General features: G+C 38.3%; 51 protein-coding genes and 1 other annotated feature (1 of these 52 running past the window's edge). Of the genes, 36 read left to right on the top strand and 15 right to left on the bottom strand.

The window, feature by feature from the left end; all coding sequences use genetic code 11:
- The first annotated feature begins 260 nt into the window (after window positions 1-260).
- Together OZX60_03750 and OZX60_03745 are read left to right on the top strand one after the other, a co-directional pair.
- Complete coding sequence (locus OZX60_03750) at window positions 261-1,010, top strand: tyrosine-protein phosphatase (GenBank protein ID WEV44562.1); 750 nt, start codon at window positions 261-263, stop codon at window positions 1,008-1,010.
- Between the two features lie 33 nt (window positions 1,011-1,043).
- Complete coding sequence (locus tag OZX60_03745) at window positions 1,044-2,450, top strand: DUF2130 domain-containing protein (GenBank protein ID WEV44561.1); 1,407 nt, start codon at window positions 1,044-1,046, stop codon at window positions 2,448-2,450.
- A 30-nt stretch (window positions 2,451-2,480) separates the two neighbouring features.
- On the opposite strand, the gene OZX60_03740 is transcribed toward OZX60_03745, so the two are convergent.
- Window positions 2,481-2,786 carry a MazG-like family protein gene (locus OZX60_03740; protein ID WEV44560.1) on the bottom strand — a complete coding sequence of 102 codons (306 nt, stop codon included), beginning with the start codon at window positions 2,784-2,786 and terminating at the stop codon, window positions 2,481-2,483.
- 34 nt (window positions 2,787-2,820) lie between these two features.
- Window positions 2,821-3,837, bottom strand: coding sequence for a lactonase family protein (locus tag OZX60_03735; protein ID WEV44559.1), 1,017 nt, complete (start codon window positions 3,835-3,837; stop codon window positions 2,821-2,823).
- Between the two features lie 577 nt (window positions 3,838-4,414).
- Between OZX60_03735 and OZX60_03730 the strand changes: the two genes are divergently transcribed.
- The 9 genes from OZX60_03730 (at window position 4,415) to OZX60_03690 (ending at window position 15,074) form a co-directional block, all read left to right on the top strand.
- A complete protein-coding gene (locus tag OZX60_03730; GenBank protein WEV44558.1) occupies window positions 4,415-5,611 on the top strand; it encodes an AI-2E family transporter in 1,197 nt (398 codons plus the stop codon).
- The gene (locus tag OZX60_03725; protein WEV44557.1) at window positions 5,611-6,867 is read left to right on the top strand and encodes a hypothetical protein; all 1,257 of its coding nucleotides are present in this window, start codon (window positions 5,611-5,613) and stop codon (window positions 6,865-6,867) included. Before OZX60_03730 ends, OZX60_03725 begins: the two co-directional genes overlap by 1 nt.
- 129 nt (window positions 6,868-6,996) lie before the next feature.
- On the top strand, window positions 6,997-8,007 hold the full coding sequence (locus OZX60_03720) for an alpha/beta hydrolase (GenBank protein WEV44556.1): 1,011 nt from the start codon (window positions 6,997-6,999) through the stop codon (window positions 8,005-8,007).
- A gap of 101 nt (window positions 8,008-8,108) precedes the next feature.
- Window positions 8,109-9,767: an acetolactate synthase AlsS gene (alsS, locus tag OZX60_03715; protein ID WEV44555.1), complete on the top strand. Its 1,659-nt coding sequence runs from the start codon at window positions 8,109-8,111 to the stop codon at window positions 9,765-9,767.
- 196 nt (window positions 9,768-9,963) lie between these two features.
- The gene (locus OZX60_03710; GenBank protein WEV44554.1) at window positions 9,964-11,319 is read left to right on the top strand and encodes an amino acid permease; all 1,356 of its coding nucleotides are present in this window, start codon (window positions 9,964-9,966) and stop codon (window positions 11,317-11,319) included.
- A 101-nt stretch (window positions 11,320-11,420) separates the two neighbouring features.
- A complete protein-coding gene (locus tag OZX60_03705; GenBank protein ID WEV44553.1) occupies window positions 11,421-11,777 on the top strand; it encodes a GntR family transcriptional regulator in 357 nt (118 codons plus the stop codon).
- Window positions 11,761-12,585 carry an ABC transporter ATP-binding protein gene (locus OZX60_03700; protein WEV44552.1) on the top strand — a complete coding sequence of 275 codons (825 nt, stop codon included), beginning with the start codon at window positions 11,761-11,763 and terminating at the stop codon, window positions 12,583-12,585. Before OZX60_03705 ends, OZX60_03700 begins: the two co-directional genes overlap by 17 nt.
- Window positions 12,586-12,598: 13 nt before the next feature.
- Entirely contained in the window at window positions 12,599-13,858 is a 1,260-nt protein-coding gene (locus tag OZX60_03695) for a hypothetical protein (protein WEV44551.1), read from the top strand.
- 373 nt (window positions 13,859-14,231) lie between these two features.
- Entirely contained in the window at window positions 14,232-15,074 is an 843-nt protein-coding gene (locus tag OZX60_03690) for a YitT family protein (protein ID WEV44550.1), read from the top strand.
- Window positions 15,075-15,094: 20 nt separating this feature from the next.
- Here OZX60_03690 and OZX60_03685 read toward each other — a convergent pair whose 3' ends face one another.
- Entirely contained in the window at window positions 15,095-15,850 is a 756-nt protein-coding gene (locus OZX60_03685; GenBank protein WEV45844.1) for a hypothetical protein, read from the bottom strand.
- Between the two features lie 126 nt (window positions 15,851-15,976).
- Here OZX60_03685 and OZX60_03680 point away from each other — a divergent pair, with 126 nt between their 5' ends.
- Both OZX60_03680 and ppk1 read left to right on the top strand, forming a co-directional pair.
- Window positions 15,977-17,341 carry a DUF2252 domain-containing protein gene (locus OZX60_03680; protein ID WEV45843.1) on the top strand — a complete coding sequence of 455 codons (1,365 nt, stop codon included), beginning with the start codon at window positions 15,977-15,979 and terminating at the stop codon, window positions 17,339-17,341.
- Entirely contained in the window at window positions 17,338-19,560 is a 2,223-nt protein-coding gene (gene ppk1, locus OZX60_03675; protein ID WEV45842.1) for a polyphosphate kinase 1, read from the top strand. The genes OZX60_03680 and ppk1 overlap by 4 nt, the downstream gene beginning before the upstream one ends.
- 30 nt (window positions 19,561-19,590) lie before the next feature.
- On the opposite strand, the gene OZX60_03670 is transcribed toward ppk1, so the two are convergent.
- On the bottom strand, window positions 19,591-20,205 hold the full coding sequence (locus OZX60_03670; protein ID WEV45841.1) for a thiamine diphosphokinase: 615 nt from the start codon (window positions 20,203-20,205) through the stop codon (window positions 19,591-19,593).
- Between the two features lie 300 nt (window positions 20,206-20,505).
- Here OZX60_03670 and OZX60_03665 point away from each other — a divergent pair, with 300 nt between their 5' ends.
- Entirely contained in the window at window positions 20,506-21,969 is a 1,464-nt protein-coding gene (locus OZX60_03665; protein WEV45840.1) for an MDR family MFS transporter, read from the top strand.
- Between the two features lie 128 nt (window positions 21,970-22,097).
- Window positions 22,098-22,406, top strand: a complete 309-nt coding sequence (locus OZX60_03660; GenBank protein WEV45839.1) for a metalloregulator ArsR/SmtB family transcription factor — start codon at window positions 22,098-22,100, stop codon at window positions 22,404-22,406.
- Window positions 22,407-22,437: 31 nt separating this feature from the next.
- Here the strand turns inward: OZX60_03660 and coaA are convergent, their stop codons facing one another.
- Entirely contained in the window at window positions 22,438-23,361 is a 924-nt protein-coding gene (gene coaA, locus OZX60_03655; GenBank protein ID WEV45838.1) for a type I pantothenate kinase, read from the bottom strand.
- A gap of 245 nt (window positions 23,362-23,606) precedes the next feature.
- Here coaA and OZX60_03650 point away from each other — a divergent pair, with 245 nt between their 5' ends.
- Window positions 23,607-24,470, top strand: a complete 864-nt coding sequence (locus OZX60_03650; protein ID WEV45837.1) for an NAD(P)-dependent oxidoreductase — start codon at window positions 23,607-23,609, stop codon at window positions 24,468-24,470.
- Window positions 24,471-24,507: 37 nt separating this feature from the next.
- Here the strand turns inward: OZX60_03650 and OZX60_03645 are convergent, their stop codons facing one another.
- Complete coding sequence (locus OZX60_03645) at window positions 24,508-25,632, bottom strand: FAD-dependent oxidoreductase (protein ID WEV45836.1); 1,125 nt, start codon at window positions 25,630-25,632, stop codon at window positions 24,508-24,510.
- A gap of 154 nt (window positions 25,633-25,786) precedes the next feature.
- Between OZX60_03645 and OZX60_03640 the strand changes: the two genes are divergently transcribed.
- The 20 genes from OZX60_03640 (at window position 25,787) to xerS (ending at window position 48,785) form a co-directional block, all read left to right on the top strand.
- Window positions 25,787-27,031, top strand: coding sequence for a hypothetical protein (locus OZX60_03640; protein WEV45835.1), 1,245 nt, complete (start codon window positions 25,787-25,789; stop codon window positions 27,029-27,031).
- 178 nt (window positions 27,032-27,209) lie between these two features.
- Window positions 27,210-27,674: a 5-(carboxyamino)imidazole ribonucleotide mutase gene (gene purE, locus OZX60_03635; protein ID WEV45874.1), complete on the top strand. Its 465-nt coding sequence runs from the start codon at window positions 27,210-27,212 to the stop codon at window positions 27,672-27,674.
- Window positions 27,667-28,782: a 5-(carboxyamino)imidazole ribonucleotide synthase gene (gene purK, locus OZX60_03630; protein WEV45834.1), complete on the top strand. Its 1,116-nt coding sequence runs from the start codon at window positions 27,667-27,669 to the stop codon at window positions 28,780-28,782. Before purE ends, purK begins: the two co-directional genes overlap by 8 nt.
- Window positions 28,783-28,996: 214 nt before the next feature.
- On the top strand, window positions 28,997-29,710 hold the full coding sequence (locus tag OZX60_03625) for a phosphoribosylaminoimidazolesuccinocarboxamide synthase (GenBank protein ID WEV45833.1): 714 nt from the start codon (window positions 28,997-28,999) through the stop codon (window positions 29,708-29,710).
- A 29-nt stretch (window positions 29,711-29,739) separates the two neighbouring features.
- Window positions 29,740-29,994: a phosphoribosylformylglycinamidine synthase subunit PurS gene (gene purS / locus OZX60_03620; protein ID WEV45832.1), complete on the top strand. Its 255-nt coding sequence runs from the start codon at window positions 29,740-29,742 to the stop codon at window positions 29,992-29,994.
- 2 nt (window positions 29,995-29,996) lie between these two features.
- The gene (purQ, locus tag OZX60_03615; GenBank protein ID WEV45831.1) at window positions 29,997-30,671 is read left to right on the top strand and encodes a phosphoribosylformylglycinamidine synthase subunit PurQ; all 675 of its coding nucleotides are present in this window, start codon (window positions 29,997-29,999) and stop codon (window positions 30,669-30,671) included.
- 4 nt (window positions 30,672-30,675) lie between these two features.
- Window positions 30,676-32,898: a phosphoribosylformylglycinamidine synthase subunit PurL gene (gene purL / locus OZX60_03610; protein ID WEV45830.1), complete on the top strand. Its 2,223-nt coding sequence runs from the start codon at window positions 30,676-30,678 to the stop codon at window positions 32,896-32,898.
- On the top strand, window positions 32,883-34,322 hold the full coding sequence (purF, locus tag OZX60_03605) for an amidophosphoribosyltransferase (GenBank protein ID WEV45829.1): 1,440 nt from the start codon (window positions 32,883-32,885) through the stop codon (window positions 34,320-34,322). The genes purL and purF overlap by 16 nt, the downstream gene beginning before the upstream one ends.
- 9 nt (window positions 34,323-34,331) lie before the next feature.
- A complete protein-coding gene (purM, locus tag OZX60_03600; GenBank protein WEV45828.1) occupies window positions 34,332-35,378 on the top strand; it encodes a phosphoribosylformylglycinamidine cyclo-ligase in 1,047 nt (348 codons plus the stop codon).
- The gene (purN, locus tag OZX60_03595; protein ID WEV45827.1) at window positions 35,375-35,944 is read left to right on the top strand and encodes a phosphoribosylglycinamide formyltransferase; all 570 of its coding nucleotides are present in this window, start codon (window positions 35,375-35,377) and stop codon (window positions 35,942-35,944) included. Before purM ends, purN begins: the two co-directional genes overlap by 4 nt.
- A gap of 10 nt (window positions 35,945-35,954) precedes the next feature.
- Window positions 35,955-37,499 carry a bifunctional phosphoribosylaminoimidazolecarboxamide formyltransferase/IMP cyclohydrolase gene (gene purH / locus OZX60_03590; GenBank protein WEV45826.1) on the top strand — a complete coding sequence of 515 codons (1,545 nt, stop codon included), beginning with the start codon at window positions 35,955-35,957 and terminating at the stop codon, window positions 37,497-37,499.
- A gap of 13 nt (window positions 37,500-37,512) precedes the next feature.
- Complete coding sequence (gene purD, locus OZX60_03585; GenBank protein WEV45825.1) at window positions 37,513-38,769, top strand: phosphoribosylamine--glycine ligase; 1,257 nt, start codon at window positions 37,513-37,515, stop codon at window positions 38,767-38,769.
- Between the two features lie 134 nt (window positions 38,770-38,903).
- On the top strand, window positions 38,904-40,457 hold the full coding sequence (locus tag OZX60_03580; GenBank protein ID WEV45824.1) for a bifunctional metallophosphatase/5'-nucleotidase: 1,554 nt from the start codon (window positions 38,904-38,906) through the stop codon (window positions 40,455-40,457).
- 145 nt (window positions 40,458-40,602) lie between these two features.
- Window positions 40,603-41,688 (top strand): 3-phosphoserine/phosphohydroxythreonine transaminase, encoded by a 1,086-nt coding sequence (gene serC / locus OZX60_03575; GenBank protein WEV45823.1) that lies wholly within the window; start codon window positions 40,603-40,605, stop codon window positions 41,686-41,688.
- A complete protein-coding gene (locus OZX60_03570; protein WEV45822.1) occupies window positions 41,689-42,867 on the top strand; it encodes a phosphoglycerate dehydrogenase in 1,179 nt (392 codons plus the stop codon).
- Window positions 42,868-42,869: 2 nt separating this feature from the next.
- Complete coding sequence (locus tag OZX60_03565) at window positions 42,870-44,096, top strand: DUF1015 family protein (protein ID WEV45821.1); 1,227 nt, start codon at window positions 42,870-42,872, stop codon at window positions 44,094-44,096.
- A 98-nt stretch (window positions 44,097-44,194) separates the two neighbouring features.
- Window positions 44,195-44,329: a sequence feature (ribosomal protein L10 leader region), on the top strand.
- Window positions 44,330-44,353: 24 nt separating this feature from the next.
- Complete coding sequence (gene rplJ, locus OZX60_03560) at window positions 44,354-44,854, top strand: 50S ribosomal protein L10 (protein ID WEV45820.1); 501 nt, start codon at window positions 44,354-44,356, stop codon at window positions 44,852-44,854.
- Between the two features lie 62 nt (window positions 44,855-44,916).
- A complete protein-coding gene (rplL, locus tag OZX60_03555) occupies window positions 44,917-45,279 on the top strand; it encodes a 50S ribosomal protein L7/L12 (protein WEV45819.1) in 363 nt (120 codons plus the stop codon).
- A 229-nt stretch (window positions 45,280-45,508) separates the two neighbouring features.
- Entirely contained in the window at window positions 45,509-47,314 is a 1,806-nt protein-coding gene (locus OZX60_03550) for a heavy metal translocating P-type ATPase (protein WEV45818.1), read from the top strand.
- 400 nt (window positions 47,315-47,714) lie between these two features.
- The gene (gene xerS, locus OZX60_03545; protein WEV45817.1) at window positions 47,715-48,785 is read left to right on the top strand and encodes a tyrosine recombinase XerS; all 1,071 of its coding nucleotides are present in this window, start codon (window positions 47,715-47,717) and stop codon (window positions 48,783-48,785) included.
- A gap of 42 nt (window positions 48,786-48,827) precedes the next feature.
- Here xerS and OZX60_03540 read toward each other — a convergent pair whose 3' ends face one another.
- The 9 genes from OZX60_03540 to OZX60_03500 form a co-directional block, all read right to left on the bottom strand.
- Entirely contained in the window at window positions 48,828-49,454 is a 627-nt protein-coding gene (locus OZX60_03540) for a hypothetical protein (GenBank protein ID WEV45816.1), read from the bottom strand.
- A 16-nt stretch (window positions 49,455-49,470) separates the two neighbouring features.
- A complete protein-coding gene (locus OZX60_03535) occupies window positions 49,471-49,944 on the bottom strand; it encodes a hypothetical protein (protein WEV45815.1) in 474 nt (157 codons plus the stop codon).
- 168 nt (window positions 49,945-50,112) lie between these two features.
- Window positions 50,113-50,637, bottom strand: a complete 525-nt coding sequence (locus OZX60_03530) for a hypothetical protein (protein ID WEV45814.1) — start codon at window positions 50,635-50,637, stop codon at window positions 50,113-50,115.
- Window positions 50,638-50,752: 115 nt separating this feature from the next.
- Complete coding sequence (gene trmFO, locus OZX60_03525) at window positions 50,753-52,081, bottom strand: methylenetetrahydrofolate--tRNA-(uracil(54)-C(5))-methyltransferase (FADH(2)-oxidizing) TrmFO (protein ID WEV45813.1); 1,329 nt, start codon at window positions 52,079-52,081, stop codon at window positions 50,753-50,755.
- 70 nt (window positions 52,082-52,151) lie between these two features.
- On the bottom strand, window positions 52,152-54,269 hold the full coding sequence (gene topA, locus OZX60_03520) for a type I DNA topoisomerase (protein WEV45812.1): 2,118 nt from the start codon (window positions 54,267-54,269) through the stop codon (window positions 52,152-52,154).
- A gap of 185 nt (window positions 54,270-54,454) precedes the next feature.
- Window positions 54,455-55,294: a DNA-processing protein DprA gene (dprA, locus tag OZX60_03515; GenBank protein WEV45811.1), complete on the bottom strand. Its 840-nt coding sequence runs from the start codon at window positions 55,292-55,294 to the stop codon at window positions 54,455-54,457.
- Between the two features lie 78 nt (window positions 55,295-55,372).
- A complete protein-coding gene (locus OZX60_03510; GenBank protein WEV45810.1) occupies window positions 55,373-56,146 on the bottom strand; it encodes a ribonuclease HII in 774 nt (257 codons plus the stop codon).
- 2 nt (window positions 56,147-56,148) lie between these two features.
- Window positions 56,149-57,021, bottom strand: a complete 873-nt coding sequence (ylqF, locus tag OZX60_03505) for a ribosome biogenesis GTPase YlqF (GenBank protein WEV45809.1) — start codon at window positions 57,019-57,021, stop codon at window positions 56,149-56,151.
- 153 nt (window positions 57,022-57,174) lie between these two features.
- A protein-coding gene (locus tag OZX60_03500) for an HAD family hydrolase (protein ID WEV45808.1) crosses the window boundary here: on the bottom strand, window positions 57,175-57,671 show its 3' portion. 211 nt of this gene lie beyond the right edge of the window; only the last 497 of its 708 coding nucleotides appear in the window; the start codon falls outside the window, past its right edge — the gene reads right to left on this strand; the stop codon is at window positions 57,175-57,177.

The raw sequence follows: 57,671 nt of genomic DNA, 5'->3' as shown, positions 1-57,671 counted from the left end.
GAATCTACTTTTATAATAAGAAAGACAACCAGAAAAGAAAAAATCGATTTTTTGATAGGGTTGGTGATAATTGCTGCCTTAATCATAATTAGGATTTTTAGAAATAAATAAAAACACTGCTTAGCCACGAGAAAGTCGTGGCTTTTGCTATAAAATAGATCTATAGAAAAAGCTAAGTTTCTACCCACTTTAGATAATTGACAAAAAAACTAGTTTACCCTAATATTAAGAATGAATTTACTTATGAAAGGAAAGTTGAAATGAGAGAGGCTATGATTACAAATTTTAGGGATATTGGGGGCTATGAAGGTCAAGGTGGACGCTTGGAAGAGGGTATTTTTTTCAGAAGTGGTCAGCTGGTTGATCTAAATGAAGAACAGGAGAACTTTCTAAAAGATACCTGCAAGCTTGACAGAATTTATGACTTTAGAAGTATTGAAGAAGTAAATGAAGATCCTGATACGGACCTATCAGACATCGTTTATAATCACCTAGATGTCCTTGCTGATTTGAACCAAGGGGGTGCATTTTCACTTGAAGATATGTTTACAGAACTTGGTGATATCGATGAGGCCATGCTTAGAACCTATGAGGAGATTGTGTTAAGCCAGTCAGCAAGAAGCTCTTACCGTGAATTTTTATTAGATTTGATTGATAAAAAAGAAAGTCGAATTTTTCACTGTTTTGCAGGAAAAGATAGGACTGGTTGGGGAGCTTATTTGATTTTAAAAATTGCAGGTGTGTCAGAAGAGGATATCCTTGAGGACTACTTGGAGACCAATAAAGCCAGGAAGGAAGCAAATGACCTCATCATTAATCAGTACAGGGATCAAATAACTGATGAAGAAGTTGCAGCCTTAGAATCAGCCTTAACTGTTAAAGAAGAATACCTAAATCATGCCGTCAAAACGATTGATGAAAATTATGGAAGTTTTGAAAATTATCTCTTAGAAGGACTTGAATTACCTGCTAATTATCAATCGACCTTCAAGGATATGTACCTTCTATAATTTCTATAATAAAATTAAATTAAGGAAATAAGAATGGAAAAAATAGTCTGCCCCCATTGCGGTGAACAATTTACAATTGATGAAAACAGCTATGCTGATATTTTAAAGCAGGTTCACACTAAGGAGTTTAAGCGTGAAGTCGAAGAGAAGTTAAAAAATCAGAAGGAAGGCTTCTTGAAAGACAAAAAACTTGAAGAGGCAGAGTTAAGGGCAGAATTTGAAGATGAAATTTCAAAAATTCGACAGGAAAAATTTGAAGAGATTCAAAAAATAGAACACAAGCATTTTGAAGAAAAACAAAATCAAGAGAAAAAAGAAGGCCAGCTTAAGAGTCAGCTAGAAAAGGATTTAGCTGACAAAAGAGCCGAAATCGAGGCCTTAAAAATCCTGATGGACCAGGAAAAAACAAATTTAGAGCTTGCTGTTGAACGGGCTAAAAGTGAGCTGAAAGAAGAATTGACTTCTAAGGACCAGGAGATTTTAAATCTAAGTTATCAGATTAAACAGGCCGAAGCTGAAAAAAATTCTATGATTAAGGAAGTGGAAATTGAGCAGGACAAAAAACTTACAAGTCTTACTACAGAACTTCAACTTCAAGAAAATAAGTTTCAGCTGGAAAAAAATAATCTTATGCGGGAACACGAACGTGAACTCAAGCAGAAGGATACAGAGATTGATTTTTACAAGGACCTTAAGGCCAAGCAATCGACTAAAATGGTCGGAGAAAGTCTGGAGCAGCACTGTGAGCTTGAGTTTAATAAACTTAGGATGACAGCCTTTAGAAATGCTTATTTTGAAAAAGATAACGATGCTAGAAGTGGTAGCAAGGGCGACTATATCTACCGGGAGGTCGACGATTACGGTCAGGAAGTAATCTCTATCATGTTCGAGATGAAAAATGAAAGTGATCAGACAGCCAGTAAAAAGAAAAATGAACACTTCTTTAAGGAGCTTGATAAGGACCGCAGGCAGAAAAATTGTGAATATGCTGTCTTGGTCAGCCTTTTAGAGGCTGATGATGAACTTTATAATACGGGGATTGTTGATGTTTCCTACAAGTATGAAAAAATGTATGTCATCAGACCCCAGTTCTTCATCCCTATGATTACTCTTTTACGGAATGCAGCCTTAAATTCAATGAAGTACCGCCAGGAACTTGCTGAAATGCGTAAGCAAAATGAGGATGTAACAAACTTTGAAAAAGAACTTGGTGAATTTAAAAAAAGCTTTGGCATAACCGCCAAAAACTTCAATGGAAACTTAGAAAAGCTTGATAAGGAACTGGAAAAGAGTATTAAAAGTCTGACTACAGCTCGCGATGAACTCAGAAAAGCCAGAAACAACCTGGGTACGGCTGAAAACAAACTTGATGGTTTAACCATTAAAAAATTAACCCGCAATAACCCTACCATGCAGGAAAAGTTTGATGCCCTAAAATAAGAAAAAGTCGACCAATTGGTCGACTTTTTCTTATTTTTCTCTCTTACTGTACTGCTCGTTGATAACTTCTTCAAGAGTCAAATCGTACTTGTCGGCCAAAATAATCAGATTATCTAAGATACTTCCTAAATCACTTGAAAGTAGGTCCTTGGCCTGGGCAATTTTTTTATCATCTTGGAGGGGTTCTCCTAGAAGTTTTTCCGTCTTTTCTATTGATGCAACAAGCTCATCGACCTCTTGCCTAAGAAAGTTAATCCTAACCGTGGGATCATATTCATACCATCCCTTGTCCCGGTAAAAATCAATTGTCTGGTCTGTGTATTTTTCAAAATCCATGGTCAACCTCTTTCTTTTATAGCTTAAGGATATTCTAGTCCTTTTGCCCTTCGATGTACACACATACGGCTTCAGGAACCTTGAAGTCATGTTGAATTTCAGTTAGAAGGCCAGTTTTTTCATCGATAGCATAGGTAGTAACATTGTCGCTATCCTGATTGGCTGCAATCAAAACTTTACCGTCAGAAGAAAGGTTAATATCCCTTGGAGTATTACCAAAGGTTGAGATTGTTTGCAGGTGCTCAAGGCTTCCATCAGCAAGTGTCTTAAAGGCAACTACACTGTCGTGACCACGATTACTTGCATAGACAAAACGGTCATCAGCTGAGATTCTAATTGCTGCTGCCCCGTTAAATCCTTGGTGGTCATCTGGCAGAAGGCTGATTTTTTGAATGAAGTTAAAGGCACCCATTCCCTCATAAGAAAGCACCTCAATTGTTGAATCAAGTTCACAAATCAGGTAGGCAATATTATCATTTTTCTTGAAGACTAAATGACGAGGACCTGCTCCAGCTTTTGTGGCATAACGGTTGATTTCAGTCAATTTATCCTTAGGATCATAAGTAACTAGTTGATCAATTCCTAGATCACAGGTTACTAAATAACCATCAGGAGTCAAATCAGCAAAGTGGATGTGAGGACTTGCTTGATTTTCATGGGGACCAGAACCTAGATGTTCAACGCTATCTCTTAAGATTAAAGCCCCGTCCTCTAAGCGTTTGTAGGCTAAAAGTTGCCCCTTGTGATAGTTGGCCCCGTAGACTAGGTCTCTTTCCTCATCGACAGACAGGTAGCAAAGCGGAGCTCCAGCTTCTACCACGTGATTTATAAGTCTTGCATCCTTGTCAAAGGCTGCAATCCCACCTTCATTTTCAACAGCTCCAACACTATAAAGATGTTTTTTTTGGTCAATTGCCAAATAAGTTGGACTTGGTTCTTCAATATAAGTCTCTAAATTACTTAAAATTCCACTTTCAGTATCAAGATCTGCCCTGTAAATTCCTTTAGCCTCGCGGCGAGTGTAGCATCCAAAATAAATTTTTTCTTCCATAAAATTAACCCTTCTGTGATTTATTTATCTTTATCATAGCATATTTTTGAGAAATTTATGATTTCAAAGCTAGCATCGTTTATTGATTTATAATTGAAAAATTGTTAAAAAGTAGTAGACTGAAAGCGTAGGTTATTTTTTCAAGGAGGAGTAGATGAGTTTTTTAAGTAAATACCTGTGGTTAAATTTCATAATTTTTATTGGTCTTTTGGAGTATACAGACATTATTCCCTACTGGTATATTTTTATTTTTTTCATGTGGGCAAATATTTTTTACCTGCCTAAAATAAGGGCTAAGGCAGATATTTTTAAGGTGATATTCTTTTGGGTTACCTGTCTATTAGTATTTATTTTTGCCTATTTAACAGACTTTAAGTTTGGCCTATTTTATAATCTTTTATTCTTACCCAGCCTTTTTTCACCTAATCCCCGCTTTGATCTTTTTGTAAAAAAATTAATAAAGATCAACTAATAAAGACCTTAGGTCTTTTTTTGTTTAAAACATTCTGACATTTTAGCTTTACCTCTAGAATGTGTTATAATTTAAAGATAAATCAAAAGAATTGAAGGTGTATGAATGAATCAAAACAGGTCTTTTAGAACTTCCTGGTTCTACAAACTTTTTATTAATAACCGGGTCACCACAACCCTTGTAGTCTCACTTTTACTGCTACTAAATCTATTTATGATTAGCAAACTTGGATTTATTTTTGAACCCATCTTGGAATTTCTAGGAGTGGTCCTGCTTCCCATCGTTTTGGCAGCGATTTTCTACTATATCCTAAATCCAATTGTTGATTGGTTGGAGAAAAAAGGAATTAAGAGAAGTATCTCAATTATCTTTCTTTTTCTACTGCTGATTGGCCTGGTAATCTTTTCCCTAGCGGTCTTAATTCCAAGCCTTATTGACCATGTTCAGAGCTTTCTAGTTAATATTCCTAATTACATTAGCAGCAGCCAAAAGAGGATTAGCGAGCTTATTAAGCAGCCCCTTTTCGAGCAATACCGTCCGCAGATTGAAGAATTTATTAACAACACTGCCAGCAAGTTGATTGAAGCATCAAGGGACATTTCAAGGACAGCTGTTACAGGAGTTACAGGCTTTGTTTCGACAGCTACTAGCGTCTTTGTATCTGTTGCTATCTTACCTTTCATCCTTTTCTATCTTTTACGTGATGGTAAGAATTTAAAGGGCTATGTTACCAAGTTTTTGCCTGATAAAATCAAAGATCAGACAGCTGAAATCTTAACTGATGTTAACAATACTCTTTCAAACTACGTAAGGGGACAAGTTATCGTTGCCTTCTCTGTTGCTGTGACCTTAAGTGTTTTATTCTCAATTATTGGTCTGAAATACGGTATGACCATAGGGATTGTCGCAGGATTTTTAAATCTGATTCCTTATTTGGGATCATTTGTCGCCCTTTTAACAGCCCTTCTGGTTGCAGCAGCGACAGGTCCAATTATGATTGTAAAGGTTCTGGTCTGCTTTGCCCTAGAACAATTTGTCGAAGGACATTTGATATCACCACTAGTTTTAGGAAATAAACTTAAGATTCATCCGGTAACTGTTTTGATTGTCCTCTTAACTTCAGGAAAATTGCTAGGACTCTGGGGGGTTCTTCTAGGAATTCCTGTCTATGCGTCAATTAAAGTTATCATTAGCTACTTTTACAAGTGGTACCGCAGGGTCTCAGGACTCTATAGCCAACCCTTAGAGCTTACGATTGAAGTAGATAGCAATGATATAAAAATTAAGGAGGACAAGTCTTAATGTCTTATGCAGAACAAATGGTTGAAGCCTTACACAACCAAGATCTCGATCAGGCCGGAGAACTTTTAGAAAAGGCCTTGAAATTTGATGACCAGGAAATTCTTGTCGATCTGGCTGAATATCTTGAATACATGGGCTTTCAAGAGGAAAGCCGCAGGGTTTATGACCAGCTTATAAGTGCCAGTTCAGGCGACACAGGAATTTACATAAATCTTGCTAGTATGGCAGCTGACGATGGCGATTTTGATAAGGCCTATGAGTATTTGGCAGAAATCCCAGAAGATGATGAAAATTATCTAGCAGCCTTGGTTGAAACAGCCGATCTTTACCAAATGGAGGGCTTTTACGAGGCAGCCCTTGAAAAACTTAAGGTAGCCCAAGAGCTTTCTGACACACCCCTTGTAAATTTTGCCCTGGCTGAGCTTCTTTATAGTCAAGGGTCCTTCAAGGAAGCCATTAACAACTATGTAAAACTTGATGTAGAAGAAATCTACCAGGCAACTAAAATTTCAATCTATCAGAGGATTGGAACAGCTTACGCAAGCCTTGGTAAATTTGAATTGGCTCTAGAATATCTTGAAAAATCTCTTGATTTATTCCATGATGATAATGTTCTTTTTGAGCTAGCAAATATCAACATGGAACTTGGAGAAAATAAAAGATCAATTGCCTACTTTAAGCAGCTAGATCTTTTAAACCCTGATTTTCATGGCTATAATTACCTCTATGCTCAAGTTTTGGACAAGGAGGGTGATTACAAGGAAGCTAAAAGTATTGCCCTTGACGGCCTTAAAAAGAACAATCAGGATGTCCCCCTTCTGCATCTGTTATCAAAACTTTCATATCAGCTTCATGAATTTGATGATGCTGAAAAGTATCTGATTCAGGCCCTTGATTTTGCGGACATGCATGATGAGACAGTCTTTCTTTTAAGTAACCTTTACTTGGATCAAGAGGACTATCAGGCTGTTTTGAATCTCAAGGATTTACTAGATGAGGAGCATCTCCTAAGTTCTTGGAACTTTGCCAAGGCTTACTTAGAGCTTGATGAGGAAGACCAGGCAGAAGAACTCTTTGATGATTTAAGCAAGTACCTGTCAAACAATCCTGACTTTTTAATTGATTATATGGAAGTCTTAAAAAGAGTGGGACGGAGAAATGATTTTAAAAATCAGCTTGAAAAATATCTTAAACTTGTACCAGATGATGAAAGAATGCAAAGTGTCTTGTATGATTTTGACCAAGACCAGTATTAAAAGGTCTTTGAAAGTCTCTTTAGGAGGCTTTTTCTTTTTTTAATTTTTTTATAATATATCAGCTTAAAATGGGAAAGAAGTTGTGAAAATGATATCATAAAATTATAAAGAATTTCAAATGGAGGTTGGATGAAAAAGATATTGCTTAAAATTTTGTTTGTCGTTGCTTTGACTATTATAGGACTTTTTGCCTGGTTTAGTTTGTCGCCAAAACCTGGATCCTTTCTTATCAGGCAAGTTTTTGATCTCGATGCCAAGAAAAAGAAAGAAGAGATGGAAAAAGTGCTTCCGTCTTTTGATGTAGATGTCATGGAAAATATAAATTACCAGCCTGCAAGTCCTACTTCTAAGACCTATTTAGATATTTACCTACCTAATAAGTCTCAAGATAAGCTTCCAGTAATCATCTGGACTCACGGTGGTGCCTGGATTTCAGGCGATAAGAGTGATACCAGTCCTTATTTTAAAATGCTTGCGGACAGAGGTTTTGCTGTTGTGGCCCTTAATTATGACCTGGCTCCGCAAAAGAAATATCCAACTGCCCTTAACGAATTAAATGAGGCCTATGGATTTATCAATAATAAAGCTGATACTTATCATTTTGATACTAGTAAGATTATTTTGGCAGGGGATTCGGCTGGTGCCCAGCTTTCTTCTCAAATGGCAACCATTATTACCAATGAGGACTATGCTAGTAAAGTTGGAATTAAACCTAATTTAGCCAAGGAAAATCTCCTAGCGACTGTTCTTTACTGCGGAATCTACAATATGAAGGATTTAGCTCAGGCAGAAGCAAGTACTTCACCTATTATCGCATGGGGTTTTAAGACAGCTACCTGGGCCTACTTTGGAAGTAAGGATGTTAGTAATTCTTCTTATGAGGAAACCTCAATCAGCCAATATGTAAATAAGGATTTCCCTAAAACTTTCATCAGTGGAGGAAATGGAGATGGTCTAACCAAGGCCCAATCTCTTCCTTTTTCGGAAAAATTAAAGGAATTAGGCGTTGAGGTTCAGGAGTTATTTTATCCTCATGACTATCGACCACTACAAAAACACGAAAATCAATTTGTCCTTGATCAAAGCGGTTTAGCTAACTTTGAGAGCATGGTAGCCTTTATTAAGGAGCAGGTTAATTAACTCTTAAATTGAATATTCTCTTCATGATAAGTTAGAATGTTAGTTTTATTTTTTTATTAGTGCTATACTGGCACTAAAATGTCAGGAAGCAGGAGGAAAGAATGGTAGAAGAAAAATTTGGGGCTGACTTAGTCGTTGATAGCCTAATTAATCATCATGTGAAGTATGTTTTTGGTATCCCAGGTGCTAAGATTGATAAGGTTTTTGATACCTTAGAAGACAAGGGCCCCCAATTAATTGTGGCTAGGCATGAGCAAAATGCAGCCTTTATGGCCCAGGCTATTGGGCGTATTACTGGTGAGCCTGGTGTTGTTATTGCCACAAGTGGCCCAGGAGCCAGTAACCTTGCAACAGGTCTTGTTACGGCAACGGCAGAAGGAGACCCTGTTCTAGCCATTGGAGGTCAGGTTAAAAGATCAGATCTTTTAAAAAGAACCCACCAAAGTATGGATAATGCGGCCCTGTTTGAGCCGATTACAAAATATTCGGCAGAGGTTCAAGACCCAGAAAATTTATCAGAAACAATTGCTAACGCCTACCGTCAGGCTAAGTTTGGTAAGGCAGGAGCAAGTTTTGTATCCATCCCGCAAGATGTGGTTGATGCCAAGGTTCAAGTTGATGCGGTCAAGGCTTTGAAGGATCCACTTTTGGGATCAGCTACAGAAGAATTTGTGGACTACCTGAGTGAGCAAATAAAAGGGGCTAAATTACCTGTTTTCTTACTGGGAAGTGGTGCATCAAATGAGGAAGTTACAAGATCAGTAAGGGCCCTTCTTTCGAAAGTTGCCCTTCCTGTAGTCGAAACCTTCCAAGGGGCAGGAATTATTTCAAGGGAGTTAGAGGAAAATTTCTTTGGTCGTGTTGGACTCTTTAGAAATCAGCCAGGAGACATGCTTCTTAAGAGGTCTGATTTAGTTATAGCAGTGGGCTATGACCCTATTGAATATGAGGCCCGCAACTGGAATGCTGAAATTGATAGCCGGGTAATCGCCATTGATTCAACCTTGGCTGAAATTGATACTTATTTCCAACCAGAAAGGGAACTCATAGGAGATATTGCAAGGACCCTTGATCAATTGGCACCAAAGATTTACGGTTATAATTTACCTCAGGAGTCTAAGGATTATCTGACCGATCTCAGAGAGATTTTAAATTTCCCTGACTTATCGATTACTGAAAAAGAGGGAATTGTCCATCCTCAAGATGTGGTTTCTGTTCTGCAAAAGCATGTAAGTGACCAGGAAACTGTTACAGTTGATGTAGGTAGCCACTACATTTGGATGGCCCGCAAGTTCCGCTCTTACAGTCCGCGTCATTTGCTCTTCTCAAATGGAATGCAGACCTTGGGTGTTGCCCTACCTTGGGCCATTTCAGCAAGTCTTGTTCGTCCCGGTCACAAGGTGTATTCTATTTCAGGAGATGGCGGCTTCTTATTTTCAGCCCAAGAGCTTGAAACAGCCGTTAGGCTGAAACTTCCTATTGTTCATTTAATCTGGAATGATGGTCGCTACAATATGGTTGAGTTTCAAGAGGTTATGAAATACGGTAGGTCTAGTGGGGTTGACCTTGGTCCAGTTGACTTTGTTAAGTATGCTGAGGCCTTCGGTGCCCAAGGAATTAGGGTTAACTCCAAATCAGAACTTGATCAGGTTTTAGCCTCTATTGATTCAACAAAAGGCCCTGTCGTTATTGATATTCCAATTGACTACTCTGATAACATTAACCTTGGAAAAACCATTCTTCCCGACGAATTCTATTAAAAAGCCATCAATTTTAAATAAGAATACTATCCTAATAAACCCTAGTTTCTAGGGTTTATTCTTATGAAAACAAATGAAAGTTATTAAGTGAAAATTTGAAAGCAATTTGTAATTTTTGTCATCTTCGTCTATAATACTAAACTAAGAGTCAATTTTATTTGACGATTATAGAAAGTGTTTTGAAAGTGAGGATCAAATGTTAGGAGACACTAATAACAAGGAGCAGAAGGCTAGTTTAGAAAGGGGGCTAAGCGGACGCCACGTTGAAATGATAGCCCTTGGAGGGACAATCGGAACAGGTTTATTCCTAGGTGCAGGTGGTTCCATTCAAACAGCAGGGCCTGCCATTGTTTTAATTTATATGATTACAGGACTTTTTATGTTCTGGATGATGAGGGCACTTGGGGAGCTACTTTTAACGGACACTAATCAGCCAACCTTCATAGCTTTTATTGAAAAATATTTGGGTAAAAGAGCTCAATTTGTCATTGGTTGGACCTACTGGATTGGCTGGATTGTTATTGCCATGGCAGAACTTACGGCCATTGGAATTTATATGAGATATTGGTTTCCAAGTGTTCCTATTTGGATTTGGGAAATTATTTTCTTAATTGTTCTTCTGGGAATCAATGTTATTGCCGTTGGAGCCTTTGGTGAAACTGAGTTTTGGTTTGCCATGATTAAGGTTGTAGCTATTATTGCTATGATTGCGACAGGAGTTATCATGGTTCTTGCCCATACAAAGACTTCTGCTGGTTATGCAAGCCTATCTAATCTTTGGAAGTACGGCTTTGTAGCAGATGGGGGCAACAATCTTCTTTTAGCCTTCAAGATGGTCTTCTTTGCCTTCTTAGGAATTGAATTTGTCGGTACAACAGCTGCCGAGGCAAAAAATCCTGATCAGGTAATTCCTAAGGCCATTAATTCGATTATTATTCGAATCCTGATTTTCTACGTGGGAGCTCTACTGGCAATCATGTCCATTCAACCTTGGATTAACTACAATGCCAATGAATCACCATTCGTTCAGGTTTTTGCAGGTATTGGAATTACCGTAGCAGCTGGGGTTATTAACTTTGTTGTTCTAACAGCTGCAGCGTCATCTCTAAATAGTGGAATCTTTGCTACAGGACGTATGCTGTATTCCCTTACCCATAATAATCCAAAAAGTCCCTTTGCAAAACTAAGCAGAAATAATTTACCCTTGAATGCTATTTTATTTTCAACCCTCTTAATAGGATCTGCTGCCATTATAAATGTTATTCTACCTGAAGGAGCCTTTGAGGTTATTACCTCAATTGCATCAGCTGGATTTATTGGGATTTACATGACCCTGGTCTATGCCCACCTTAAATACCGCAAGTCAGATGATTTTAAAAATGGTCCACAGAAGTTTAAGATGCCCGGTGCACCTTACACTAACTACCTAACCCTTGCCTTTCTAGCTGGAATTTTTATTATCCTGCTTAGCATGGGTGAAACTAGGTTTGCAGCCCTGCTTGCTATTTTCTGGTATAGTCTGATGATTATCTTGAGTCGGAAAATTAAATAAAATAACCAAGAAAAAACTCACCGAATAGCTGGTGGGTTTTTCTTGACAGTTAAAACTGTATTATCTATAATAGTACACATAACATAAGTAAGGGGGAGGAAATGAATAAATTACCCATTTATGAGCAGGTTGCAGAAAATATCAAGTCAGAGATAACCAAGGGGCTTCTTTTACCTGGTGATAAGCTTCTTTCAGTCAGGGCCATGGCCATTAGGGAGAATGTTAATCCTAATACGATTGCTAAAAGTTATCAGGTTTTAGAAAGGGAAGGGGTAATCGTCTCCATACCTAATAAGGGATCTTTTGTAAATAAGGATGTTTTAAAGCTCCAAGAGGTTGAAAGAAAAGACAAGCTTCGCCTTTTATCAGAATCTCTTGATGAGGCATTAAGACTAGGGATTCAGGCGGAAGAACTACATGAGTTGATAAGGAAGGTAGAAAATGACTTTAAGGCTTGAAAATATAAGTAAAAAAATAGATGGAAGGATGATTTTAGAGGATATTAATCTTGAAATTCCAAAATCTAAAATTATTGGACTGGTCGGGCGAAATGGATCTGGAAAGACTACTTTGATGCGGTTAATCTCAAGTGAGATGACTCCAACAACTGGACATATTGATGTTCCTGTTGATGATGTCTTCTATGTTAATCCAGGGCAAAATTTCATGAGAACTTATTGCGCCCAGGAGATAGCAAAAATTATGAAGGTTTATTTGCCTAATTTTGACAGCCAGCTTTTCTTTAGACTTCTAGAAGAATCTAATCTAGACCTTAAAAAAACGGTGGCTAGTTTTTCAAAGGGTCAGGAAGCTCTCTTATACATTGCCTGCGGGATTGCTAGTAAGGTTAAATATGTCCTATTAGACGAACCCCTTGACGGCCTTGATCTTTTTATTAAGGACCGGGTGAAGGAGCTTTTAATTGATAGTATTGATCAGGGAAATTCAACCTTTATAATTGCTACTCATAATTTAAGTGAACTTGACGGCCTAGCTGACAGTATTCTTTTAATTAAGGATAAGAATATTGAAATTTATGATCCAGAAAGACTCGAAAATGTTAAGCTTCAATTTGTTTATGAGGGATCAAGTCTTCCTGAGGAGCTTTTAGAAGTGGCCCGTGTAATTGATAAGAGGGGTAGTGTTTGGCTGATAATTATTCCTGAAAACAGGATTGATGAAATGTTTTCAAACACAAGTAATTATAAGTTTGTTGAGGTCTTGCAACTAACAACAGAGGATGTCTTTAGGGTCGAGTTAGGATAGATAGGAGAATTAGGTGAAAAAATCAATAATCGCATACTGGAATCTAAGAAAAAATTTAATCACAGGAATCAGCCTTCTAATTTTAGCTCTAGGTTTTATTGGTCTGATTAGGGACCAAACTAACTGGAAAAATAGCAAGGAAGCTCTTGAGGAATTTATGGTTGATAATCACTATTCCAAGGAGGATTACCAGGAATTTAGGGGTGAAATTGAAGAATTAATTAAAAGTGGCAAGGGAAGTGATAGCTTTTATACTATCCCAAGACTTGCAGAAAGAGAATTTTCTACAAGTACATATGAGGAAGAAACCCCCAATTATTTGCAATTTCTAGCTTCCCTTTGGACTAGGAATGGACTCTTACACGGAGATGAAGCTGAGTCTGTAATCAACCTACTGCCTGAAAGTTATGAGGATTACAAGAAGGAATTGAACCAATTTTACTTAAAGGATACAGACTTTAGTCTTACTAAAAACGCTAAATCTTTATATTATAGTTATAATAATATAAATAATTTGGCTCTAATTCCCTTTAGTCTATTAGTGGCCCCTGCCCTTCTTATTCTTGTAAGTCTTGATCAAACCAAAAATTTAGGCCTCTTCTTCCTTCAAAGGGGGCGTAATCGTAACAAGCTTGTTTTTGGTCAACTGGTCTTCTTTGTAGGCCTACCCTTACTTTTAATAGGTCTAATCTCAATCCTTACTCATTTGACAAGAGGCCTGTTAATTCCAAAGGAATATGTGACCCTGCCTGTTGAATCTTTATGGTTATTATCTGGCTCATATATCTTCATGACTTTAATTGCTTGTATTTATATCCTCTTCATCGATGCCCTAGTGGGTCGTCCCATTTATAAGTTTTTAACAGCCATTCTTGGTCTGCCGGCCCTTCTAATCATTTTTGAAAGTTATGATGGTTCAAGACAATTTTTAAGCAGGTATATCTTGAATGTGGATTTAAAAACTAGCTTTTTAAACCTAGGTCTTGCCTTCTTAATCGCTGCCTTAATCTTCTCTCCTCTAATCTACTTGATGAACAAGGAATATTCCTTGGAGCAGGATAGGGAATATGTCAGACTTGATTTTCTAAGGCTTCCCTTTTACCTCTTAATTCTTGCTTTGGTTGTAGCTGACCTTCTTTATCCCCTATATATCAATAAATTTTGGTATGAATTAGGATTTGTGGTAATTCTATTTGCCTTTAGTATTTTAATAATCTTTGCCTTTCTAATTTTTAGGCCAAATTTTAAATACGGTAAAATTTTAAAAAAATAAGGAGCTGACTCGTCAGCTCCTTTGTTTATGATTTAGATAGTAAAAAAGGTATCTCAGCATCTGATAAGAAAAATAAAGGATGACAGTGCAAAATTCTAGTCCAGATATAAAGCTAGCAAATTTTGGGAAATAATACTCCAAACCAAGGGTCAGAAGCAAGATGCCCATAAAAATAAATAATAATTTCTTGTTCATAACTCTCCTTAAATAAACTTTCAAGCAAATACATGATAATAATATCACTTTTTACCAGAAAATAAAAAGTAATTTTTGCCTAAAAATCAGACTTAAGTAGGAACTTTATGGATATTGGTTGCGCTTTATTTACGAATGATGCTATCATTATAAATATGTGAAAGGAAGAGGTGGATATGTGAAAAATAGTAAACTTATGTCTTATGTAAAAATTATTGGGGGCTTAATGCTCTTGTCGTTTTCAATAAACATGTTTTTGGCCCCGCATCATGTGGCAGCAGGAGGAGTCAGCGGACTTGGTGTTATTATGGAGTACGCTCTTGGTGTTAATAAGGCTCTTGTGGTCCTTGTCATGAATATTCTAATGTTAATTCTTGCCCTTATTTTTCTCGGTAAAGACTCATTCATGAAGGTTCTCTTTGGAAGTTTGGCCTTTCCAGTAACCCTTGCAGTCCTACCAGAAGTTGCCCTAACTTCTGATCGTCTACTGTCAGTTATCTTTGGGAGTGCTATTTTTGCCCTAGGGGTTACTATCTTATATAATAATAATTCTTCTGCTGGCGGAACGACTATTCCCCCGCTAATCTTGCAAAAATACTTCGGTGTAGATACCTCAGTTGGTCTTCTTTTAACAGATGCCTTTGTCGTATCTCTAAACCTGGTTGTCTTTGGTTTTGAAGAGTTCTTGTATGCTATTCTATCAATTGTCATAACATCTCTTGTTATGTCTTACATTGAAACAGGGATTAATCGTAAGAAGACCTTGTGGATTATGAGTGAACATCATCTTAAGGAGATTCAAAATCGCCTTAAAAATGAAATTGATAGGGGATCGACCTTCCTTGATGCGCGTGGTGGCTACAGGGAAGAAAACAAGGAAATTATTATGATTGTTGTTGACAACCAAGAGTTTAATACCGTTAAGAAAATCATTGCAGAAGTTGATCCTAAAGCCTTTGTAATTGTAAACAATGTATCTGAAGTTCTTGGTCGCGGTTTTACCTACAGCCATATAGAATAAATAAATAATATAAAAGAATCCTAGGATTCTTTTTTTTCTTTGACTTTTTTACTTATAAACTTGATGCTGGGATAATTTTTAGCCAGCCTGTAGAGGCTCTTATTTTTAAAACCTTTTAGACCCTTTAGATAAAGAACCAATTTTCGGTGTTTGATATTTTCTTGGTGCTTGTAGAAAATATTTTTTAAACGCCATTCCTTAATACCTGCATTTTCCTTGTCATCTTTGTCTTCTTCCCTATCGGCCAATTGGTATTCAAATGAATGGGTAAAAGAGTAGGTAGATATAGCATCTGCAAGGATTATTATAAGCAGGAGAAAAGGTCCTATAAAATGTGTTTGGTAAATAAATTTAGTAATATATTTGCCAATAAAGGGTTCAATATAATCAATTAAAAGAAGGCAGCCAAGACCCCAGAATAGGGAAATGGGAAGGGCTACCCGCCCCTTGATATTAAAGGGAAGTTTGGAATAGTCCCACAATCTTAAATGGGCTACTTTTTCCAGCAAATAGCTTGCCAGGTATTCAATAATAGTAACAATAATTGCCGAATAAACATATAACTCAAAGGGGCTTCTAAAATTCTTTGGAATGAGAAGGAGACTTGCAGTAATCCCAAAGCCATAAACCGGACAGTAGGGCCCAAGCAGGTAACCCCGGTAGACAAAATGTCCCGCCTTTAAGGAGCAGTAGATGCTTTCCCAGACCCAGCCGATAATAGAATAGACCATGAAGGTCATAAAAAGTTGATAAAAATTTACTAATATTGAATGCATAAAATCCCCTGACCAATCTTTTTATATATTATAGCACAAGACAGATAACGTAAGATATTTGAAATAGATGGCCATTTTATTTATAATGAAACTAAGTTTATATCTTGATAACTTTTGGAGGTCTTTTTGGAAAATAAATTAAAGAAAATCTCACCCTATGATTTTGAATCAACAGATTTTTATGAAAGTCACGATTTTTTAATTAAAGAAGGTAAAAAATTAGGTGACTCAACAAGCTATGAAGAAGTCAGTGGGTTCATCCTTCAAAAAAGAAATATCTTTGAAATTTTAGATTTAAGGGAAAAACTTTTGGTTAAAGAACTGCTTCCTTTAAAATATCAAAGAATGTCGGTCAATCCCTTTTCTTTTTTTAGGGGAACGGCTGATTTAATGAATTATGATTTAATTAATGGCTATTCATCGAGTATCGAGGCCATAATCTGCGGCGATGCTCACTTGGCTAATTTTGGTTTTTACTCATCACCTGAAAGACAATTGCTCTTTGATGTTAATGACTTTGACGAGTCAAGGGTTAGCATTTGGGAATATGATATAAAAAGATTTCTAGTCAGTGCCCTTTTAGTAAGTGACAGTCAAAATTTGCCAGCGGACAAGACTGAAAAATTTCTGGAAAAATCCCTGCAAGTTTATAGGGACAGTCTGAAAAATATGGCTAGTATCCCGTCAATTGAAAGGGTTATTTTCCCTAATACAGTTGAAAATATTTTAGGTCCTTTTACCAGAGTCAGTGATGAAAGTACACAAAAAGTAATAAGAAAGGCTGTCAAAAAAGCCGTTCAAAGGGACTCTAATTCAGCCCTCTTAAAATTTACCCAGGTGGACGATAAGAACAAACGACTTTTCATTGAAAATCCGCCTGTAACCAAGCATATTGATCCAGATGACTACAAGAAGCTTGCAACCGGTTTTGAACTCTACAAGGAGACCATGAGGAGCAATATAAAGCTTTATTTATCCCAATGTAAGATTGTTGACATTGTCCGTCATAGCGTTGGCGTTGGAAGTGTTGGAACCTTATGCTACCTAATCCTTCTTCAAAACAATGATGGTAGCTATCTTATTCTTCAGGTCAAAGAGGCCCTGCCCATTACTGATGGTCATGAGGTTTATGCCAATAAGGATGAGCAAGGGCTAAATATTGTTAATAGTCAGAGGATTCTTCAAACAGCATCTGATCCCTTTTTAGGTTATTTTAAAATTGAAAACAAGTCCTTTTATGTCCGCCAATTTAGGGATATGAAAGGGTCAATTAAACTGGATAAATTGGACTGGGATTCCTTTAGGGGATATGTAGATATCTGTATCATTTTGCTAGCACGCGCCCATAGCAAATCCCCATCTTTTCCAATGATTATAGGCTATCTAGAAAGTCAAGATTGGATGATTAAGGCCCTTGTGGCCTATGCAAAAAATTATAGAAAGCAAGTGCTTAATGATTATAAGGACTTTTTAAGTAGGTTGAACAAATGAGTGATAGAATTTTTTCAAGATATTATAACCGCGATTTGAGCTGGCTGCTTTTTAATCGCCGGGTTATTAAACAATCACATAATTCTTCAGTTCCCCTACTAGAACGCCTAAAATTTTTAGCCATTGCCTCTAATAACTTGGACGAATTTTACAGTGTTCGTGTACCAGGAATCCAGGAAGTCTTGTCCCTTGATCCCCACGCAAGAGATAAGAAGACAGGACTTCTTCAAAAGGATGTGCGTAATAAAATTTGTGAGCGCAATCGTAAAAATATTAAGCTTCAGTACGGAAACTATAAGTATCTAACTGCCAAGGCCAGAAAAAAAGAGATTTTTGCCATCGATTCCTACAAGGGTCTTGATCAAAGGGAAAAGGAGCGGATGGATGAATACTTCAAAAGTAATATCTTCCCCTGCCTGACAACGACCCAGTTTGATCATTATCATGCCAAATCTCGCTATGTTGATGGGGAACTTAATATATATGTCAGATCTAGCTATGAGAACAGTGAAATAATTACCATTATTCCTTTATCAGACAAGTTAGATCGCTTGATTCCCCTATCGGTTCCTAATCACTATATTTTTCTTGAAGATTTAATTTTAAATAATCTTTCCGTCATCTTAAGTGACCATGAAATATCAAGTAAATTTGTCTTCAGGGTGACCAGGGACAAGGATATTGAAATTGACTCTGAAATTGATACCAGTATTTTGGAATCTGTTGAAAAATACCTTGAAGAGCGGGAAAAAGGGAAACCATCAAGGCTTGAATATGCTGGACGAGATGTTAATAAGGATTCAAGTGATATAAACCTTTTATCAGAAACCTTAAATCTGGATAAAAAGTCAAGTTATCATATCCCAGGACCACTTGATTTAACCTTCTTGTTTAAGCTGGTTGCCTTTTACGGTGCCACCCATAAAGACCTTGTTTACAAGGAATTTTCTCCCATCATCCCAGCACCAGATGAGGATATCTTTAAGAAGATTGATCAGACACCCCTCCTTTTAGAGCACCCTTTTGAATCCTTTGACTATGTGGTCAAACTTTTGAGCCAGGCTGCAAGTGATAAGGATACGGTTGCAATCAAGCAGACCATTTACCGGGTGGCAGAAAATTCAAAGATTATTGAAGAGTTAATTCGAGCAGCAAAAAACGGGATTCAGGTGACAGTTGTTATTGAGCTGAAGGCTAGGTTTAATGAGAAAATGAACTTGGCCTTAGTTGACCGTTTAGTCGATGCGGGTTGTTATGTAAGCTTTGGAAAAGAGGGTTATAAAACCCATGGTAAGCTTCTTTTAATTGTCAAAAAGACAAAAAATACCACTAAATCCTATGTTCATATAGCCAGTGGTAACTACAATGAGGATACCTCAAAGGCTTATGTAGACTTATCATTAATCACTTCAAATCCTAAGTATGTAGAGGATGTTGAAAATTTTTTCAACTATATTGTAAATGATATTAATCCGCCCCAATATAATCTAATCTCAACCTCGCCTAACTTACTAAAAGAGCAACTCCTTGAAAAGATAAAGGCCATGAAACTCCATTACTTGAGAACGGGTCAGGGTAAAATTTTCTTTAAAACAAATGCCCTAACTGATTGGGAAATTATTGACGCCCTTTATAGTGCCGCAAAAACTGGACTTCCGATCAGGATGGTAGTCAGAGGAGCAAGCTGTATGAAGCTTGGCCTATGTGGTCCCAGGGAAAATATTGTAATTTCAAGTATTGTTGGCCGCTTCCTAGAACACAGTAGGATATATGCCTTTTACTGGGGAGAGGATAGTAATATTGCTGAAGCTGACATGTGGATTTCATCTGCTGATTTAATGACCAGAAATATGGATGACAGGATTGAGGTAGCAGCACCGATCATTGATTTCAAATTGAAGGAAAAACTTGCAAAGATAATTAGAATCTACGAGAGTGACTTTAAGGACGCTTCTTATTTAGACCGGGAAGGGAACTACAATAAGTTGGCTCTTCCAGGTGGGGCAAGTGCCCAGGAGACTTTCATCCAATTAGCCGAGGAAGGAAAGAAATTAGAGTCAGTAAATATTAAGAAATTAAAAGGCCCCGAACTTTCAACAAAGAACAGGGGTAAAAGCTTTTTAAGAAGATCTAGTGATACAAACTTTAGGTTCAACCGTTTTTACAATGTCATTATGATTATCCTTATTTTAATAATCATATTTTTAATTGTAACTTGATTTGCCAGTAATTTTATAAAATCCTAAGGTCTACTTGCTGTAAATGGCCATGACCTGTCCTTCTATTAGTCTGACAAGTCCCTTTTCTCCTTGGATAAACTCGTTACTAATAGCATTTGCTGAAATAGTGTCTAGACTGATTTCCCGAGCTTCATAGGCTAGGTTTTCAATGTCTAAGACACTTTTTTTAAGGCCAATAAATGATAGGTACTTAAATTCATCCATGGCTTCCAAGGTATTTAATCCCTCCCTAAGCATAAAGCAGTAGTTATGACTATTTCTTAGGATAAGACCATAGTCTCTTACAAATCCGAGGCTAGCAAGGGTCATGTCAAGTCTAGGTCCGTCACTTATAAAGACTAGTTCCTCTGGATTAAGAGACTGGGCATAGATAATGGCCTCCTCACCGTCAAGGAGGTCTTTTTCGGCAGGAAGTTTGACAAGGTCTTTAGCATAAGACTTAATCAGAGTAAATTCCTCCTGATTTACTGAATCAAAATCACCCAAGGCGTGGTCAATAGGAAGATTTGCTCCAATTAAATCTAGACAGCCTCTTTCAACACCGATTGTATAATAGCCCTTATAATCACGCGCTAAATCAATGTCCGTATGACTACAGACAATCAATACTTTTTCTTTTTTCATAAACCAATAAAACTCCCCATTTTCTATAATCTAGATTTATTATAGCAGAAATAAATTTATCATTTTAGTGTCACAAATTTATAATATTCTTTTAAAAAATCTTCATTTCAAGCTATATATTTTGCCAAAAAAGTGTGATATAATACCATCTTGGCCCCATGAAAACCTTACCAAGGGCCATTTAACCATTTTAAACATCAAAAAATTTAATAAAACACATACATAAACGATTCCTATTGTTAATTTATTAACGATGGGGGTTGTTTTTATGGTGAAATAAATAATTTATAAGGAGAAAAGATGCAAAAAAGGAAAACAAATGTCCTAATGGTCACCATAGCAGTTTTTGTGGCGACCTTTATGACAGCAATTGAAGGAACAATTGTTACTACAGCCATGCCAACAATCGTTGGTAGCCTGCAGGGTATTGAGATTATGAACTGGGTATTTTCAATATATCTTCTAACAAGTGCCATGCTTACACCAATATATGGTAAATTAGCTGATAAAATTGGAAGAAAACCTGTCTTTATTTTTGGAATTATCCTCTTTGTTATAGGGTCAGCCCTTTGTGGTCTATCAAACTCTATGATGACCCTAATTGTGGCGCGTGCCATTCAGGGGCTTGGGGCTGCTTCCATGACACCAGTATCTTTAACCATCATCGCAGACCTGTATTCTCCGGAAAAAAGGGCCAGGGTAATTGGTCTGACAAGTACAGCCTGGGGGATTGCAAGTGTCGCAGGACCACTGGCTGGTGGGATTATTGTTGATACCATCGGTTGGCACTGGGTTTTCTTTGTTAATGTTCCAATCGGTATCTTGCTGATTGCCATGATTTGTTACTTCTTCAATGAGGAAAAACCTGAAGTTGAAGCTAAAAAAATGGATATTGGCGGAAGTTTAAATCTTATGCTTGTCCTTATGTCCCTTCTAGCAGCCTTTCAAATTTTAGGGGATGAGGGTCTAAATCCCCTTGTTATTATCCTCTTTCTGGCTAGTATCCTCTTTTTATTCTTCTTTATCAGGGTGGAGAAGAAGGCAGAAGACCCAGTTATCTCCCTTGATCTTTTTGCAAGTAGAATCTTTGTAGCTGTAAACTTAATTGCAGCCCTTGTTAGCGGATTTCTTATGTGCTTTGATGTCTACATTCCCATGTGGATGCAGGGAGTTCTAGGCTACAAGGCAGGAATCGGGGGGCTTGTTCTTGCACCCATGTCTATTCTTTGGATCTTTGGGTCAAACCTTGCAGGTAAATGGCTTGATAAACATTCTGTAAAATGGGTTATGCTTATGAGCCTTGGAATTACTTTAATTGGTTCTCTCCCACTTGTTATTATGCCAGCAGACAGCCCTTATTTAGTCTTTGTTATTATATCTGCTATTTTAGGGGTTAGTCTTGGAGTTACTATCGTTGCAACAACAATTGTGGCCCAAAATACAGTCCCACAAGATCAACTAGGAGTAGCTACCTCATTTAATACCCTATCAAGGGTAATCGGTCAGACCATTATGATTTCTGTTTACGGGATTATAAGCAACTCAAGAATGAATAGTGCCCTTGCTAGTGAAAAATTAGATGTTGACCGTAGTGTATTAAACCAATTGGTAAATCCCCATACAGCACAAAACATTCCAGCTGATTTACTTAAACCTCTTAAGGGCATTCTCTTCCAAGGAATCCACGGGGTATTTACAACAGGAATCATCCTTGTTGTCCTATCTTTAGTAATTGCCCAAACCATTAAAAAAGATGACAAATAGCTTATAGGAAAAATAAAAGGAAGCCCTCCGGCTTCTTTTTTTGACAAAATTTAATTTAAATCCCACATTGGCTTGATTTGGTGTATAATAACTAATAAAGTTCAGGAAGTATTAAGAGTGGTGATTATATGTCAGATATAAAACTAATTAATCAAAAATCCCTTGAAGAGGCTAATAAGATTTTTAAACTTATGGGAAATCCCATCCGTTTGCAGATTCTTCACCTTTTGTCCCAAGGGGAATTAAATGTTGGTAAAATTGCAAGCCTACTAGACTTGGAACAATCGGCGGTATCCCATCAATTGTCCCTTCTCAAGGAAGAAAGACTGGTTAGTGCTAAAAGAGAGGGCAAGTCCATGTACTATCAACTAGATGATAAACATGTGGCCCATGTGATTAATGATACCATTGAACACGTAGAGCATATGTTCAAATAAAAAGCCTTACCTTGATAGTAGGGCTTTTTTATTAGTATTTTTTAAGGTAGATGGTATCGATAAAATGGTCAGATGACTTGTGTAAGATAACATCAGCCCTATTTCTTGTAGGCTTAATGTAGTCTTTAAGATTGACCAGATTGACATCCTTCCAGGTCCTTTCAGCAAGTTCCAAGGCCTGTTTACGGGGCCACTTGCTAAACTGGTAGTAGTAATTATTGGGATTATTTTTCGAAAGCTCTAATAAGCTGTTAAAGCGTTCCATGTACCAGCGTTCTATATCAGCCTCACAGGCGTCAACATAGATGGAAAAATCAAAGAAGTCAGCCATATAAAGCAAATCATTTTGCTGGTTCTGAAAGACATTTATTCCTTCGACGATTAAAATATCAGGACTTTCAATCGTCAGTTTTTCATGGGGGATAACATCGTAAATTTCATGAGAATAAAGGGGAACATCAACTGATTTTTTACCACTTTTTACAGCATATAAAAAATTAATAATGGCTTCCATATCATAAGACTCAGGAAATCCCTTGCGGTGCATTAAATTATTTTCTCGCAGATAGTCATTTGGATAGAGGAAACCATCAGTTGTAACCAGATCAACCTTTGTATGCTTAAAAACCCTACTTAAAAGAGTTTGCATGAGTCTTGCTGTTGTACTTTTACCAACAGCAACGCTACCTGATATCCCAATTATAAGAGGTGGAGTTTTATTTATTTTTTGAAGGAAGAGCCCCTTGGAGAAGGTCATGTCCTCAAGATTTTTCCTATAGATACGTATCAGATGAACCAGGGGATGGTAAACATCGACAACATCTTGCATGTTAATGCGGTCGTTAAGGGATCGGATATTTTCAAGCTCCCCTTCGGTAAGTTGAGGCAGACTTTTTTTATATAAGTCCTGCCAGTCCTTACGGCTAATCCGGTCAAAATTAATAAATTCTCTCATAGCCCCCTAATAATACCATAAAAACCCTTTCTTGTGTCAGCTATATAATAAGATTGAATGACCATCACTTACTAGGGATTTTCCTTTTATAGGCTTTTGATATTAGGCTTGTCAATATGTTTGAAGCTATTATAAAATCTAGCATTAAAGCACTTAAAGATTTAACCTTTACTAAAAGTCATAAAGGTATTATAGTAGGGGGAAGGTTTAATTACTAATTATTAATTGTAAAGGAGAAATCAGTAATGAAGATTGGATTTATTGGAATGGGAGTTATGGGCCATGCCATTGTAAGACATTTTATGGCAGCAGGTCATGAGGTCACTATCTATACTAGAACAAAAGCTAAGGCCCTTGACCTATTTGAAGAAGGAGCTAAGTGGGCGACTAACCCGTGCCAATTAACAAATGAATCAGATGTTATTTTTACCATGGTGGGCTATCCTCAAGATGTAGAAGAAATTTACTACGGAGCAGAGGGAATCTTTAAAGGAGAAGTTAAGGGAAAACTTTTAATTGACCTTACAACAAGCACTCCAAGTCTTGCTGAAAGAATTTATCAAACTGCAAAAGATAGGGGAGCAGAAGCACTGGATGCTCCAGTTTCTGGAGGAGACTTGGGAGCAAGAAATGCCAGTCTTTCAATTATGGTAGGAGGAGACGAAAAAGCCTTCCAAAGGGCCTTACCCTTATTTGAACTAATTGGTAAAACATTTAGCTATCAAGGAGCTGCTGGTAAGGGGCAACATACCAAGATGGCCAATCAAATTATGATTGCAGGGACAATGACTGGTATGACTGAACTTCTTGTTTATGCACAAAGAGCAGGACTTGATCTTGAAAAAGTTATTGAAACAGTAGGTGGCGGTGCCGCTGGTAACTGGTCTTTAACTAATTATTCTCCAAGAATCCTTAAAGAAGATTTTAGTCCAGGCTTTTTTGTAAAGCACTTTATTAAAGATCTGGGAATTGCCCTAGATGAGGCGGATAAAATGGATATTGAATTACCAGCTACAAGCCTTGCTAAAAAGCTATATGATAATCTTGCTGATAAGGGGTTTGAAGATGACGGAACCCAAGCTTTAATCAAGCTGTGGTGGAATAAGTAGAAGTAGTAAGTAGAACCAGTAAAAAGAAAAAGAGATATTAATCAATATCTCTTTTTATGTAATTTGTTATTTCCTTTTGATAGGAATTATTTGTCTCATCCCACTGACCACTATTACAATAACAAGCTATCTTATAGCCCATGAATGGACCGGTTGTTAGGCCAGACGACCCAAGGCCACTTGCTGCAATAATTTTAGGGTTGTCGGATAATGGAGAGAAGAAGGGAGCGAAATCACTGGTATAGGCGCGTGTTCCCACCCTCGATTTATGAGGAGAGTCCAATAATTGGGGGGCTAGTTTTTGATCAAGAAATTGCTTGGCATAGCTTGTTAGCTGGAGATAAGCTTCCTCTGTTGCTTGTAGGTCCCAGCCACCGTCATTTTCATGAGTAGCCCCTAGGATTATTTTCCCTTGGGGAAAGGGAATTAAATCTGCTTCTCCGTCAAGAACTACCACGGGCCATTTGTCGCTATCTCCAAGAGCCGTTTGATAGACCAGAAGTTGCCCCTTTTGCGGCCTGATATCCACCTGATAGTTTAAAGGAGCCAGTAAATCCTTCAGATGAGGTCCTGGGGTTAGGATAAGATAGTCAAAGACTTCCCTTTTAGTCTCACTTGTGACCACAAGTTTCCCGTCATCTTCTGCAAGATTTGCCCTTTCTTTAATTATCTGGCTTCCTTTTTCCTTGGCTACCTCTTCCATTTTCTTTAGGTAATTAAGACCGTCTAAGCGGCCACCGCCAGATATCTTAAGGGAGGCCTGCTCCCTTAAAAGAGGAACCTCTCTTTTAGTTTCCTCAGGACTGAGAAGACTGATTTCTCCAATCTCATTTGCCTCAAGTTTCTTTTCTTGGGCAAATTCTTCAAGCTTTTTAAGGCTATCCTCTGGACGGATAATTAAAGTTCCTGATTGCTGGTAGATGGACTGGTCCAAATCAAAATCAGCCACTAATTTTTCATAAAAACGAGCCCCGTCCTTGGCCAGTTGATACCACTTTTTGTTACGTCTTTTGGACAACCAGGGCGAAATAATTCCAGCACTTGCACCGGTTGCTTGTCCCACGCCCTCATCAAAAATGGTTACCTGAAATTTTTCAGGATCCAGATAGGCAGCAGCTGTCATACCAATAATTCCACCACCAATTATAGCTATTTTTTTCATAGATCTCCTTTCAAGTTTAACATAGCTTATTTTCTCATAAAGAGGAGGCAAATACCAGAAGCCCTTACTGATCACCTAATTTTTGAGGGAAGCTTTTATATGTTATAATTTAATTAGGATTTTGTTAGACTAATGGATAGATAGAGGATTATCAATGAATGAAGTAGAATTTAGCCTGATTGGCATAATTATTTTCCTGTTAATAATGGCTACAACCATGTTTACTCTCAATAAATTTAAGAATATCGAGTCCCTTGGGCGGGCCAAAAAGGAAGAAGAAGCAAAACTTGCAGAAATTCCTGATTTAGAAGAATTTCAGCCTAATTTACTGGTTGAAGAACTTAGAAAAGATGACTTTGATGGACTAGAGCTGACAGAAATTAAAGACCAGAATGTAGTCATGACCATCACGGATTTAATGACAAGTTTTTTTGGGGATGCATTAATTAATGGAAAAATCCAGGGAGGGACGGACTTTTATAAGCTAACTCTTCCTAGTAATTTGAACCAGGTTGGAAAGACCGCAAATGGTCAATATGTCAAAGGTGTTTATAAGGGACTTGATGGAAGTGACAGCCAGGCCCTCTTTCAAAAGGTTGATGCCAAGGATCTTAAGCCGTCTCTTATTAGCCTGGGTTCCCTTATGTCCCTGTCATCTCTTCTAGTTGGTCAATACTACATGGATGAGATAAATAAGAAATTAACCTCTATAAATGCGGCAGTTTCAAGGATTAATGACTTCCAGGAAAGGGAGTTTAAAAGTCGCATAATGACCCTGCTTTTACGGATTGGGAAGATAAATCATTTTAGCTCTGAAATCATCAGTAATGAAAGTCTAAGGCAAAATAAGATTTTAAATTTAGAGGCCTTGGAGGGTGAGGCAGCTCAGCTCCTTCAGCAGGTAAATTTAACTATCTCTGATTTAACAAGTAAGGAAGAAGCTGAAAGCTTTAAGACTTATGAAAAGAAAACGCAAGAACTTTCTCTCATGCTGGACTACCAGGAAGTGCTACTAGCAATCCTTGGAGAAATTAGTAAATTAACTCACCTTTTGGGAGGCGGACAAATATCTGATAAGATAAGTTTTGACCTTTATGAAAAGTATAAGGATCAGTCTACTAATCTTTTAGAGGTTTTGACAGCTTGGCAGGAAGCAAGACTAGAATACTTTGAACTTGATTTGAACCAAGCTAGGAGGAAAAAGCAAGACCTTATAGGCATGACCCAGGGAGCAATCAAGGATAAATGGAAGTATAAGGAAGTTAAGGATCAGACTATTGATCAGATAAGAAGGCAACTTAACTATCAGATTTTAAGTTTGGATCAACCAAAGGATCTTCAGGACCAGGACCTGGAAATCATCGTTGATGAGGGTAGGTACTATTATTTAAATGATTAAGGGAATTTGAAAAATAAGAGGGCTAGTTTACTAACTAGCTCTTTTATTTACGAACGTTATATGTATAATGTTATATATGATTCGTAAATCCTTTTGACATTGATTTTTTTCCTTGTTAAAATAAGGGAAAATATTAGGAGGTTTGATTTTGACTAAGAATCCACTTGTTGCTGTAATTATGGGAAGTACATCAGATTGGGAGACCATGAAGCTTGCTTGTAATATTCTTGATGAGCTAGAAATACCTTATGAGAAGAAGGTTGTTTCAGCCCATAGGACACCAGATTACATGTTTGAATTTGCTGAAGAAGCTCGCGGGCGTGGTCTTAAGGTAATTATTGCTGGTGCTGGAGGAGCTGCCCACTTACCAGGAATGGTTGCTGCCAAGACAACCCTACCAGTAATTGGAGTTCCTGTTAAAAGCCGAACATTAAACGGATTGGACTCTCTCTTATCAATCGTACAAATGCCTGGAGGAGTTCCGGTAGCAACAACAGCCATTGGTCAGGCAGGAGCGACCAATGCAGGACTTCTTGCCGCTCAAATTCTTTCAATAGGTGACCTTGACCTAGCTCAAAAGCTTGACCAAAGACGTGACGGTTTAAGAGAACTTGTTTTAGAAAGTAGTGACCAACTTGACTAAGATGATACTGCCAGGAGCAAAAATTGGGATTGTAGGCGGTGGCCAATTAGGTCAAATGATGATTTTTTCAGCCAAGGAAATGGGCTATAAAACAATCGTCTTGGATCCGGATAGAACTTGTCCGGCTGGTCAAGTTGCAGATGAACAGATTGTTGCTGCCTATGATGACTTTGCAGCCCTTGAGGATCTAGCCCAAAAATCAGATGTTTTAACCTATGAATTTGAAAATGTTTCCGTTGAAGCCTTGGAAAATTTAGGCCAAGCCATTAATTTACCTCAGGGAACAGATCTTCTAGCCAAGACACAGGATAGACTGGCTGAAAAGAACTTTTTAGAAAGCTGCCAGATTAAAATTGCCCCTTATAGAAAGATTGAAAAAGAAGCTGATTTAAAAGAAGCTTTAAATGATTTGGGTTATCCCTCTGTTCTAAAGACCAGTCGTGGCGGTTATGACGGGAAAGGACAGGTTGTTTTAAGGGAGGAAGAAGACTTTGAAGCTGCCAAGAGCCTACTTAAGCTTGGAACTTGTGTCCTTGAGGCTTGGATTCCCTTTGAAAGAGAAATTTCAGTCATCGTCGCAGGAAATGGCTATGATTATAAAACTTTTCCTGTCGCTGAAAACATCCATGTTAACAACATCCTTCATGAAAGCCTAGTTCCTGCAAGAATAAGTAGTCATCTAGAAGAAGAAGCTAAAAGAATGGCCCTAATTATTGCAGACAAGCTTAAATTAAGGGGAGTTCTAGCAATTGAGATGTTTGTTGGCCATGAGGGAGAGCTCTATGTTAACGAACTTGCCCCAAGACCGCATAATTCAGGTCATTATACAATTGAGGCCTGCGATTTTAGTCAGTTTGATGCCCACCTAAAGGGTGTTTTAGGGCTACCTCTTTCAGACATTAAGCTTTTATCTAAGGCAATCATGATTAATGTTTTAGGTGAGAAGCTAGCAGCCTCTTATGAGCTTATGAAGGAAAAAGCTGATTGGCACTTCCACTATTATGGTAAGGAAGAAGCTAAAATCGGCAGAAAAATGGGGCATATTACTCTATTAACTGATAATCTTGAAACTTCCATGAAAGAAATAGACAAGACCAACGTTTGGTAATAAAACTAGTATAAAAAATAAGTATAAAAGGACGATTTTGTTAATAAATTGTCCTTTTATTTTTTTAGCCAGATAATTACGAACGTTAAGATAAAAAAGTTAGACAATATTCAATATTTTATTGACGGAAATATTTTTCTGGTGTTATACTTTACCCATAGAAAACGAATGTTATCTGCAATACTTTATTTAAAATTAAGATTATGGAGAAAAAATGGAAAAAGGTAAATTACTCTATCAAGGAAAAGCTAAAGAACTTTATTCTACAGACCAAGAGAACACTTTGTGGGTAGAGTATCTAGACCAAGCAACTGCCCTTAATGGTGTGAAAAAAGACCAAATTATTGGTAAGGGACAGATGAACAATCAAATAACAAGTCTAATATTTGATGTTCTTGCTGATAGAGGTATCGAAAGTCATTTTATTGAAAAAATTTCAAAAACCGAACAATTAATTAAAGAAGTTCAAATAATTCCTTTAGAAGTTGTTGTTAGAAACTTTGCTGCTGGAAGTTTTTCACGAAGATTAAATGTTGAAGAAGGTACTGAATTAGCCTTTCCAATTGTTGAATTTTACTATAAGGATGATGCCCTTGATGATCCTTTCATCAATGATGAGCACGTTAAAATCTTAGATATCGCAAATGCTGGCGAGATTGCTGAGATTAAGGAACTTGCCTTAAAAGTTAATGAAGAACTTAAAAAACTTTTTGCAGGCATCAATATTAAATTAATTGATTTTAAAATTGAAGTAGGACGTGATGTAAACGGAGAAATCCTTCTAGCTGATGAAATTTCACCTGACACTTGTCGCCTGTGGGACATGGATACAAATGACCACCTAGATAAGGATATCTACCGCCGTGATTTAGGGGATTTAATTCCAGTTTACCAAGAAGTACTAGATCGTTTAGAGCAGTTAAACTAAAAGTTTATTAATAAAAGGAGAAAAAAGAAATGTATTTTGTAAAAGTTTATGTAACCTATAAGGAATCAGTTTTAGACCCTCAAGGAGAGGCTGTTAAAGGAGCCATCCACCGTTTAGGTTATGACGAAATTGAAGAAGTTAGGATTGGTAAATATTTCGAACTTAAGGTCGCTAAATCAGACCGCGAAATCGAGCCTGTAATTGAAGAAATCTGTGACAAGCTTCTTGCCAATGTCAACATGGAAACTTACCGTTATGAAGTTGAACTAGTGGAGGAAGCCTAGGAATGAAATTCGCTGTTATTGTTTTTCCAGGTTCAAACTGTGATATGGATCTTTTATGGGCTGTAAAAGACATCATGGGAGCTGAAGCTGAGTATGTTCGTCATGATGCAACAAGTCTTGAAGGTTTTGACGGTGTCTTACTGCCAGGTGGTTTCTCTTATGGTGACTACCTTCGTTGCGGGGCCATTGCTCGCTTTTCATCAATCATGGATGAGGTTATCCGCTTTGCTGAAGAAGGAAAACCTGTCTTTGGTACTTGTAATGGTTTCCAAGTTCTTACAGAAGCAGGACTTCTACCGGGAGTACTTTTAAGAAACGAATCCCTTCACTTCATTTGTAAGTCAGTTCCTCTAAGAGTTGAGAACAACAAAAGCAAATTTACAAGTGAATATGAGGAAAATGAGATTATCAACATCCCAGTTGCCCACGGTGAAGGAAACTACTACTGTGATGATGAAACACTTGAAGAACTCAAGCAAAATAATCAAATCATTTTTACCTACGAAGGAGAAAATGTTAACGGAAGCCGTGAAAATATTGCGGGAATTACAAATAAGGCCGGAAATGTCCTAGGGATGATGCCTCACCCAGAACGCGCAATGGAAGAATTACTTGGATCAGAAGATGGTAAGAATTTTTTCAAATCAATTTTGAAGAACTTTGGAAAGGTGCAATAAACTAATGGTAAAAATGATCGAACCAACAGCAGAAGAAATTAGAGACAAGAAAATTTATGCTGAATGGGGTCTGACTGATGAAGAATATCGAATGATTTCTGAGGATATCCTAAAACGTCTGCCAAATTACACAGAAACAGGTCTATTCTCTGTTATGTGGAGTGAGCACTGCTCTTATAAAAATTCTAAGCCAGTCCTAAGAAAATTCCCAACCTCAGGCCCTCAAGTACTTCAAGGTCCTGGTGAGGGAGCTGGGATTGTTGATATTGGTGATGGACAAGCTGTCGTTTTCAAGGCTGAAAGCCACAACCACCCATCAGCTGTTGAACCTTATGAGGGAGCAGCAACAGGTGTTGGTGGAATTATCCGTGACATCTTCTCAATGGGTGCTCGTCCTTTAGCCATCCTTGATTCCCTAAGATTTGGCGAACTTAACAACCCTCGTACCAAGTATCTACTTGAAGAAGTAGTTGCAGGGATTTCAGGATACGGAAACTGTATCGGAATTCCAACAGTTGGTGGAGAAGTAGCCTTTGATGAATGTTATGAAGGCAATCCTCTAGTTAATGCTATGTGTGTGGGATTAATCGACCACAAGGACATCCAAAAAGGTCAAGCCAAGGGTGTTGGAAATTCAATCATGTACGTTGGAGCAAAAACTGGACGTGATGGAATCCACGGGGCAACATTTGCCTCTGAAGAATTTGTAGAAGGCGAAGAGCAACAAAGATCTGCTGTTCAGGTTGGAGATCCATTTATGGAAAAACTTCTTCTTGAAGCCTGTCTTGAACTTATTTTAAACCATTCAGATATCCTAGTTGGTATTCAGGATATGGGGGCAGCTGGTCTTGTATCATCAAGTTCTGAGATGGCCTCAAAAGCTGGAAGCGGTCTTGAACTCTACCTGGATGATGTTCCCCAACGTGAAACAAACATGACTCCTTACGAGATGATGCTTTCAGAATCACAAGAAAGAATGCTTATCTGTGTTAAAAAAGGACATGAAGCAGAAGTCGTTGACTTGTTCAAATTATATGATTTAGATGCTGTAACCATTGGTCATGTAACAGATGACGGTCAATACCGCCTCTTCCACCAAGGAGTTGAAGTTGCAAACCTTCCGGTTGATGCTCTGGCAGAAGATGCACCAGAATACATGAAAGACAAGGTTGAGCCAGCCCGTATTAAGGAATTTGCTGAACTTGAAAACTTTGTTCCTAAAGTTGAGGATGCTACAGCAACTCTAATCGAACTCCTTCAACAACCAACCATTGCCTCTAAAAAATCAATTTATGAGACATATGACTCACAAGTTTTAACCAACACAGTTGTTAGACCTGGAAGTGATGCTGCAGTTATTCGTGTTCGTGGTACCCGCAAGGCCCTTGCCGTGACAACTGACTGTAACGCTCGCTACCTTTACCTAAATCCAGAAGTTGGTGGACAAATGGCAGTAGCTGAAGCAGCTAGAAATATCGTAGCCTCAGGTGGACAACCACTTGCCATTACGGACTGCTTGAACTATGGTTCTCCTGACAAACCAGAAGGGTTCTGGGAACTTTGGACATCTGCAGATGGAATCTCTGAAGCATGTAAGGTTCTTAACACACCAGTAATTTCAGGAAATGTTTCTATGTATAACGAAACAAATGGTCGTGCCATTTACCCAACTCCTGTAATTGGAATGGTTGGACTAATCGAAGATGTAGAACACATCACAACTCAGGACTTTAAAGAATCAGGTGACTTAATCTACCTACTTGGTCAAACAAAAGCTGACTTCAATGGATCTGAAATCCAAAAAATGCAGTTAGGCCGCATTGAAGGTAAATTAATGGACTTTGACCTGGCTCATGAAAAAGAAATTCAAGATTTAGTTCTTGCTGCAATCAAAGAAGGTCTTGTTGCAAGTGCTCACGACCTATCAGAAGGTGGACTTGCTGTTGGTCTTGTTGAATCAGCCTTTAAAAATGGTCTTGGTTTAGATGTTGAAGTTAACATGCCAGCAAGTGATCTCTTCTCTGAAAGCCAATCTCGCTTTGTTCTTTCAATTAAAGAAGAAAACAAGGCTAAGTTTGAAGCTTTAGCAGGAGATGCTGCTAGCTACCTTGGTCGCGTATCAGATAGCGGACAAATTAACATCAAAGCTTGTGACGATACAATAACACTTGCAAGTAAGACTGCTAAAAACCTATGGGAGGAAGCAATTCCATGTCTTATGAAGTAAAAAGTTTAAATGAAGAATGTGGAGTCTTCGGAGTATGGGGGCATGATGACGCAAGTCGCATCACCTACTTCGGGCTTCATAGCCTTCAACATAGGGGACAAGAAGGGGCAGGAATTGTCTCAAATGACCAAGGGAAATTACTTGGTTATAGAAATCTTGGCCTACTGTCAGAAGTTTTTTCTGATGACAGTACAATCGACCAACTAAGTGGTAAAAGCGCTATTGGTCATGTTCGCTATGCGACAGCTGGTAACGGAAGTGTCGATAACATTCAACCCTTCCTCTTCAATTTCTATGATGGACAAGTAGCCCTTGCCCACAACGGAAACCTAACGAATGCTAAAAGTCTTCGCCGTAAACTTGAAGAAGTAGGAGCAATCTTTCACTCAAACTCTGATACAGAGATTTTGATGCATTTAATCAGATTGTCTCAAGCAGAAAGCTTCCTAGATAAGCTTAAGGAATCATTAAATACAGTTAAGGGAGGGTTTGCCTATGTCCTTCTTACAGATGATGCCCTTTATGCAGCCCTAGATCCAAATGGTTTCAGACCCCTATCAATTGGTCAAATGAAGAGTGGTGCCTATGTAGTGGCCTCTGAAACTTGCGCCCTTGATTCAGTTGGTGCTGATTTTGTAAGGCACGTTAATCCAGGTGAGGTTATTATCATTAATGACCAAGGAATTACCATTGATACTTACACAGATGAGGTAACACCATCAATTTGTTCAATGGAATACATTTACTTTGCAAGACCTGATTCAAATATCGCAGGGGTCAATGTCCACACTGCCCGTAAAAATATGGGACGTGCCTTGGCTCGTGAGGCTTATGTTGATGCAGACATGGTTATTGGTGTTCCAAACTCTTCTCTTTCTGCTGCTAGTGGATATGCCGAGGAATCTGGAATTTCTTACGAGCTTGGTCTTGTTAAGAATCAATATGTAGCCAGAACCTTTATTCAACCGACTCAGGAGTTACGTGAGCAGGGTGTTCGTATGAAACTTTCTGCAGTTCGTGGAGTCGTTGAAGGTAAGAGGGTCATTATGGTTGATGACTCAATTGTCCGTGGAACTACATCAGGTAGGATTGTAAAACTTCTGAAGGAAGCTGGAGCCAAAGAGGTTCACGTGAGAATTGCTTCTCCCCCTCTTAAATACCCATGTTTCTACGGAATCGATATCCAGTCTCGTCATGAATTAATTGCAGCCAATCATACGATTGAAGAAATTCGTGAGTATATTGGGGCAGATTCACTTAGCTTTTTAAGTGTTGACGGTGTAGTCGAATCAGTAGGACTTGATTATGATGCTCCTTACGGAGGATTATGTATGGCTTACTTCAATGGTGATTTCCCAACTCCTTTGTATGATTACGAAGAAGAATATGAAAAGTCACTTGAAGAAACAACGAAATTTTTCTAGGAGGAAATCATGGCAAATGAATATGCAAAAGCTGGCGTCGATGTAGAAGCTGGTTATGAGGTAGTTGAACGTATTAAAAAACACGCAAAACGTACAGAACGTAAGGGTGTTATGGGTGCTCTAGGTGGTTTTGGTGGCTGCTTTGACCTAAGTCAATACGACTTGAAGGAACCTGTTCTTGTTTCAGGTACAGACGGAGTTGGTACCAAATTAATGCTTGCCATTAAAGAAGATAGACATGACACAATTGGGATTGACTGTGTTGCCATGTGTGTTAATGACATTGTAGCCCAAGGGGCAGAACCACTTTACTTCCTCGACTATATTGCTACTGGAAAAAATGTTCCAGAACGCCTTGAACAGGTTGTTGCCGGAGTAAGTCAAGGTTGTCTTCAAGCTGGTGCTGCCTTAATCGGCGGGGAAACAGCTGAAATGCCTGGCATGTATGATGCAGACGATTATGATTTAGCAGGTTTTGCTGTTGGGATTGCTGAAAAAAGTCAACTAGTAACTGGTGAAAAAATCAAGGAGGGGCATGTCCTTCTTGGTCTTCCTTCAAGCGGAATCCATTCAAATGGTTATTCCCTAGTTCGTAAGGTTTTCTTCCAGTCTAACGATTTTTCAGGCGACAGCCTTCTGCCTGAACTTGATGGTCAAAAGCTGGCTGATGCCCTACTTGAACCAACAAAAATCTACGTTGAAGAGCTACTACCTCTTGTAAAAAATAATCTGGTTGATGGAATCTCTCACATCACAGGTGGTGGTTTCGTTGAAAACATTCCGCGTATGCTACCTGACAACCTGGCTGCTCAAATTGAACTTGGTTCATGGCCAGTCCTTAATATTTTCAAAGCTCTTGAAAAATATGGTCAAATTCCATCAATGGAAATGTATGAAATCTTTAATATGGGACTTGGAATGGTTCTTGCAGTTGATCCGTCAAAACTTGAAGCAGTTAAGGAACAACTAACTATGATTAATGCACCTTTCTATCAAATTGGATCAGTTACTGAAAAAGTTGACCAAGCAGTTGTTTTCCTAGGGGAACAAGCATGAGAGTGGCCGTATTAGCTTCTGGAAGTGGAAGTAATTTTGAAGCTATTGCCCAGGCTGTAGAGGCAGGAAAACTTGACTGTAATCTTGCCCTTGTCTTCTCAGATAAAAAAGATGCCTATGTCCATGAAAGAGCCAAAAAGTTTGGGATTGAATCCCTTAGCTTCTCGCCTAAGGACTTTGCCTCAAAAGCCGATTACGAAGCAGAACTTTTAGCCCTTTTAAAAAACAAGGAAATCGATTTATTAATTTTAGCAGGTTACATGCGTCTAATTGGAAAGGATATTTTAGAGGCCTTCCCTAATAAAATAATCAACATCCATCCCTCTCTTCTACCAGCCTTTCCTGGCCTTCATGGCATCCGTGATGCCTATGACTACGGGGTTAAATATACTGGTGTCACAGTTCATTACATTGATGCTGGAATTGACACAGGATCAATTATTAACCAGGCTGTTGTAGAAATTAAAGAAGATGATAGTCTAGAAAGTTTGGAAGAACGCATTCATAAGACCGAACATATTTTATATCCCCAAACTCTAGAAAAATTAATCAATAACAATAAATAAGGAGAATATTTTGTCTAAAAGAGCACTAATTAGCGTATCTGATAAAGCTGGTATTGTAGAATTTGCCCAAAAACTTTCAAATCTTAATTTTGAAATTATCTCAACCGGTGGAACAAAAAAAGCACTCGATGAGGCTGGTATAGCAACAATTGCAATCGATACGGTGACAGAATTTCCAGAGATGATGGATGGTCGCGTAAAAACCCTTCATCCTAAAATCCACGGGGGTCTTCTTGCAAGAAGAGATGATGAAAACCACCTTAAAGCCATGGAAGAAAATGACATCCATGCCATCGACTTGGTTGTAGTTAATCTTTATCCTTTCAAGGAAACCATTCTTAAAGAGGGAGTTACAGAAGCAGAAGCCATTGAAAATATTGACATTGGTGGACCAAGCATGATTCGCTCAGCTGCTAAAAACAGCCAAGACGTGACTGTTTTAGTTGATCCTGTTGATTATGAAAAAGTTTTAGAAGAACTTACAGAAGAAGGTGTAACAAGCCCTTCAACTAGGAAAAAGCTAGCTGCTAAAGCATTTAGACATACTGCAGCTTATGACGCCTTGATTGCTGGCTACTTAACCAAAGAAGTTGGTCTTGAAACGCCTGAAAAATTAACCCTAACTTATGACTTAAAAGAATCATTAAGATACGGGGAAAACAACCACCAGAAGGCTGCTTTCTATGAAAATCCTCTTCCTGTAGCCTACTCAATTGCCCAAGCTAAACAGCTTCACGGGAAAAAACTTTCATATAATAATATTAAGGATGCAGATGCTGCCATCAAGATTTCTCGTGAATATACAAAACCTACTGTTGTAGCCTTAAAACACATGAACCCTTGTGGAATTGGTACAGCTTCTGATATTGACACTGCCTTTGATCTTGCCTATGATGCAGACCCAGTTTCAATCTTCGGAGGAATCATTGTTTTAAACCGTGAGGTTGACAGTGAAACAGCTGAAAAAATGAGCAAAATCTTCCTTGAGATTATCATTGCTCCAAGCTTTACTGAAGCAGCCCTTGAAATTTTAACCCGTAAGAAAAACATTCGCCTATTAACCCTTGATTTTTCAAGCACTGAGGCATGCGATAGGGAAACTGTTTCTGTCTTAGGTGGTCTTTTAATTCAAGATCAAGATCTACCAGAAAATGACCTTATTGAAGACTGGCATGTAGTTACTGACCGCAAACCAACCAATGAAGAGCTTGAAGCCCTTGAGTTTGCTTGGAATGCTGTTAAGCATGTTAAATCAAATGCCATCCTTCTTGCTAATAAGGAGCAAACTGTTGGTATTGGTGCAGGTCAAATGAACCGTGTTGGTTCAGTTAAAATCGCTGTTGAACAAGCCCAAGAAAGCGGTAAACTTGAAGGAGCAGTTCTTGCAAGTGACGCCTTCTTCCCAATGGATGACTCAGTTGAATTTGCCGGTGAAAATGGAATTAAAGCTATTATTCAACCTGGAGGATCAATTAAGGACCAAGATTCAATTGATATGGCCAATAAATACGGCATTGCCATGATCTTTACTGACGTTCGTCATTTCAGACATTAAGAAGGAGTTAGGTTTGAAGTTACTAGTAATTGGAAGCGGTGGTCGTGAACATGCCATTGCTAAAAAATTTTTAGAAGATGAAAAGGTCAATCAGGTTTTTTGTGCCAAGGGTAACCCTGGTATGAAAAAAGACGGAATTACTCTTGTTGATATTCCAGAAGATGACCACTCAAGCTTAATAGCCTTTGCCAAGGAAAATGATATAGCATGGACCTTTGTAGGGCCAGAACTTCCGCTTGAAAATGGAATTGTTGATGACTTTCAGCAGGCGGGACTTAAAATTTTTGGACCAGATAAGGCGGCAGCTCAGATTGAAGGGTCTAAGGACTTTGCTAAAAAGTTAATGGACAACTACAGTATTCCAACGGCAGCCTATGCGACCTTTACAGACCTTGATCAGGCTAAGAAATATGTTCAAGAAAAGGGTGCTCCAATTGTAATTAAGGCAGATGGGCTTGCAGCTGGTAAGGGTGTTGTTGTTGCTGAAGATATGGATATGGCCCTGTCAGCTCTTGAGGACATGCTTGAAGGTAATAAATTTGGGCAATCAGGATCTAAGGTTGTCGTTGAGGACTTCCTTGAAGGAGAAGAATTCTCCCTTCTAGCCTTTGTCAGAAATGAGAAGGTTTACCCAATGGTTATCTCTCAGGATCATAAAAGAGCCTATGATGGTGACCTAGGACCTAATACTGGTGGTATGGGTGCATACTCACCGGTGCCACAAATTTCCCAGGAAATGGTTGATCTTGCCATTAAAGAAGTCCTTCTTCCTGCTGCCTCTGGTATGGTAGCTGACGGTACTCCTTTTACTGGTATTTTGTATGCAGGTCTTATTGCAACCCAGGATGGGCCTAAGGTTATTGAATTTAATGCCCGCTTTGGTGACCCTGAGACTCAAGTAGTCCTTCCAAGACTTGAAAGTAGCCTGGTTGATATTATTACTAATCTTTTGGCCGACGAGGAACCTCTTTTAAGCTGGAATGATCAAGTAACCCTTGGTGTAGTAGTTGCTGCAGAGGGATATCCTGGAACTTATAAAAAAGGAATGATTCTTCCTGACTTTAAGTCTGATTTGGTTAATGTTTATTACGCAGGTGTTGATGAACAGGAGGGAAAACTTACTGCAAATGGTGGACGAATCCTTCTTGTCCAAGCTTCAGGAACAAGTCTTGAAGAAGCTCAGACAAAAATTTATGACCTTTTAGAAGAAACTCCAATGGACCACATGTTCTACCGTAAAGATATCGGTAACAAGGCCCTAAATCGTTAAACAAAAATATCCATAGGACCTTAAGTCCTTATGGATATTTTTTTGATTAAAGCTTTAATTTTAAATTTCCATGTTCCTTGCCCACTCATAGTGTTATAATATTAGCAGATGGAATTATTTATAAGGAGAGAAAAATGCGTTTAACGATTTTAGAAACTAGTGACATGCACGGCTACATTATGCCAACAAATTTTACCGAAAAGGATATGAATGTACCTTTCGGAACAGCTAAGGTTGCACAAAAAATGAAGGAGCTCAAGGAGCAGGCAGGAGGTCCTGTCCTTCAAGTTGAAAATGGTGACTACATCCAAGGTTCACCCCTTAGCTACTATATTTCTAAACAACCTGAAGGAGTAGCCCGCCTGGCTGAGATTACAAATGCCATGGGTTATGACTACGGAATTTTAGGAAATCATGAATTTAACTACGGTCCTGACTATCTAAAGGCTGCCATTGAATCTTATAATTATCCAATTCTTGCAGCAAACATCCTAGACGACGAGGGCAACCTTTACTACGGTAAGGCCTATGATATCATTGAAAAAGACGGCCTTAAAATTGGAGTACTTGGTCTTACTACCCAGTATATTCCTCATTGGGAACGTCCTTCTCATATTACAGGTATGCACTTTGCCTCATGTCTTGAAACAGCCAAAAAATATGTACCAATCATTCGTGAGGAAGCTGATATTGTTGTTGTTTCCTACCACGGAGGTTTTGAACGTGACCTTGTGACAGGAGAGCCGACTGAGAACCTAACTGGAGAAAATGAAGGTTACCAAATCCTTCAAGAGGTTGCAGGAATCGACGCTTTCTTATCAGGACACCAGCACCGTGAGATTGCAGCTGAAATCAACGGAGTTCCAGTGGTCCAACCAGGTTACCGCGGCGCAAATATCGGACGCATTGTCCTTGATATCGAACTTGGGGAAAATGGCTATGAGGTTATAGCTTCAGAAGCAACCCTTGAATCAGTAGCAGATGCCCTGCCAGATGCTGAAATCGTGGCCCTAATTGATGACCTTAATATCAAGGTTGAAGAATGGCTTGATCAGCCCATGGGTGAGGTCAAAGGTGATATGACAATCATAAATCCAATGGCAGCCCGCCTTAAGGAACATCCATATATTGAATTTATCAATAGGGTTCAGATGGATGCAACTGGAGCTAAAATCTCTGGAACTTCCCTTTTCAACAATGATGGTAAGGGATTTGAGCCAGTTATCACCATGCGTGACATTATTACCAACTACATTTACCCAAATACCCTGGCTGTGTTAGGAGTGACAGGACGTGACCTTCGCTTGGCCCTTGAGCGTACAGCTAACTTCCTAGTTTTAGATGAAGACGGCCAGATTGTCTTTAATCCTCGCTATATCAATCCAAAACCTCAATACTACAACTATGATATGTATGAGGGAGTGGACTACACAATTGATATGACAAAAGCTGAAGGTGAGAAGATTGTAAGTCTTAGCCTAGACGGCCGTGATATTCAAGATGATGATGAGTTACGGGTCGCAGTCAACCAATATAGGGCTGTTGGTGGAGGAGATTATAGTATGTTCTCAGCCGATAAAATCATTAAAGAAGTTCAAATTGATATGATGGAACTTATCGCTGACTACCTAAGAGCAAACCCTGTAATTGAGGCTACAGTCAACGATAACTTTAAAATTATCAAATAAAAAAAGATGAAAAAGAGGATTTTCCTCTTTTTTTTTAATTTTCTATAAATTTTGAATAATATAATTCTTTGCAAAAATTACATTCCGTGATATTATACTTCTAATGAATATTAAGTTCATTAATAAACAAGAAGAGGAAATTACTATGACGACTTATAATTTTTCAGCCGGTCCAGCAGTTTTACCAAAAGATGTTTTAAAAAAAGCTCAAGAGGAGCTTCTTAACTATAAAGCTAGCCAAATGTCCGTGATGGAATTAAGTCACCGCTCCAAACTCTTTGAAGACATTATCAAGGGTGCGGAAGATTTACTCAGAAAATTAATGAACATTCCAGATAACTATAAGGTTCTTTTCCTCCAGGGAGGAGCAAGCCTTCAGTTCACAATGATTCCACTCAATCTAGCTCAAAACGGAAAAGCCCTTTATGTTAACACTGGAGCTTGGGCAAAAAAAGCTATCGCAGCAGCCGAGGAATTGGATAATGTCCAGGTGGAGGTCATTGCATCAAGTGCAGACAAGAATTTTACTTATGTTCCGCAGATTGATCCCCAGAAGATTGACCAGGATGCAAGCTACCTTCATATCACAACCAACGAAACCATTGGGGGAATTACCTACAAGGAAATTCCAGATACTGGCAGGGTGCCTCTAGTAGCCGACATGTCATCGAATATTTTGGCCAACGACTATAAGGTGGAAGACTTTGGCCTAATTTATGCTGGGGCCCAAAAAAATATTGGGCCTGCAGGTCTAACCCTTGTCATCATCAGAGAAGACCTAATAAAAGACGATTTAAATCTGCCCCCAATGCTTAGCTACAGCGTGTTAGCCAAAAACGACTCTATGTACAATACACCTCCAACATATTCTATCTATGTGGCAGGTCTTGTTTTTGAGTGGCTTGACCAATTGGGCGGCCTTGAAAATATCCTCAAAGAAGATGAGGAAAAAGCTAAAATTTTGTACGATTACATTGATTCAAGTGACTTTTACCAAAGTCCCGTTGATGTACGTTTTCGCTCAATAACAAACATTCCCTTTATCACGGGAGATTCTGAGCTCGATAAAAAATTCAATGAAGAAGCTAAAAAAAGAGGCTTTGAGAATTTGAAGGGTCACAGATCTGTCGGTGGGATGAGGGCCAGCCTTTATAATGCCTTTCCCCGTCAGGGAGTTGTGGCTTTAGTTGATTTTATGAAAGAGTTTGAAAAAGAAAATAGGGAGAAGTAAATGTACAATTTAAAAACCTTTAATGCCATTGCCCAAGAGGGACTGGATAAATTTGATAAAAGGCGCTACCAGATTAATGAAAGTGACCAGCCAGATGGAATTATCCTTAGAAGTCAAAATCTAAAGGACTACGACTTTCCTGAGTCTACTCTTGCTGTAGCAAGGGCAGGTGCTGGAACTAATAACATTCCAGTTGACCTTTGTAGCGATAAGGGGATTGTTGTCTTTAATACGCCAGGAGCCAATGCCAATGCCGTTAAGGAGCTGGTCCTTGCAAGTCTTCTTTTAAGTGTTCGCCCAATCCTTCAGGGAGCCAACTGGGTTAAAACACTTAAGGGAGAGGATACCGAAAAGCAGGTTGAGGATAACAAGAAGCAATTTGCAGGGCATGAACTTTTAGGGAAAAAGCTAGGGGTTATAGGCCTTGGATCAATCGGAGCCATGGTCGCAAATGATGCCTACAGGCTTGGTATGGACGTAACAGGATATGATCCTCATGTATCAGTAGATGTTGCCTGGTCTATCTCAAGGCGGGTTAAAAGGGCTAAAAATATGGAAGAGGTATTAAGAAATAGTGATTTCGTTACTATTCATGTCCCCCTTTTAGATTCAACCAGGGATTTAATTGGCCTAAAAGAGCTTTCTTTAATGAAAGAATCAGCCAGTCTCTTGAATTTTTCACGGGGTGAGATTGTAAATGTTGAAGGAGTCATTGAAGCCTTAGAAGCCGGAATGATTTCAGAATATGTTTCAGACTTTGCTGATCCTAGACTAATCCAGGCAGATAAGGCTTTAGTCCTTCCTCATTTAGGTGCATCAACTGAAGAAGCTGAGGTCAACTGTGCTAAAATGGCTGCCTCAACCCTTAGGAATTTCCTAGAAAGTGGAAATATAAAGAATTCTGTCAACTTCCCTAATGTAGAGATGGACTTCCAGTCACCATATCGTTTAACCATTATTAATAAAAACATTCCCAACATGCTTGGGGTTATTTCTTCTTTAATTGCCCAAGAAGAAATTAATATCGACAACATGGTTAATAGGGGTAAGGGGGAATATGCCTATACCCTTGTTGATATAGCTAATAGCTCTGATGATAAGATTGAAACAATAATTGAAAAATTAAGTCAAGATCAAAATATTATCAGAGTTCGTGCCATCAAAAACAAGGAGGTTTAATCGTGGTCAAAGTAAAACCATTCAAAGCAATTAGACCCAATAAGGAGCTTGCAGACCAGCTAGCAAGCCTTCCCTATGACGTTGTATCTTCTTTGGAGGCTAAGGAGCTAGCTGAAGGTAATCCCTATTCTTTCTTTCATATAGATAAGGCAGAGATTGATCTCCCAGAAGATTTATCGCCCTATGATGACAAGGTTTACAAGCAGGCTGACGATAACCTTATCGCCTTCAAGGACAAAGGTTGGTTCGTTCAAGATGAGAGTAACAAATACTATATCTACCAGCTGACTATGAACGGAAGGGCTCAGACAGGACTAGTTGCCACAACCTCAATTGACGATTATATAGAAGGAAAAATCAAGAAGCACGAATATACCCGTCATGAAAAAGAAATCGATAGAATCAATCACATTAAGGCTACTGATGCCAACACAAGTCCCATCTTTTTGACTTATCGAGGACTTTCTGACATAAGTACAATCATTAATGACTGGAAGAAGGCTCATGCTCCAATCTATGACTTTACCAGCTACTATGATGTCAACCACAAGGTTTGGCTTTTAGATGATCCAAAAATTATTGAGGACTTAGAAGAAGCCTTCAATCAGGTCGATAGCCTTTATATAGCTGACGGTCACCACAGGACAGAATCAGCAGTAAAGGTTGGACTTGAAAAAAGAAAAACAAATCAATCAAGTCCTGAAAGTGATTATTTTCTTTCAATTCTTTTCCCAGACCAGGAGCTTGAAATCCTCGAATACAATCGTATTTTAAAAGTTGATTTGCCGGTTGATTTTATGGAACAAGTGGCTCAATCCTTTGATATAAAGGAAACTGAGTCAACTAAACCTCAAGAGGCTGGAGTCATAAACATGTATTTGAATAATAAGTGGTATCAATTGACCATTAAAAAAGAACTCCTGGCAGATGATCCAGTTGAAGGACTAGACGTTTCCTACTTACAGACCAAGGTCTTTCGTGATATCTTTGAAATTGAGGATATCAGAAGTGATAAGAGGATTGACTTTGTTGGAGGAATTAGAGGAAGCGAAGAACTTGTTAAATTAGTCGATTCTGGTGACTGGGATTTGGCCTTTGCCATGTATCCAACTCAGATGAAGGACTTATTAGAGGTAGCTGACGCGGGACTCATTATGCCACCTAAGTCAACCTGGTTTGAACCCAAGCTTTTATCCGGCCTCTTTTTACATGATTTAGAGACTAGGTAAGTAGTTTTAAAGAAAAAATTGACCTTAATGGTTAATTTTTTTTTATTTTTTTGCAAAAAAAGCTTGCCAAATATTTAATCTCATGTTATTCTAATAAAGGTTTAATAACAACCGTACCAAAGACAGTAGGTGGAGTAATCCGTAAATCCTACCGAGGACGAAGATTATCGATGAAATAAATGATATTTTTTGTACTCTCTGTGTTTTGGGCAAGAGGGTTTTATTTTGCCCACAGAAATAATAATGGAGGTAAAAAAATGAGTGAAGCAACAATTGCTAAAAAAGCAGAACTAGTTGAAGTTTATGCACAAAAATTTGCTGACGCTACAAGTGTTGTAGTTGCAGATTCACGTGGACTTACTGTTGAGCAAGATACTGTATTACGTAAAGAATTACGTGAAGCTGGTGTTGAATTCAAAGTAGTTAAAAACTCAATTCTACGTCGTGCAGCTGAAAAAGCTGGACTTAACGAACTTGCTGAATCTTTCGTAGGACCAAGTGCAGTAGCATTCTCAAATGAAGATGCAATCGCACCTGCTAAAATCCTTAGCGAATTCGCAAAAACTGCTGACGCACTAGAAATTAAAGCTGGTGTAATCGACGGACAATTCTCTTCAAAAGAAGAAATTGCAGCTATCGCATCTCTACCAGGACGCGAAGGATTACTATCTATGCTACTTTCAGTACTTCAAGCTCCTGTCCGCAACGTGGCATACGCTATCAACGCCGTGGCAGAATCAAAAGAAGACGTGGCATAATTTTAGACTTTCGGTTTAAAAATTACTACGCATATTAAAATTTAAAAAATAGGAGAATAACAATGGCATTAAACATTGAAAACATTATTGCTGAAATTAAAGAAGCAACAATCTTAGAACTTAACGATCTTGTAAAAGCAATCGAAGAAGAATTTGGTGTATCAGCTGCTGCGCCTGTAGCTGCTGCTGGACCTGCTGCTGCTGCTGAAGAAAAAACTGACTTCAACGTTGAACTTATCTCTGCTGGAGATAAAAAAGTTGCAGTTATCAAAGCTGTACGTGAAATCACTGGTCTTGGACTTAAAGAAGCTAAAGAACTTGTTGATGGAGCTCCTGCAATGCTTAAAGAAGGTGCATCTAAAGACGAAGCTGAAGAAATCAAAGAAAAAATCGAAGCTGCTGGTGGAGCAGTTGACCTTAAATAATCTTTTCTTAGATTTAGAAAAAGAAGAACCTCGTGTTCTTCTTTTTTTGTGCTCCAAATCCTTTAAAAAATAAATTGTGTTCTTTTTGTGTTTTTTGTAAAAACTACTTGACAAAGCTGTAAAAGACTCTAGACATGGGCCCTATCTCATTCTTGACTTTAAATGGGCATTTAAATTACTATAGATAAATAGAATATATGTTATAAAATTCATATGAAAGGAAGAAAAAATGAAAAATTGGCAGAAACTTATTCTAGTATTTGTAGTAGCAATTATTGCCCTCTTTAGTAGATTTGTCCTCCACAATAATTACCTGGCTGAGACTATAGTTACAGTCGTTGGTCTTTTACTGGCCGGATCAATGTTTATCGGAATGATAAAAACGATTAAATCAGGATCTTACGGGGTTGATATCTTAGCTATTACAGCAATATTATCAACCTTGGCCATTGGAGAGTATTGGGCAAGTCTTATCATCATTGTAATGCTTGTTGGAGGAGATTCTTTAGAAGACTATGCGGCTCACCGGGCTAGCCGGGAACTTGATTTACTAATCTCTAAAAGTCCAGTCAGAGCCCACTTGCAGGCTGAAAATGGTCAAGTGACAGATATTGATGTCACAGAAATTAAGGTTGGTGATGTCCTCCTTGTTAAACCCCTTGAACTTGTACCCGTTGATGGAAAACTCCTATCAACTGAAGCAGAAGTTGACCAATCGTCTCTTACTGGTGAAAGTAAGCCTGTTAAGCTAGCAAAAGATCAAGAAATACTTTCAGGATCAATTAACGGAGACAGTAAAATCCTAATTCAAGCAACCAAACTTGCTAAGGATTCAAAATATCAACAGATTGTTTCTCTGGTTAAAGAAATCAAGGAAAAACCTGCCCACTTTGTAAGAATGGCTGATCAATATGCAGTCCCTTTTACAATTATCTCTTATACAATTGCTGGACTGGCTTGGATTTTTACTAGAGATGTTCACCGTTTTGTCGAAGTTTTAGTTGTAGCAAGTCCTTGTCCCTTAATTTTGGCAGCTCCCATAGCCTTTATTGCCGGAATGAGCCGCCTTTCAAGGAATAATGTTCTTGTTAAAAGCGGTACAGTCATTGAAAAATTAGCAGCCATAAAAACAGCCTATTTTGATAAAACAGGAACCCTTACCAAGGGGGATATGGCCATTGATCAGGTTATCCCTGCAAGTAAAGACTACAGTCAAACTGACATTTTAAGACTTGCTGCAAGCCTTGAGCAAGCCAGCAACCATATTCTTTCCCAGTCTATTATTAAAGGAGCTAGAGATGAACAGCTAACTCTTCCTCAAGCTGATGATTTAAAGGAAATTGCAGGAGAAGGGCTGACTGGTCAGATTAATGGCAAACTTTATAAGATCGGTCGAGATAGCTTTATTGGTCTTAAAGCAGCTCCTGACGCATCAACAAGCGTTTACCTATCAGAAAATGGCAATTATATCGGAAAAATTACCTTTACTGACGAGATAAGACCAGATGCTAAAGAGGTAGTCAGCGATATGACAGGCCAACTTGGAATTAAAAATGTCATCATGCTTACAGGAGATGACAAGACTGTGGCAGCTAAAGTTGCTGGGGAGCTTGGTATTCCTAAATTCTACGGGGAACTTATGCCTGAAGAAAAACTTGATATCATCAAAAAAACGCCAGCTGATGAAAAACCAGTCATGATGGTTGGGGACGGAATAAATGATGCCCCCTCTCTTGCATTTGCTGATGTTGGGGTGGCTATTGGTAGCAAGGGTGATTCAACCATAGCTAGTGAAAGTGCTGACCTTGTCATCCTTAAAAATGATCTAAGTAGCCTGGTCAAATCAATCAAGATTAGCCGAGATACCATGAAAATTGCCAGGCAAAGTGTTTGGATTGGAATTTCAATCTGTATAATCCTGATGCTTGTCGCAAGTACAGGCTTAATTCCAGCCATTGTTGGGGCCTGCCTTCAAGAAATTGTTGATACAATAACCATCTTACATGCCTTAACAGCCTTAAAAGACAGGAAATAAGAGGGTATTTCAGTTAATATTATAAAAAAATATTAAATTAAAGAATTTTTAACCGAAAAATCCCAGAAATATATTAGAAACCAAAAGATACCAAGAAATTAAATATTCCTTGGTATCTTTTTATATTTGATTTATTATTAGATACTTTTAAAGAAAATTTTTTAGAATTTAAAACCAAGAAGGGAAGACTAGGGAAAAGTTCAAAAAATAAATTAAAATTATTAAAAAAACATGGAAGTTGAAGATTTGAATAAATGGCGTAAATAAAGGGTTTCAGTTAACATCCAATAACATCTTTCCGAAAAACTATAATTTTCTTGAAAGATGTTGAAGCCTGTGATAGACTACTATTAGAATTATTTACTCAAAAATTTTAATTAAATTAGAAAGAAATAAATTTATGAAACGTGAACGTCTGCTTGAAAATATTGAAGATTTGAAAAAGATCATGCCAACCTATGTCCTCGAATACTACCAATCAAAATTAACAGTTCCTTATAGTTTGACCACCTTATATGAATATCTCAAGGAATATAATCGATTTTTTACCTGGATGATTGAATCTGGTGTCTCCAAGGCTCCTAAAATCTCAGATATTCCCCTTTATGAGCTGGAACATCTGGCTAAAAAGGACTTAGAGGCCTATATTAACTATTTAAGGGAGCGTCCTAAACTTAATACCCATTCAACCCAGTACGGGGTCTCTCAGACGACCATTAATCGTACCTTGACATCTTTGTCCTCTCTTTTTAATTACCTGACTGAGGAGGTTGAGGATGAACACGGTGAGCCCTACTTCCACCGCAATGTCATGAAAAAGGTTGCTACCAAGAAAAAAAGGGAGACTTTAGCTGCAAGGGCTGCAAACATTAAAAATAAACTCTTTTTGGGTGATGAAAGTCAGGATTTTTTGGATTTTATAGCTAACAGCTATGAGGAGAGCCTGAGTCCTAGGGCCTTGTCATCCTTTAAAAAGAATCTTGAGCGAGATTTGGCCATTATTGCTCTCATGCTGGCTTCTGGAATTAGGCTGTCTGAAGCTGTTAACATGGATACTAGAGATATCAATTTAAATATTATGACTGCTGAAATAACTAGAAAAGGAGGAAAACGTGATGCTGTAGCTATTGCCCCCTTTGCAGGACCTTATTTGGAAGAATATATAAAGATTAGGGATCAGAGGTATAAGCCTGAAAAAAATAATACGGCTTTTTTCCTAACGACTTATAAGGGGGTTGCTAACAGAATGGATGCTTCTTCTATTGAAAAAATGGTTGCCAAATACTCTCAAGCCTTTAAGGTTCGAATTACGCCCCACAAACTGCGACATACGCTAGCAACTAGACTTTATGCTGAAACTAACTCCCAGGTACTTGTTAGCCACCAACTAGGCCACTCCAGCACCCAGGTGACTGACCTCTACACCCATATAATTGATGAGGAGCAGAAAAATGCTCTGGATAAATTGTAAGATAAAAAATACCCCTAAGCAGATTGCCCGGGGTATTTTTTATCAATACGTATGCGAATAGTAATCAAGAATGGGGCAGTCAGCCAATATTAGGGCTCCTCCTAGACCGTGCTCCAATTTTCCCATTTCTAATTTCCTCATTTTTGCTGAAAGAGTTTTTGCCAGAGGTATAGGGAAAATTACAACAAAGGACTCATTCCATTGTTTACCCAGGGATTCAATTATGATGCCAGAGGTATTCCACTTCCAACTATTAGATGAAGTTTTAGGCTTTCCATTATTAGTTTCATCCCAGACGGTCCGATCCTTAGGGATTTTAAAGTTTATGTCATTCGACTTTGCTACAACGCCAACATAGCCATCCCTTGCGAATTTTATCCACAAGATATCCCGTCTATCAGCTAAATCACAAGTATCCTTAAGTTGATCATATAATTCAGCAAGATATTTCTCGGAATCATGAGAAGGTATTTCATAGATATTTTTTTTAAATGTCTTTACCCCCATTTTTCCGAGAAATTCATTACCTATCCGAACTACTTCTTCTACAGGAAAAGGCGCACGTTTGGCCTCCTCCCTTGCTTTGTTCAGTCTTGAATGCTGATTGTAGTGAACCGATGATTCCTCTTTAGGAGGGCGCTTGGGAATTAAGTAGTTCTCAATTTTCATGGTATTTCCCTTTCTCTTATTGTTTATGGTTAACCATCTTATCAATGGTGTTTAAATCTTCTGTTGATAAACATCCTTTTGAGTCATTCGGTATAATTAGATGAAGATTTGAAGGTAAAGTCAAATCAGAAGGAATTCGCCATGCATCATTATCTGCGCAAATTACAGTACTTGTTGGATGGCTGCTTGCAAATCTTAGAATTTCTGATGTTTTTTTCCAAGTTCCTTTCGAAGCATTATCAAAAATCAATTTATCAGAAGCCTTAAATCCAAGCTGTTTCTCAATTTGAGCTGTTTCGCTTTCACGATCTGTACACCAGACTATTTCGCAATTCTCCTTCTTAGAAAACGCCTTTAACCAATCCACGATGTATCGTGGAATTGCTAGATCCCCTCGCCCCCAGGTCTCTATCTCTACGGCATCAGAACCTCTATAATTTAGAGGGGCTAGTGTGTCGTCAACGTCCAGCAAAAGATAAGTAGTTTTCATAAAATCTCCTTAAATTTTTTATTCTACATTGTAGCGAATTTATTTTACAAAATGAATTATAAAGGAAATCGAAATTTTTTTCAAATAATAAGGTACATAAACCTTAAAATTTTCGTATTTATATAAATACGAAAAAAAGAAGACAAGATTTGCCTCCAATACCATCATCTATTTCAGCTTATTTTTAAAATCAGAGAGCATATTGCTTAAAATTTCGTGATTAATAGGAGCGACTAGATTTTTCAGATTGTTTTCCAAACTTTCAAATTCATAATCTATCGTTTCTAATTCATCCATAGAAGCAACCTGTCCCGTTTTATTCAGGATTAAAGCTCCCTTAAGGAGGAACTTTAAGGTTACCCCAATTGTTACACTCCTGGTATCAGTAAATGAGGGCAATATGTATTTCAGATCCCTTATTCCCTTATCTGTGTGCTCACTTAATTCAGCTTTGATGCTGGTTGATTTCTCATACTTCATTTTATTTAAAGGAATGGAGGTAGTATCCTCAATAATTGGAATCCAATTAGAAATGCCCCGCGTTTCCCTGAATGCGCGAGTCAAAATTTGGCTTTTTGTAATATCTCTTTCTTCAGCCTCTTTCCCATATAGTTTCTTCAGCTCTTCGAAATAAAACAATACTTCACCTGAGACTCGCGCTTGAAATTCCGCCATTTTTACTACCTCTTTCATTAATCGTTAATCTATATGCCTTATTTTATAGGGAGTTAGGCCCATTGTCAAAAATTTTATAAGACCTGGTACCATAAAAATTTTTGACAAAAAAAGAAGCCGCAGCTTCTTTTTCTTATAAATCTGTGTAGTCTTGTAGAGCTTCTAGAGCCCTATTAGCAATATTTGTATAGCGCTCTTTCTTATCACGAATGCGTTCAGGCCATTCTTCAATAATTCCAAAGTTTACATTCATTGGTTGGAAGTTTTTGCTATTGGCATGTGTAATATAGTAAGGAAGGGCTCCAAGTGCTGTAGTTTGCGGTAGGATGACCTCTTCTTCTCCCTTAAAGAGACGAGCTGCATTAATCCCTGCTACAAGCCCACTTGCTGCTGACTCAACATAACCTTCAACCCCAGTCATTTGACCAGCAAAGTAAAGGTTGTCTTGTTTTTTCGAACGGAAGCTTTGAGTAAGAAGATTTGGTGAATCCATATATGAATTACGGTGCATTACCCCGTAACGGACGAATTCAGCATTTTCAAGACCTGGAATCATTTGGAAGACACGTTTTTGCTCACCCCATTTTAGGTGGGTTTGGAATCCTACGATGTTATAAAGACTGGCTGCTGCATCATCCTGACGGAGTTGAACAACTGCATAAGGAGTTTTGAAGTCGCCGTCACGTTTTCCTGTATAATCATCTGGATACTCAAGACCAACAGGTTTCATTGGTCCGTAGAGCATGGTTTTAAAGCCACGAGCTGCCATAACCTCAATGGGCATACATCCTTCAAAGTATTTTTCCTTTTCAAACTCAGAAAGTTTGGCAACCTCAGCATTGATTAGGGCTTCCTGGAAGGCAACAAACTCTTCCTTGGTCATTGGACAGTTCAAGTAGGCTGCTTCACCCTTATCGTAGCGGCTCTTCAAATAAACTTTGTCCATGTCAACTGTTGAAATATCGACAATTGGAGCTGCTGCATCGTAGAAATAAAAACCATCACCATCATTAAGGGCGTGAATCTTTTCAGCAAGTGCATCACTTGTTAGAGGACCTGTTGCAACAATTGTAATTGCATCTGTTGGAAGTTCTGTAATCTCATCACGAATAACCTCGATTAATGGGTTATTGTAGATCTTATCTGTTACAAGTTGTGAAAATCCCTCACGGTCAACAGCAAGAGCCCCACCAGCAGGAACACGAGTTTCATCGGCTGAATTAATAATAAGACTATCCATCTGACGCATCTCTTCCTTCAAAAGACCCACAGCATTGGTAATCGAATCACCACGAAGGGAATTTGAACAAACAAGCTCAGCGAAATTATCTGTTTTATGTTGAGGAGTTGCCTTAACTCCACGCATTTCATATAGTTTTACCGGAATGCCACGTTTAGCAATCTGATAGGCTGCTTCAGAACCAGCAAGACCAGCTCCTATAACATTAATATAATCTTTCATTTTAAATCCTATACTTTTTTATTCTGGAATAGAAAAAACATGAATGATCATGCTTTTTCACCCGTAATTTCTATTTTACCACATTTTCTTCATAGTCGCCCTGGCTACAAACAACTTGTTTGCCCCCACCACGAACTTTTTTCTCTACTAGATAGTGGCCACATTTAGGACAATCGCGTCCAATTGGCTTATCCCAGCTGGTAAATTCGCAGTCAGGATACCTATTACATCCGTAGAAAAGACGATTTTTCTTAGTCTTACGTTCAATAACTTGACCTTCCTTACATAGGGGACAGGTCACACCAATTTCCTTGACGATAGCCTTGGTATTATGGCAGTCAGGGAAATTGCTACAAGCGTAAAATTTACCATATTTACCAAGTTTAATAACCATGGGATGACCACAAACATCACAGTCAAATCCAGCCGGTTCATCCTTGATTTGGATTTTTTCCATTTGGTCTTCAGCTGTTTCAAGTTCTGTTGAAAAAGGTTTATAAAATTGATCTACTACTTCAACCCATTTCCTTTGACCCTCTTCAATCTTATCAAGATTATCTTCCATCTCAGCTGTAAATTTAGCATTTACAATATTAGGGAAGAAATCAACGATTAGGGTGTTAACAATCTCACCGAGCTCAGTCGGTTCGAAACGTTTGGCATTGAGTTTTACATAATAACGCCTTTGAATGGTCTCAAGGGTTGGTGCATAGGTTGAGGGACGTCCAATACCATTTTCTTCCATGGTTTTGATTAGAGTTGCCTCACTGTAGCGGGCTGGAGGTTGTGTGAAGTGCTGCTCAGGTTTAAGGCTGTCTTTGACCACAGTATCGCCTTCAACCATGTCAGGAAGCATCTTATTCTTGTCAGCATCATTATAGACGGCCATGTATCCATTGAATTTGACCTGGCTCCCATTAGCCACAAACATAACTCCGTTTTGTGACAGGTTAACCTTCATGGTATCAAAAACCGCAGGTGTCATCTGGCTGGCTACAAACCGGTTCCAAATCAAGGTATAAAGCTTAAGCTGATCCTTATCCAGATACTTGGCAATAGCCTCCGGAGTATTTTGAACATTAGAAGGACGAACGGCCTCATGGGCATCTTGAGCCCCTGTTGAATTTTTGACCTGGCTATCATGTTTACTGTATTCAGGCCCAAAATTATCAGTAATATAGGCTGCAGCTGCATTTTGGGCTACCGGACTTATCCTGGTTGAGTCAGTACGCATGTAGGTAATAAGACCTTGCTGACCTTGAGTTCCTAGAGTAATCCCTTCATAGAGCTGTTGGGCCACCATCATGGTCTTACGGGTTCTGAAATTGATTTTATTAGCAGCATCCTGCTGGAGGCTACTAGTTGTATAAGGAAGCGGTGCATTACGCTTACGTTCTCTTTTTTCAACCTTATCAACCGTGAAATCTTTTCCGTCCAAGCGGTCCATAACTTCCAAAACATCTTCATTATTATGAAGTTTTTTCTTTTTCCCGTCTACCCCGTAAAAGGCAGCTGGAAATTTCTTGGCACCTTTTTTAAAGTTACCGTCAATTGTCCAGTACTCTTCAGGAATAAAAGCATTGATTTCCTGCTCGCGGTCAATAATAAGCTTTAAGGCAATCGACTGGACACGTCCAGCAGAAAGTCCCTTCTTGACCTTCTTCCAAAGAATGGGGCTAATTGAATAACCGACCAGGCGGTCAAGAATCCTCCGAGCCTGCTGGGCATCAACTAGATCAATATCAATCTTTCTAGGATGGTTAAAGGCCTCTTTGACCGCATCTTTTGTAATTTCATTGAAAACAACCCTATTGTCATCTTCAAGATCAAGTCCTAGAATATGGGCTAAATGCCAGGCAATAGCCTCTCCTTCCCTATCCGGGTCACTTGCCAGATAGACTTTTTTAGCATTCTTCGCTTCTTTTTTCAGTTCTTTAATAAGGGGACCTTTCCCCCTTATATTTATATATTCAGGTTCATAATTATTTTCAATATCGACTGACATGGCTGACTTTTTAAGGTCTCGCACATGACCAACACTTGCCACTACCTTGTAGTTACGTCCAAGATACTTTTCAATGGTCTTGGCCTTTGCTGGTGATTCGACAATAACGAGGTTTTTCTTAATTTTTCCTCTTTTTTTAGCCACCTTTTTCTTAGGTGTTTTACTTGTAGTTTTAGTTACCATTATTCTTCTTTCTTTAGTAAAAAATATTTTCTAAAAGATTTCAACTAATGATAATAGCTTTTTTACTACTTGTCAACAAATATTGTTTTTCTTATAGGAGAAAGTGAATTTTATTTTTCAGAAAAAACCTTGAAAATCATTTATATATAAGGGATTAAGGAGATTTTCTAAGTCAAATGAAAAAATTAAATAAGATACTCTTCTAGAATATCCTGGCCACATGTTACAAGCTTAGCTCCGTCCTGAATTAACTTATTACAGCCACTAAAATTACCCTCTATAATGGATCCGGGGACAGCAAAAACGTCTCGTCCTTCTTCTGTGGCTCGCATAGAACTTATAAGACTGCCACTTCTAACTTTTGCTTCAACTACTACGAGACCCAAACAAAGACCAGCTAGAATCCTATTGCGTTCTGGAAAGTGAAACTTCTTTGCCTCCTCATCTGGAAGGTATTCTGAGATTAGAAGATGATTCCCTGCAATAAAATCTTGGAGTTTTTTGTTTTCCTTAGGGTAGTACTTGCTGAGACCTGTACCTATAACTGCTATTGTTTGACCCCCGTTTTTAAGGATTGACATATGACTTGCTGTGTCAATCCCTCGGGCAAGGCCTGATGCGATAACAAATTTATTGCCAAGTTCTCGAATTAACTTGTAGGTCGCCTTAAGTCCTAATTCACTTGCCTGCCTACTTCCAACAAAGGATAAAATAGGCCTTTCAAGAAGGTCTACATCACCTGAATAAAAGATTAAGGCAGGCGGATTATAGATTTCCCTAAGCCTTGCAGGATACTTGTCATCAAAAATAGAAAGGGAAGGATATTCCAAATACTTTTCCCTTTCTTCCTTTATATCCAATGATTTATACCTATCTAAGAAAATTTCAGGATGTTTAACTCCTGCTATTTTAGCTGCCTGCCTCAGGGAAATATTGTAATCAATTGAGGTCAGTTTTAAAATACCAAGATTGGTCATTCCTGCCCGTTTTAATTTATAGATGTCAAAACCATTTGTTAATCTCATAGCCTGGTAGCCTCCTTTCTATAAAATACGAAGTTTTTAGAGAAAGATACCAAACAAAAAAGCACCAAGGGTGCTTTTTTATTTAATCATACTTTTAATGGGCTCAAAGGATTTACGGTGGATGGGAGTGATCCCTAGTTTTTTCAGACCTTCCAGGTGATTTTTAGTCCCGTAACCTGCATTATGAATAAAGTCATATCCCTGGTAGATTTCATCATAATCAGCCATCATTTTATCCCTGGTTACCTTGGCTACAATACTCGCTGCAGCAATGGACATGCTTCTTGAATCACCCTTGATAATACTTGTTTGAGAGACCGGAAGATCGAGCTTCATGGCATCAATTAAAAGATGTTCAGGGACTAACTCCAAGCTTTTTAGGGCTTCAAGCATGGCAAGCTTAGTTGCCTCGTAAATATTAACCTGATCTATGGTCTGACTATCAATAATCCCAACACCAATATCCAAGGCTGTATCAAGCACCCCCTGGTAAACTTCCTCGTGTTTTGCCTTGGGAATTTGCTTGCTGTCATTTAAGGCTGGAATTTTAGCCCCCTTGGGCAAGATTACAGCTGCAGCCACGACTGGCCCTGCTAGGGGACCACGCCCAACCTCATCAATCCCAGCGATTAGCTCAATTCCCTGATTGTTTAAGGCTTTTTCAAACTCCAGTAGGCCTTCCAGGCGAGCTTCCTCCTGGGCTGCGACCTCAAGTTCTCGTCTTCTTTTTTTCAAGGCACTTTGAACGCCAGCCCGTGGGTCCTCTTCGTATTTTTCAAAAGCCAGGTCATCTAGACGAGTAACCAGAGCCAGTTCTTCCTTGATATCTTTAATTGTCTTTTTCTTGGTCACTTCTAGTCTTCTTCGTCTTCTAATTCTAAGGTGAAATCTTCAACCCGGTCAAGTGTAAATTTTCCTAATTTTCCGTCCCTTATATCCTTGATAAAAAGGTCATAAAAGCGGTCATAATCTTCTTTAAAGCCAAGCTTTTTAGTCAGGTAGATAATTAAATCAACTGGACTTAGCTCTAAATCTTGGGTACTTAATTTATATCTTTTAACCAAATCATCCTGGTAATTTTCAAGGAAGTACTCCATCCCAAAGATTGTAATCTCATCCTTTGGAATCAGGTCATCTTTGATTGCCCCCGTAAGAGCAAGCTTAAGTCCTACTAGTTGATCTTCAAATTTTGGCCATAAAATCCCTGGTGTGTCTAAGATTTCAAGGTCTTTATTGCTGCGGATCCACTGTTGACCTTTAGTAACTCCCGGACGATTTCCAACCTGGGCTGCTTTTTTCCCGGCTAGGCGGTTAAGGATTGTTGATTTACCAACGTTTGGAATACCTATAACCATAACTCTAATGGCACGCTCCTGGATTCCACGAGCCTTATCTCGAGCGATTTTTTCAGCAAGAACATTCTTGGCAGCAGCTGTTACCTTTTTGACTGTTGCCTGCTCTTTAGAGTCAATTAATAGGCTATTTAGTCCTTCTTTTCTAAAATAGTTTTGCCATTCGATTGATAGTTTTTCATCGGCCAAGTCCTTCTTATTTAAAATTAACAGGCGAGGTTTATCACCAATAATTTTTCCCAACATGGGATTTCTTGATGACATAGGAAGCCTTGCATCAACAAGTTCAAAGACAATGTCTACATATTTTAAATTTTCCTGTACCTGACGGCGAGCCTTGGACATGTGCCCTGGGAACCATTGGATTGTTGCCATATTTATAACTCCTTGTTTCTTAATAAATTCTTATTTATTTGCGTGATACCAAATCCCCCTTATTATACCAAATTTTAAGCAGCTTTTCAGGAGATTGTGGGTATATAAAATTAAAAAAACTCCCTTTTTAAAGGAGTTTTTCATGATTTTATTCTAATTTTCAAGGACATCTAAAAGTTCATCAATAGTAGAAAAATTAAATCTTGCCTCCTTACATGGACGAGGACCTATATGAACTGTTAGTAAGCCTAGATTATTTGCTGGAAGTATATCGTTATCCTTAGAGTCACCAATCATTACGCTATCAAGGGGATTTATGTTATTTGCATCGAAAACATGCTTAAATGCCAGTAGTGATGGTTTTTCATATCCAATTATTTCAGAGATATAGGTAGGAAATTCCTGGTAAAAATTAGCCTTTTTAAGCTTTGCTGTCTGCTCTACTTCACTTCCATTAGTAAGGATGTAGATATTTTTATTCCTTAATTTTTTAAGTCTTTCAAGAAGCGCGTCTTGGGGTACGATTTGTTCAATTAGAATGTCAAAAATTTTTGAAAAAATATCCTGGCTTTCAGCTTTGGTCAAATCAATCCCGTATTTTTGAGCCGTTAGCTGATTCCTTTTATACCTGAGTTCATCAAGGGAGATTT

Source organism: Streptococcaceae bacterium ESL0687, from assembly GCA_029392475.1.
GTDB lineage: Bacteria > Bacillota > Bacilli > Lactobacillales > Streptococcaceae > Floricoccus.
The sequence above is the reverse complement of the archived record's forward strand: the minus strand, read 5'-3'. Positions and strand labels throughout refer to the sequence as shown.

Bases quoted from the DNA above. Each gene is read 5' to 3' on its own strand.
- OZX60_03750 (WEV44562.1), top strand. From the start codon at position 261: ATGAGAGAGGCTATGATTACAAATTTTAGGGATATTGGGGGCTATGAA.
- OZX60_03745 (WEV44561.1), top strand. From the start codon at position 1,044: ATGGAAAAAATAGTCTGCCCCCATTGCGGTGAACAATTTACAATTGAT.
- OZX60_03740 (WEV44560.1), bottom strand. From the start codon at position 2,786: ATGGATTTTGAAAAATACACAGACCAGACAATTGATTTTTACCGGGAC.
- OZX60_03735 (WEV44559.1), bottom strand. From the start codon at position 3,837: ATGGAAGAAAAAATTTATTTTGGATGCTACACTCGCCGCGAGGCTAAA.
- OZX60_03730 (WEV44558.1), top strand. From the start codon at position 4,415: ATGAATCAAAACAGGTCTTTTAGAACTTCCTGGTTCTACAAACTTTTT.
- OZX60_03725 (WEV44557.1), top strand. From the start codon at position 5,611: ATGTCTTATGCAGAACAAATGGTTGAAGCCTTACACAACCAAGATCTC.
- OZX60_03720 (WEV44556.1), top strand. From the start codon at position 6,997: ATGAAAAAGATATTGCTTAAAATTTTGTTTGTCGTTGCTTTGACTATT.
- alsS (WEV44555.1), top strand. From the start codon at position 8,109: ATGGTAGAAGAAAAATTTGGGGCTGACTTAGTCGTTGATAGCCTAATT.
- OZX60_03710 (WEV44554.1), top strand. From the start codon at position 9,964: ATGTTAGGAGACACTAATAACAAGGAGCAGAAGGCTAGTTTAGAAAGG.
- OZX60_03705 (WEV44553.1), top strand. From the start codon at position 11,421: ATGAATAAATTACCCATTTATGAGCAGGTTGCAGAAAATATCAAGTCA.
- OZX60_03700 (WEV44552.1), top strand. From the start codon at position 11,761: ATGACTTTAAGGCTTGAAAATATAAGTAAAAAAATAGATGGAAGGATG.
- OZX60_03685 (WEV45844.1), bottom strand. From the start codon at position 15,850: ATGCATTCAATATTAGTAAATTTTTATCAACTTTTTATGACCTTCATG.
- ppk1 (WEV45842.1), top strand. From the start codon at position 17,338: ATGAGTGATAGAATTTTTTCAAGATATTATAACCGCGATTTGAGCTGG.
- OZX60_03670 (WEV45841.1), bottom strand. From the start codon at position 20,205: ATGAAAAAAGAAAAAGTATTGATTGTCTGTAGTCATACGGACATTGAT.
- OZX60_03665 (WEV45840.1), top strand. From the start codon at position 20,506: ATGCAAAAAAGGAAAACAAATGTCCTAATGGTCACCATAGCAGTTTTT.
- OZX60_03660 (WEV45839.1), top strand. From the start codon at position 22,098: ATGTCAGATATAAAACTAATTAATCAAAAATCCCTTGAAGAGGCTAAT.
- coaA (WEV45838.1), bottom strand. From the start codon at position 23,361: ATGAGAGAATTTATTAATTTTGACCGGATTAGCCGTAAGGACTGGCAG.
- OZX60_03650 (WEV45837.1), top strand. From the start codon at position 23,607: ATGAAGATTGGATTTATTGGAATGGGAGTTATGGGCCATGCCATTGTA.
- OZX60_03645 (WEV45836.1), bottom strand. From the start codon at position 25,632: ATGAAAAAAATAGCTATAATTGGTGGTGGAATTATTGGTATGACAGCT.
- OZX60_03640 (WEV45835.1), top strand. From the start codon at position 25,787: ATGAATGAAGTAGAATTTAGCCTGATTGGCATAATTATTTTCCTGTTA.
- purE (WEV45874.1), top strand. From the start codon at position 27,210: ATGGGAAGTACATCAGATTGGGAGACCATGAAGCTTGCTTGTAATATT.
- OZX60_03625 (WEV45833.1), top strand. From the start codon at position 28,997: ATGGAAAAAGGTAAATTACTCTATCAAGGAAAAGCTAAAGAACTTTAT.
- purS (WEV45832.1), top strand. From the start codon at position 29,740: ATGTATTTTGTAAAAGTTTATGTAACCTATAAGGAATCAGTTTTAGAC.
- purQ (WEV45831.1), top strand. From the start codon at position 29,997: ATGAAATTCGCTGTTATTGTTTTTCCAGGTTCAAACTGTGATATGGAT.
- purL (WEV45830.1), top strand. From the start codon at position 30,676: ATGGTAAAAATGATCGAACCAACAGCAGAAGAAATTAGAGACAAGAAA.
- purF (WEV45829.1), top strand. From the start codon at position 32,883: ATGTCTTATGAAGTAAAAAGTTTAAATGAAGAATGTGGAGTCTTCGGA.
- purM (WEV45828.1), top strand. From the start codon at position 34,332: ATGGCAAATGAATATGCAAAAGCTGGCGTCGATGTAGAAGCTGGTTAT.
- purN (WEV45827.1), top strand. From the start codon at position 35,375: ATGAGAGTGGCCGTATTAGCTTCTGGAAGTGGAAGTAATTTTGAAGCT.
- OZX60_03580 (WEV45824.1), top strand. From the start codon at position 38,904: ATGCGTTTAACGATTTTAGAAACTAGTGACATGCACGGCTACATTATG.
- serC (WEV45823.1), top strand. From the start codon at position 40,603: ATGACGACTTATAATTTTTCAGCCGGTCCAGCAGTTTTACCAAAAGAT.
- OZX60_03570 (WEV45822.1), top strand. From the start codon at position 41,689: ATGTACAATTTAAAAACCTTTAATGCCATTGCCCAAGAGGGACTGGAT.
- rplJ (WEV45820.1), top strand. From the start codon at position 44,354: ATGAGTGAAGCAACAATTGCTAAAAAAGCAGAACTAGTTGAAGTTTAT.
- rplL (WEV45819.1), top strand. From the start codon at position 44,917: ATGGCATTAAACATTGAAAACATTATTGCTGAAATTAAAGAAGCAACA.
- OZX60_03550 (WEV45818.1), top strand. From the start codon at position 45,509: ATGAAAAATTGGCAGAAACTTATTCTAGTATTTGTAGTAGCAATTATT.
- xerS (WEV45817.1), top strand. From the start codon at position 47,715: ATGAAACGTGAACGTCTGCTTGAAAATATTGAAGATTTGAAAAAGATC.
- OZX60_03540 (WEV45816.1), bottom strand. From the start codon at position 49,454: ATGAAAATTGAGAACTACTTAATTCCCAAGCGCCCTCCTAAAGAGGAA.
- OZX60_03535 (WEV45815.1), bottom strand. From the start codon at position 49,944: ATGAAAACTACTTATCTTTTGCTGGACGTTGACGACACACTAGCCCCT.
- OZX60_03530 (WEV45814.1), bottom strand. From the start codon at position 50,637: ATGAAAGAGGTAGTAAAAATGGCGGAATTTCAAGCGCGAGTCTCAGGT.
- trmFO (WEV45813.1), bottom strand. From the start codon at position 52,081: ATGAAAGATTATATTAATGTTATAGGAGCTGGTCTTGCTGGTTCTGAA.
- topA (WEV45812.1), bottom strand. From the start codon at position 54,269: ATGGTAACTAAAACTACAAGTAAAACACCTAAGAAAAAGGTGGCTAAA.
- dprA (WEV45811.1), bottom strand. From the start codon at position 55,294: ATGAGATTAACAAATGGTTTTGACATCTATAAATTAAAACGGGCAGGA.
- ylqF (WEV45809.1), bottom strand. From the start codon at position 57,021: ATGGCAACAATCCAATGGTTCCCAGGGCACATGTCCAAGGCTCGCCGT.